Origin of the sequence: Micromonospora tarensis (assembly GCF_016803395.1) — a bacterium.
Lineage (GTDB): Bacteria > Actinomycetota > Actinomycetes > Mycobacteriales > Micromonosporaceae > Micromonospora > Micromonospora tarensis.
In genome coordinates this window covers 1-47,082 of the sequence record NZ_JAEVHL010000025.1, presented here as the reverse complement: position 1 = coordinate 47,082, position 47,082 = coordinate 1, and the positions used below count along the sequence as shown (strand labels likewise).

Genomic DNA, 47,082 nt, shown 5'->3' with positions numbered 1-47,082 from the left:
CGCGGCGTTGGCGGAGGGCTCCGCCACGCCGTCTACCGTGGTCCGAGCGGGCCCGGGCCCAGGCGCTGCTGCTGCCGCCGGTGCGGCCACCCGACGACCCGGTCGCCGCCGAGGCGCTGGAGGAGCTGCGCCAGCTACAGCACCACGTCCGGCAGGCGGAACTCGCGGGCCGCCCGACGCTGACCTTCCACAGTCGATTGGAGGCGCTCCGGCGGGTGATCCGGGAGCGCGCCTGGGCGACGCCGGGTCCCCGGGACGCGGCGCCGCCGAAGCCTGCGCCGCTGACCGCCGTGACGGCGCAGCTGGCCGGCGCGGCGCTCGTGGTGTACGTGGCCGCCGGGGACGTCCTGCACGCGCTGGTGGTCACTGATCGGGCGACCTCGGTGGTGGTGCTCGGCGACCGCGGCACGGCCGAGGAGGCGGTACGACGGTTGCGCGCCGACCTGGACGGGCAGGCGGGCCGGGCCATGCCCGCCCGGCTGGCGGCCGTGGTCCGCGCCGCGACGCGGCAGGACGCCGACCGAGTGGGCTCGATGGTGCTCGATCCGGTGCGTTCGCTGGTTGGCGACCGGGACCTGGTGGTGGTCCGACCGGGCTGTTGCTGACCACGCCGTGGCACGCCCTGCCAGCGTGCGCGTCCCGGCCGGTCACGGTGGCGCCGTCGGTCGGGGTCTGGCTGGCCGCCCGGCGCGCCTGAACGCCGGCGGGCCCGCCGCCGAGTCGGCGGCGGTGACGGTGGTGGCGGGACCGGGAATCCCCCGGGGTGAGGCGGAGGCCCGGGCGGTCGCGTCGCTGCGATCGAGGTGCCGTGGTGCTCACCGGGCCGGAGGCGACCCCGGCGGCGGCACTCGCGGCGATGGCCGGCGCCCGCCTCGCTCACATCGCCGCGCATGGGCAGCACCAAACCGAGAACCCACTGTTCTCCACGCTGGAGCTGGCCGGCGGCCCGCTGATGGGATATGACGTGCAGGAGCTGCGGACCGCGCCGCGTACCGTGGTCTTGTCCTGCTGTGACCTGGGCCTGACCGACGTGCGGCACGGTGACGAGGCGCTCGGCATGCCGACCGCCCTGCTCGCCGCAGGCACCGCCACGGTCGTCGCGAGCGTCAGCCGGGTCGCCGATGAGGCGGCCACGGAGATCATGGTGGCCTATCATCGGGCGGCCGTCGCGGGCCGGCCGCCGGCGGCAGCACTGGCGGAGGCCGTACGCGGCAACCAGCCCCCGAGCTTCGTCTGTTTCGGTGCCGGCTGAACCGACAGCACCAGAGTCGTGCCGGCAGCAGGTATCCAGGAGGCCGCCCGGCCCCCCATCCAGGCATGACTGACCACAATGTGAGGAAGCTCCGACGCCGGACGGGTCTCGCCGCCGGCCTTACCGTGCTCGCCCTGGCGGCCAGTCTCCTGGCGGGCTGCCGCACGAACGGCGGCGCGGCCAGCGGCGGTGCCGAGAACCGCCCCGGCACGGCCAACGGCCTCGCGAAGATCGCCGGAGGTGGCTGCCCGGCGGCCGGCACCCGGAGCGGCGGACTGCTCCCGAAGCTGGACGAAAAGCGCTACACCTCGATCGAAAATCCCTGCCTGCCGTACGTCGACCTGGTAAGCGAGGTGACCCATCGGATCGTGCCTGGGCAGCGGCCCCGGGTCGACCAGTTCCTCGACAACCTCGGCCGCTTTGCCGACCGGCTCGGGCAGGTCAACGATGCCGTCCAATGCGCCTACCAGACGGACCGGCTGGCGGTGCGGATCTATCAGAGCCGGCGCGACTCGTGGGCGGTCGGCGTTGTAGCGGTCCTCCGGGGCCGCCTCGGCGCGGTCGCCGACACCACCGCCTGCTTCCTGATCAAGCAGATTCCGCTCCTGGACCTGGCCACCCAGGGCATCGGACCGGACCAGGACAACCCGGCGTACTGCTTCGACACCAGCCACCAACAACGCGACGGCGAGGACTACACCATCATGTGGATTGGCTCGTCGGCGCTCACCTGCCGAGGACTCCAGGACGGCCTGGTTCCCGGCGACGGCCGGCTTGTCGCGGTGAAGGCCCGACCTGACGTGGCGCTGCGCGCCGGCCCCTCCACGGGCGACCAGGTGCTGCGGAAGGTGCCCGACGGCACGCTGGGCCGGGTGACCTGCTACCGCACCGGGGAAGCCGTCAAGAACGACGACGTGTGGGCCCGGACGACCGTCCTCGGCGACACCGGCTGGATCGCGGCGGCCGACCTGGACAGCGCTTTGCCGATCCGCGGCACCGGGTTGTGCCCGGACAACTGAGGCGGCACCGTGCGCGCTGGCGGGCGATGCCGCCGGGCGGCCGGCTCAACAGCGGCCACGTACAGAGCGGTGGTCCTCGCGCGCGCCTGACGCGGACGTATCTGGCGCCGACCGGCTACCCCTTTATCGGTATCTCCAGCTCCCATTGGAAGGAACGGTCATGAAGATCCTCAGCCGGACGTCCATGGTGTTCGCGGTGTGCGTCGGACTCGTAGCCGCCAGCCTGGTGGTCGCCTCGCCTGCCAGCGCCGCCACCGAATACTCATTCAGATCCCAGAGTTCCGCCACCAGCGAGCAGCCCTTCGGCAGCCTGTGTATCGACGTGTCGTACGCCAGCACCGCCAACGGCACGGCCATCAAGCAGTGGCCCTGCTACGACGGCCCGGCCCAGAAATGGACCATGGTCTACGAGGGAAGGTGGAACGGCATCGTCTACTACCAGCTTGTCAGCTCCCTCTGGTCGCCAGAGGGCCCCAAGTGCCTCGACCTGCCCTGGGGCAACCCGGCAGCCGGTCAGACGCTACAACTGTGGGACTGCCTGGGTGTCGCCCGGCAACTCTGGTCCGTCACGCAGGTACCCGGTGTGAACGGCTACGCGCTGCGCAACCTCCAGACCGGGCAGTGTGCCGATGTCCCCTGGGGCGAGCCCGTCGCGGGCAACGCCGTGTGGCAGTGGCCCTGCAACAACACCGCCGCCCAGCAGTGGGTCCTGCGCGCCTGGAATACCGACCTGGTGTTCTCGCCGCCCTATGGTTCGCTGGCCAGGCATGGAACAGGACCGACAACCTCGTCCAACTGCTCGGGGGTGCCGGACTTCGATGATCTTCGTCAATCAATTCGGCGACTCCCACATCCGACGGCCGGCCCTCGCCGGGCCCTCGCAGTGCGCGATCGCGTTCGTGTTCTGAACCGGCTCGCCCAGTCACGCGGCATTGACGCTCTTGACACGCTCCGGATAGCACAGTTAACATCACCGGAATATTGTTAGCGCTAACAGCAGCCGGTCGCCGATCCGCCCCGATGAGATCGACCCGATGGACCTGTGCGCTGGAAGTCGAACAGGTCTAATCACGCGCACTCTCCTACCCTTCGTGCATCGAGGATGCCTCACCCCCAACAATTGACCACGCTCGGCCGGTTATCCGGACGTCGGCGCAGCTGCCCGTTGTTAGCGCTAATACGCCTAGACGGAAGGTGGAACCTGATGGTTGTCGAGTGGGCTCCCGGCAAGCGACGTCGAGGTTTAGCGGCTATTGGCCTTGCTCTCGCGGTAGGAATGGGGATCGGTCAACTGACACCGATCGTGCCGGCCTCGGCGGAGAAGCCCGTGCCCCCGCCGGCGCCGGGCGTCGGACCGCAAACCCCGTCCGCCAAGGTGCCACTGGCCGGTGTCGACATGGCCCAGACGTATGTGAACCCGATCAACCTGCCCGGGATGGCCGTGCGCAACATCGTAGGGTCGATGCCGCCCACGGACGAGAATGTCGCAGACACTTCGCAAATCCCGGCCAGCCTGGACCTGGAGACGTGGACGGCAGCGTCCGGGCGGACGCTCGCGGGCCGATCCACAGTCGGTTTCACCAGGATCTCGGAGAACTCCGCACGGACCGGGGCGGACTGGTCCGCCCTGAACGTCGACGGGACCATCTATCTCTATGCATCAGGTGCCATGCAGAACGCACCGAACAACAACCGCACTGTCTGGTCCACCACCGACTATCTCACCTGGACGCCCCATGAGATGAACCTGGGCCTGGTCGCACCAACCGTCGTGCAGGTCGGCGACAAATTCTACATGGCCGGTAACAACACGCCGGTCTACCAAGCGGACTCGCCCACCGGGCCGTGGACCAGCATGGGGAATTTCCTGCGCCCGACCGGCCAGACTCTGAGCGTTGGCGACGTGCAGTTCTTCCTGGACACGGACGGTCGACTGTACCTGACGTACAACATCGGCTCGCCGATCATGGGTGCCGAACTCGACCCGAACAATCCTCGACAGCTCATCAGCGACCCGGTCGTGCTCTGGACCTTCGACCCGCGCCAGGAGTGGCAGCACATCGGTGACAACAAGGCGACCTACACGCACGGGTACGTGGAGGGTTCGCAGCTGTTCAAGCTGGGGGACAGGTATTACCTCTCGGTCGCGTCCGGTGGCACGGAGTTCACCACGTACTCGACCGGTGTGATGACGTCGGACAAACCGCTGTCCGGCTTCAAGGTCACCCAGCAGAACCCGATCGGATACGGGAACAACCACCCGAGTGCGGTGTATCCGAACGCCGGGCACGGCAGCTTCGTGCTCGACAAGTCCGGCAACCTGGTGTTCTTCTACACCTATGTCATCGCGTACGAGGAGTTCTTCGAGCGGCGACTGGGAATGGACATCTGCAACGTGATTCCCGCCGGTCCGAAGCGGGGAGCAATCGATTGCGAGTTGTCCAACACGCCGCAACTGGCCCCGGGGAAGAAGATCTCGGGCCGGGACGACGTCGGACTCTACAATGTGGCCACCAACAGCCAGGCGTACTGGGCAAGCAGCTACGCGCCCGGGCGGAACCCGTACTACGGAAGTGACCGCTCCCTATCCACCTGGTGGGAGCCGGCTGACAGCGACACCGCGCCCACGTACATCAGGGGCTTCGGCACCGTCTTCCACATCTCCGCCGCGCAGATCCAGTGGAAGGAGCTCGGGCGCACGTTCACCAGGGACAACGCGGTGCGGTACACGCTGGAGTACAAGGACATCCCCACCAACACCTGGCGGCCCCTGGTCGACAGGAGCACGAACACCACCGCGTACACCGCTGACTACGTCACCTTCGACCGGGTGCTGACGAACGCGGTCAGGCTGAAGGTCCTGGGTACGACCGAGAGGGTCAAGGTCGGAGTCCACGAACTCAACGTGTTCGGGGAGAACTACAACCTGGCCGTCGAAAAGGGCATGATCACTCCATAGTTCGGTTGCTGGGTGTGCAGCAGGGAGCGGGCGAGATCAAATGATCTCGCCCGCTCCTTCGAGTGGCGCTTTTCAGCGCGCCTCAGCGTCCCCTGTGCTGACTACCGCACCCTCAACGTCTGGTGGTCGGCGGCGTGGGGCTGGTAGGTCGGGTTGCCGGAGTACGCGACGTGGACCCGGTAGGTCCCGGGCCGCAGCTCGGCGGTCGGCAGGTCGACGACCGCCTTACCGTCCGCCAGTGGTACGACCCGCACGGTGCCGCCGAAGGTGACGGTGACCTCGCCGGTCGGGGTCGGAGCATGATGCTTCGGCCCGCCCGCCGGCCCGACAGTCACGTTCAGCTTGAACGTGCCGCCGCGGACCACCGACGCCGGCGCGGCCTTCGCCTTGACCTTGACGGCGGCCGAGCCGGAGGGCACCTCGACCGAGGCCGTACCCTCCGACGGCTTCAGGTAGTCGAAGCCGAGGTACTCGGCCTCGACCGCCCGGGCACCCGCAGGCAGACCCGTCGGCAGCGTGACAGTGGCCGCGCCGTCGCTCAGCTGGGCGAGCGCCGACCACGAGCCGCTGCTGAACCGCACCTGACCACCGGTCTCGAACCCGTCAGCCGCCCTGACCGTGGCGGTGGCCGTGGTCGTCTGGGCGCCACTGGCGTACGGCTTGACAGCCACCTCGGTGGTGGTCGTGACGTCGCTGTTCGGGATCCCGCGGATGTCGTTCCACTCGCGGACGGTCAGCGGGATCACGGTGCCGTGACGCGGGCGGACGACACCCGCGTTGGTCATCGTGATCGCCTTGGCGTTCCAGGTCGGAGCCTCGATGTTCTCGTGGCACGCGGCCTGGTACCCGCCACCGTTCGTGTACCGGTCACCCCAGAGGTAGAACTGGCCGGGGCAGGAGGTGTCACCGGGGTTGGCCTTGAAGATGACAGGTCCCTCGTACCCCTGGTTGGCGACCCAGGTCGTGCGCCCCAGAGCCGGCGCGACCAACGTCCAGTTGTTGATGTTGCTGTCCAGGAAGTCGGTGTGCTTCTCCGAGAAGATGTCAGAGCCCTGGTTGCCGGCCTCGTTCTTGGTCACCCGGTAGTAGTGGTCACCGACCCGGATCGCTGTCGTGTCGATCCGCGACAGCGGAGCCGGGTTCTGCCAGACCTGCGGAGCGGAGAACGTCTGGAAGTCCCGCGTCGTGGCGTACCACATCTGCGCGTTGCCCTGACCGGTGCGGTTCACCGGGTCGTTCCACAGCGACTGCGCCCAGAACACGACGTAGGCGCCGATCTCCTCGACCCACAGCGACTCCGGCGCGAAGGCGTTGCCCGCGTTGTCGGGCGCGACCTTGACATGTCGCTGAGGGGTCCAGTGCACCAGGTCGTGCGACTCGAACACCTCGATGTACTGGGTGTCGTTGATGGCGTATCCGCCCTGGTCGTACCAGTTCAGGTCGGTCGCGATCATGTAGAACGTGTCGCCGTCGGGTGAGCGGACGATGTGCGGGTCACGAAGACCCTGGTCGCCCAGCTGCGAGATGAGCGACGGCCGGCCCCCGGTCAGACCGGTCCAGTCCAAGGCGGTGTTGCCGTTGGAGGTCGCGAACATGATCTGCTCGCCGTCGGCAATGCCCTCGCCCTTGAAGTACCCCATGAAGTACCGCTCGTACTCCTCGGAACGCGGCATGGCGGCGATGGTCACCGGGAACGACTTCTTCCGCGAGGCCGTACCCTTGGTGATGGTCGCCGTCAGGGTGGCGGCAACATCCTGATGGCCGAAGGCCGGGCGGGTGACCTCACCCGTCGGGGTGACGAGGCCGCTGGTCGACTTCCAGGTGATCGTGGATCCGAACTCGCCCTTGGCAGCGAGGTCGAGGTTTCCGCGTACGGCGCCGGTAGCGTCCAGGGCCAGGTCGAAGGTGTCACGGTCGACCGCCTGCGCGTCGTCGAACTCGGCCTTCACCACGACCGGGATCTCCCGGGTGGTGACCTCCTGGGCGCCCTTGCGAACTGTCGCCGTGAGCGTGGCTGTCGCGTCGGGCTGCCCCTGCGTGGGCCGGGTGACCCTGCCGGTCACCGCGACCTTGCGTGCGCTGGGGACGGCTGGCGGGGTGTGGACCTCGACGACCGACGGGTCCGAACTCGTCCAGGTGATGGTCGAGCCCGCCACGGAGCCCACCTTGGGCAGCACGATGTCGTGTACGACCGCACTGGTCAGGCCGAGGTCGATGGCGGCGGCGTCAGCGTGAACGCCGTCGGAGACGGTCTGCTCCGCCAGCGCGAGTGTCTCGTCCAGACTCACCGCCCGGTCGTACACCCGGAAGTCCCGGATCGTCCCGCGGAACGAGTAGTGGCCCGAGGTCTGCGAGCGACCGAGGAAGTTGCAATTGGTCCCCGCGGCGTTCACCGACGGCGCCGTGGTCAGGTCCGTCGACGTCGCGTGCAGCACGCCGTCGAGGTAGAGCCGGCCGGTCCAGCTCGTCCCGTTCGAATTCAGCGACTGGGTGTAGGTGACGTGCGTCCACGCTCCCTCGAGCATGCGGACCCGGTTCTGTTGCAGGTTCGCCGGACCCACCGCGACGCGGAACCGCTGGGTGTTCGACGCGAAGATGGAGCCCTCGGCGCCGGTGTCGACGTCGCACGAGCCGGACTTGCGGCCGAAACTCCACATCTGGTGCTCGCCGACGTTCGCCGGGTCGATCCACACGTCATAGTCGACGGTGAGGTTGGACATGCCGGCGGTGATGTCGTTCGGCAGCGCCACGTTCGCGCCGTCCAGGGCGCCCTGGTAGGAGTCGGGGTTGAACCTGACTCCTTCGCCGGTCAAGGTCGCCTTACTGGGGTTCACCAGCGTGGCGTTCGCCGCCGAGCCCGCGCTACCCGAGTTGACCAACGTCGTCCCACTGGTCTCGTCGAGGGCGAAGTGGTGCACCAGACCCTCGTTCAGCTGGTCCCCGGCAGCGTGCGAGGGCGTCGCCGCGAACGAGACCGACAGCAGCGCACCCAGTGCCAGGACGGCGACACCTCTACCCTTCCGACTCAACCCGAGACGTGGCCTTCGCTGTCGCAGTCTCAATTGATCCTCCTTGGCCGGCGTGGGCTCGCTCCAAAGTGAACGGCTTGTTAACGCTAACTACGGGGTGCTGTCAGGTCAACGCAGTGCGTCGCGGCCCGCTCCACCTTGTCCCGGTCCGGGGAGGGCTGGACGGCCTACGACCGTCCGACGAGGAATTCCGCTTCCATCCGCGAGCCGTGCGGTAGCCGAGCGAGCGGAGCCTGCCCGGCCCGCACGATCGTGGTGCTGAGCTTCGTTAGCCTCTGCAGGTGATCTCCTACCGCGCTGGTGCCCCCGCAGACCTCGACCGAGTGACCTCGTGGATCGTGACCGAGCCCGTCGGGTGGATCCCCGCCGACCGTTACCTGGCTGACCTGGCCGAGGGCATGTACCGGCTGGAATGGACATGGATCGCCGAGCACGACGGCCAGGTCGTGGGACGGGCATTGTGGTGGGGGCCGAAGGGCAGCCCGCATCCGGTCGCGCTCGACTGCCTCGACGTGGATCCCGTCGTGGGCGACCGTGCCGCCGTGGCGGCCGAGCTGGTAGGGGCCGCGCTGGCCGGGATCCCCGAGCCGGTGCAGTACAGGATCATGGTCGCCGGTGGCTGGCGCGACGATCCGGCCACCTCGGCGGCCGTGGAGTGGCGGCGGGCGGCGGCGCACGCAGCGGGCCTCACCCGGGAGGTGGAGCGGCTGCAGTTCGAGTGGGCACCCGCCGACGGGGTGCCTCCCGCGGTCGGCAGGCTGCGGTTCGCCGAGGCCTCCGACGAGGAGTTCCTCGCGGTGTTCAGGAAGATCGCCGAGGGCAGCCTGGACGCCCAGACCCGCGCGAACCTGGCCGCCAAGGGCGTGGACGCGACCGCGCGCGAGGAGATGGACTTCTATCTTCGGGCGCCGGGCAAGCGGGAGTGGTGGCGGATCGCCTACACGCGCGAGGGGGAGGTGGCGGGCATGGCGATTCCCTCCGCGACCTCGTACAACGTGAACGTCGGCTATCTCGGGGTGGTGCCGGAGTTCCGCGGGCGCGGCTACGTGGACGAGGTGCTCGCCGAGATCACCCGCCTGCACGCGGCCAACGGGGAGTCGCGCATCACCGCCACCACCGACATGGGCAACGCGCCTATGGCGGCCGCTTTCCGTCGCGCCGGTTACCGCAACACGGGGATCCGGATCAACCTCTCCAACGACGTCCAGCCCTAGACCGCAAGGCCAGTGCCGACAGCCAGCTACGATCGTCGCCGTGGCTGAGGCGTCCTACCTGAGCGCCACCCGCGCGGCCTACGACACCGTCGCCGTTGACTATGCCAAGCGCTTGCGCGCCGAGCCGCCAGAAACGCCGCTGGACCTTGCGATGCTTGCGGCGTTCGCGAAGCTCGTGCAATCCGCCGGTGGCGGACCGGTCGCCGATCTCGGTTGCGGTCCAGGCCGCATCACCGCGCACCTGCGCTCTCTGGGGTTGACCGCCTTCGGCATCGACCTGTCGCCGGCGATGGTGGCGGTGGCCCGCCGCACATACCCCGATCTGCGGTTCAACGAGGGTTCGATGGCCGCCTTGGACCTGGCGGACGCCTCCGTCGGCGGCATCGTGGCCTGGTACTCCATCATCCACATCCCACCGGAGCTGTTGCCGGTGGTATTCACCGAGTTCCACCGGGTGCTGGCTCCTGGCGGCCACCTGCTCCTCGCGTTCCAAGTCGGCAACGAGCGTCGGCACGTCGAGCACGGGTACGGCCACAGTTTGTCGCTCGACGCCTACCGTTTGTCACCTGACCACATCGCCGAGCTGTCGAGCGAGGCCGGGCTGGTCGTACAGGCCCGGCTGCTCCGCGAGCCGGAGGGCCGCGAGAAGGTCCAGCAGGCCTGCCTGCTGGCCCGCAAGCCCGGGATGTCGTAGCTTCCCGACACGCGCCTTCGCGCATCGACGCGAACCCCACAGAGCCACTCATGGCCACTGACCGAGCAGGCGGCGGCCACGGTCGAAACCGATCGGCTGAGCGCGGCAGCAGGCGCTCACCGCGCCGCCATCGACGAGGGGCTTTCCACCAACAGAGGTCCTAGCCGCGGTGGCCGCAGTACGAGCAACTGACATCGACTTCGCCGCGATCGTGCTGGTAGACGACCGCCGACCCGGTCTCCTCTGCCAGTTGCCGGGCCAGCTTCCGGCCCTGCTCCGTCCACGCCCGGTACTGCTCGTCGGTGGCGAGCCGACCACCGCCGTACTCGCTGTGCATGTCCATCCAGTCCGACCACGTACGCAGCCCAGTAGCCAACTCCACCGAGAGCCTCAGCTCCTCCGGGCGAACCATCCCCACGACCTCGCGGCCAGAACGACCACCGTGAGCGGGAATCGTGCCCCAGGCCCACACCGGGAAGGCACCGTAGTCGAACGCGAGGTCCAAGCGCGGCACGCCAGGCGGACGGCCTCGCGGGCAGGACAGGACATGCCGACGGAAATCCTCCACCCACCACCACCTCGGCTTCAACCTACGTCGACGCACGCCCTAGGCGGGGAACAGCTTCCACTGCCCCTCGGAGACCACCTCGACGACGCCGTCGGTCACCTTGATGGCCGTCTCGTCGTCGATCGCGTACGCCGGACCCGCGATCTCGGCCGCCCATTTCTCGGCACCAGCCATGGTGTTGTCCGGCTCGAGACCCAGGTGCGGGAAGATCGAGAAGTCGACGACCCCCAGTGTGCGGTCGTCGGGTGCGGACTGCCACTCGACGAACTCCGCACCGACCCGAGGGGTCAGCACCATGCTCCCCGCACTCAACCCCACCCAGACGGTGTCCCGCAGCGACGGCAGGAGGTCCGCCAGCCCGGACTGCCGCATCCAGTGGCACAGGTACGTCGCATCGCCGCCGCCCACCAGCAGGACGTCAGCCTCCCGGACCCAGGGGACCCACCGCTCCTCGCCGACGCTGGGCAGCGCTGTCAGCTCGAGGACGCCCAGCGACTTCCAGCCCAGGCCGGACATGGGCAGCGGCGTCTGACCGGTGATGAAGCGCCAGGCCGAGGCTGGTCCACCCATGGGGTAGGTCGCCGTAGGGATGCAGAGGGCACTGGATTCGGCGATCGGCTTGCCCAGCAGGTCGACCAGCGCATCGTGAATGCTCGGGTTCTGGACGCCTGCGGACGTGAGAAGAAGCTTCACACTTGCCTCCTGCATCTAGAGGTGATGAAACGCTATCCCGAGCGTCGGGAGACGGGCGCACGGGAGTGCAGACGGGACACCATAGCGAAACAATCGTCGATGCGACCCCCCGAGGCCGCCGCAGGCACATCGGCAGATGCGTGCGCCGACGTGCTGCTGCCTGGTCCGCTGGGGGTCCGCATCGAAGTCGGTGAGATGGCCCTACTCGGTGAACGCGGGGAACGAGCGCATCGTGTCGAAGCGGCCGGCGGCCAGGTCGTCGAATCTCATCAAGAAGCGTCCGAAGTGACAACCTGATCTGCCGGAATGCCCCGCTCAATCGCCTCGCGCCGAAACGGCCCATACAGTTCCACAGCGGAGCATCATCGCAGATGAGCGCGGTGGCTATGCACTACCGTCGCGCGCTGAATCACAGGACTCCATCGCCGCCAGCTCACCGGCAGCGCGGCGTCGTCGTTGATCGGGTGGATTAAGACCCTGTTTCGTATGGGCGGCTGGGGGTCGTCGTGGCGGCAGACCCGTCCGGAGGGCCGGCCTTTGGCACCAGGGCGACGTTGCTGGGATCGCGGGGCCGGGGCGGCGATCACCCCGAGTCACGCCAGATCCTGACGTAGCGCGGGTCCGCGCTCGTCGTCGGCGGGCACCTGCTCGGGCTCGAGGGCCGCCGCCGGCCCGCGTTCGGCCTTACTTGGTCACGCGGCTCGCAGTGGTACGCCGTCGTGATGGGCGCCGACAACGACGCCGACCAAGACCGCTGGCTCGTTGAGATCGTTGCGGCAGCTGTGGGGCACACCATTCAGGATCAACCAGTCGCCGGGGCGCAGACGGATCTCAGTGTTCTCCAGAACGAAGACAGCTTCGCCGGAAACCTGCATCAGGCAGTCGATGGAGGCCGTCGTGTGCAGGGCCGAAGCCCCTTTGGCGGTGCCGTAACCGTAAGGATTCGGATCCGGCACGAGTGGATGGGTCTGCGGATCGATGCTGGCCTGGAACAGCTGCTCACGCAAGGCCGGGTCGTCGGTGCCCCACAACTCATCTGGATTGAAGTTCGCGGGCAGCGTGAACATGGTGATGTGGAAGCCGCCAGGCGCCGGCAGGAGTGGCCCCTGGAACGGCGGAGCAGAGCCGTCGTTGGGAAGCCGCACCGGGCCGTCAGCCGCCCAGATCGACCATTTGTCACCTCGATCGGGACTGGTCGACTCGACTTGCTCGTCGGAGACGACGACGGCTCTGCCGTCGGACCCGTAGCCGGTGACGACCCTGCGAACGGTTTTCACGAGGGGCTCCTGTCTGACGAGTGGATGACAATGCGCAGCGCTACGGCCATCAATTCGGCCAGGTCTTCGGTACCGCCGCGTTCGGCCCAGCGCACGATCGCCGCCGTGGCCGCGGAGATACACGCGCCGGCAGCGACCCACAGCTCGAATTCGTCTATGCCCTCATCAGCGAGTGCTTCGGCGATGTAGCGCTGCGTCTGGTACTGCCCGTCCCACATCCGTGAGCGCAGTGCAGGCACGGACAGACCGATACGGAGGCGAGCCAGCAGCATGGCCCGCTCGTCAGGGCTTTGCGCGGAGGTCGACTCAAGTAACGCCGTGCCGATGCGCTGGATCATTGGTTGATCAGTGGGTTGGGCGCGAATGTGGTCGACAATGATCGGGTCGTGGTCATCGGCGAGTACGAGATCCTCCTTGGTGGGGAAGTAGCGGAACACCGTCATCGACGAGACCTCGGCGGCAGCAGCGACATCCGCGACAGTCGTCGTGTCGAAGCCTCGCTCGGCGAACAGCCGCATCGCGTGCTCTTGAATCGCCTGTCGGGTACGCAGCCGATGGATCTCTCGAAGCCCCATGTGTTAGACACTAACAGATGTGAGTGTCTAACGCTATCTGTGGATTCGATCTTTGCTGACGATGACGGTGCCAGCCAGATCCCAGCCCGAGGGTGGTCGCAACCCGAGATCCCGCTTCCCCTGTGACCACGAGCTTCTCAGCCGACGGACATCGCTAACCCCGTTGCCGCTCGGGGCGGGACTGCCTACCTTGGTCATCGTGGAGAACAAGGGCCGTGGCGCAGACAAGTGCGCCCGGTGAGCGGTCGTCTTCGCGAGACTGCCCGGCAGACGGTCGCAATCGCCGATTCCGGTCGCTATCGCAATGGCGCCGGTGACGAGGTCGGCATCGGCGAGGCGGTACGTGCTGCAGTCGGCGGCACTCGTCTCCACCTGCCGGACGAGGCGCCCGCGGTGGGAAACGCGGAGCCGGGCGGAGGCAGGGTGGAGGTGACGCAGGAGTCGACCTTGCAGGCAGCTCGTCGGCTGGCGCCCGGAGCGGCCTGTCTGGTGTTCGCCTCGGCGAAGAATCCGGGTGGCGGGTTCCTGGGCGGGGCGAAGGCGCAGGAGGAGAGCATCGCCCGCTCCTCGGCGCTGTACCCGTGTCTCCTTGCCGCTCCGGCGTTCTATGCGTTCCATCGTGGACAGCGGGACCTGCGGTACAGCGACCGCGTCATCTTCTCCCCGTACGTGCCGGTGTTCCGGGATGACAACGGCAATCTGCTCGACCAGCCGTACCTGACGTCGTTCGTGACCGCTGCGGCGCCGAACCTGGGCGCGATCTTGCGCAACCAGCCCGAACACGTTGCGGACGTACCGGCGGTGCTGGCCCGGCGTGCTCGCCGAGTGCTGGAGGTCGCGGCCGTGCACGGACATCGGACGTTGGTGTTGGGCGCGTGGGGTTGCGGCGTGTTCCGCAACGATCCCGCTATGGTCGCCGACGCCTTCGTCTACGCGCTGCGGCAGGTCGATCGCTTCGACCACGTGGTGTTCGCCATCCACGACAACCTCCCGGGATCACCGGTGTACCGCACGTTCGCGGAACGCCTCTCCGGATCGACGGCCAGGTAGACGGCCACACCCTGGGATCGGCAAGGGGACCACTGGGGCGGACACCTGGGACGACGACCGGAGTGGGCGGTACGGGCGAGGACAGGGCTGCGGAGTGACGACATTCGAGATTTTTGGGGAGCGGGCGGCCGGCGATACGCGGACAATGCAGGGATGAAGCGAGAGGTACGCCTGCTGCGGTTGACCGGGACGCGCGCCAACGGCGCGGTGGCGACGGGCGCGTCGGCTACCGGCGCGCGGGCTGCCGGGGCGGCCTCGCGTCGGTGCCCTCGCTGTGGGGGCGCTTGCCGTCGGGGCCGTCGCGGTCGGCGCGCTGGTCATCGGGCGCCTAGCGATTCGCCGGGCGGTCGTGCGGGAGCTGCGTGTCGGCCGGTTGGAGATCGACCAGTTGGTGGTGCACAGCCGTCCCACTGCTGAGGGCTAACCCGCTCCGGCGGCGCGCCAGACCGTCGTTGGGGCGGCGCCACTACCGGATCTTCAAGAGCTGCCCCGGACGCCGCTCGCGAGCGAGGGGTCCGGGGTGCCGCTGCACCCCAGACCCCTGCGGCCTGCTCCGCCAACGTGGGACGGAGCAGGGGTCTCTCAGGTCACCCGCAGCGTTGACCGTTGAGGTTGAAGGTGGTTGGCGCCAGATTGGTGCCGCTCCAGGTGCCGTTGAAGCCGGCGCTGGTGGACGCGCCGGGGGCGAGTCTGCCGTTCCAACTCGTGCTGTCCGCTGTGACGCTCGTGCCGTTCTGTTTCCAGGTGGCCGACCAGCCCTGGCCGACCTTTTGGCCGGCGGTGGGAAAGTCGAAGGCGAGTTTCCAGCCGTCGATCGCGGTGGTGCCGGTGTTCTTGATCGTCACGGTCGCGGTGAAGCCGCCCGGCCAGCTGTTCGCCGTGTAGCCGACAGTGCAGCCGACGGTCGGGGCGGTGGGCGCGGTCCGCACGGTCAGGCCGGGCGAGGCCGCCGAGACGTTGCCCGCCGCGTCGCGGGCGGTCACCACGAAGGTGTACGGAGTGTCCGGCGTCAGCCCGGCCACGGTGTACGTGGTGCCGGCGGCGCTGCCCACCTTCACGGTGCCGGAGGTGTCGACCCGGTGCACGTCGTAGCCGGTGACGGCGGTGTCGTCGGTGGACGGCGTCCAGGCCAGCGCGACGCTGTCGCCGGTGATCGTGCCGGCGGTCGGCTTGCCCGGGGCGGTCGGCGCCTGGGTGTCGCCGGGCGTGGTGCCGCGCGGCAGCACCAGGTGGGTGATCGAGTTGGCCGGGAAGGTGGCGGTGAGGCCGCCGGCGGTCACCGGCTGGTCGGCCTCCCGGACGACGCCGGCGAGGTCCGCAGCGCTGTAACGGTAGACCTGGGCGGTGCTGGCGGAGGCGCCGGTGAGGGCGATCGGGCTGGTCAGGTCGTCGCCGGTCTTGTTGACCACGACCACTGTGAGCGCCTTGTCGGCGCTCCGCTGGGCGGCGTACACGGCCAGCTTGCCCTGGTCGGCACTGGTCGCCTGGACGGAGGTCTCGCCGAACGCGCCGCCCTTGCCGTCGTAGTTGCGGTAGACGCGGAAGGCGTTGGCCACCGGTTGGTCGGCCGTCGGCGCGGTCCAGAGGGTGGCCAGGTCGAGCCCTTCGCGGCCGAAGATGCCGAGTACGTCAGCCTGGGCGAGCGCGCCGTTGAGCGACCCGAAGCCGCCCCAGTTGTACTCGGTCATCGCGATCTTCGTGCCCGGGTAGTGCTGGTCGACCAGCTCGCGCAGGCGCGGAATGTACCGGACCGGCTGGTTGATCCAGCTCTCGTCCACGTAGGTCGGGTCCCAGAGCTGGCGGGTGGAGCGCAGTCGCAGCGCCTGGGTGGTGGCGTCGCCGGCCGCCTCGCCGAGCACGCCGGACTGCTGCGGGTAGAGGTGGACGTCGAAGTAGTCGAGGATGCGGGTGCCGTGCTGCTGCTCGTACTCGCGCATCCGGTCCAGGTACCACGGGCCGAGGTCCTGGCCGCCGTGCGCGGCCTTGTCCGGCGGGTTCGACCAGCAGCCGGTGCGCGAGCAGGTGTCCTGGTCGAGGCCCGAATAAATGATCGAGTTCAGGCCCCACCCGACGGGACCGAGCGTCTTCGCGCCGGGGTCGGCGGCCTTGATCGCGGCGGCGTACTCGTAGCTGCGGTCGCGCAGCTCGTCGTAGCCCAGCCCGGTCGGGCGGACGTCGCGGTGGGTGGAGTGCCACAGGTCCGGCTCGTTGTCCAGGTTGTAGAACTGGACCCCGCCGTCGGCGGCGGCGCCGAACTGCCCCTTGAGGTGGTTGACGAAGTCGGTGGCGTACTCCGGACCGACGGCGACGCTGGTGTCCTTCGGATCGTTGCCGGTGACCAGCGACCCGTCCGGCTTCTTGCCGTTGCCGCAGTCCGGTGCCCACTGGTCGGTGGACTGCTGCGGGCCGTACTTGGCGACGCTGAAGCCACACGCCCGCGACCGGTCCTTGGCGATCCAGCCGAGCATGGGCACTGTCATGACCGTGGCGGCGCCGATGGCCTTGTTCTGCTGCACGAACCGGTCGCTCTCCGAGCCCTCAGGGAGGTCGTCCGGGTTCGGGTTGTCGTTGGGAATGTTCTCGAAGTACCAGTCCGCCGCGCGGTTGGTGGTGTCGGCACGGAAGTTGTAGCGGGTGGTGGCGTTGCCGCCGTAGCGGTGCACCGGCAGCCGCAGCTCCCGGGCGAGGGCCTCGTCGGCGAAGTTCATGCCGTAGACGTACGGACTGATCTGGTGCCGGGCGGCGGTGGTGTCCACGGCCAGCGCCGGGCCGGCCACGGCCAGGGCGGGCTCCGGCAGGGCCAGACCGCCGAGGGCCGTGGCGAGCACGACCGAGAGGAGGGCTGAGGTGGGACGCACGAGCATTCCTTTCGAGTAGGAGGCTCGACGATGGGAGCGCTTCCACAGCGTCGCGCTTTCCTGACTTCGCGTCAACGCCGGAAAACCCGGTGCGGATCACCTCCCCTGACCACCACCGCCCTGGCCCTCGGCCGTGCTCCTCGTGGCGCTGTCGGCCTGCTCCAGGGCGCTCAGGGGCGTACCCGAATGACGGTTTTGCCCTTGCGCCGCTCGGTCGGGTTGAGCGCGGCGATGGCGTCGTCGAGAGTCGCGACTGTGCCGATGTGGGTGCGAAGGCGTCCGTCCCGCACCCGGTCGACGATTTCCACCAGCTGGCTCGGCACCGACTCGACGACGAAGTCGACCGCCAGGCCCTCGGCAGGGCGAGCCTCAACGGGCCCGACCACCGACACCAGTGTCCCGCCGGGCCGGATGATGCTCGCCGAGCGCCGCTGGATATCGCCGCCGATGACGTCGAACACCAGGTCGACCCCGCCGATGTCGTCGAGACTCTCGTGGTCGAGGTCGAGGAACTCGTTCGCGCCGAAGTCCAGCGCCGCCTGGCGGTCCGCCGCCCGACCGGTACCGATGACGTGGGCGCCGAACTCCCGGGCGAGTTGCGTCACCACCGACCCGACGGCACCGGCGGCGCCGTGTGCGAGGACGCTCTGCCCAGCCCGGAGGCGACCGTGCTGCAACAGGCCCTGCCATGCGGTCAGGCCGGCGATCGGCAGACTCGCGCCCACCGTGAAGTCGACGTTTCCCGGTAGCGGCGCGAGGTTGCGTGCCTCCACGGCCGCGTACTCGGCCAGCGTTCCATCGCGGTGCCAGTCGGTGACCCCGAACACCCGCTGCCCCAGCGAGAGCCCCGTCGTGCCGTAGCCGAGGGAGGAGACGACTCCGGCGAACTCGTGACCGATGATCGGTTGGGCGCGATCGTTGCCGGAGCGATCGACCCAGGTTGAAGGCCACTCCCACTCGGCGGGGACGAAGCCCGACGCGTGGATCTCAACGACGACGTCGTTGATCGCCGCAGTCGGCTCAGGCCGCTCCGCGAGTGTGATGCCGGCTGCTTCCGCGGCTTGATCCGTCGCGACGATCGTCTTCATGGGTGCCTCCGTCTGTCTCGTGCTCGTCGGCTGTGTGCGCCGTTTTGGGCTTCGTAGCCCACTAGGGCACTCAACACGGTGTAGATGTGGGCTGTCAAGCCCAGTCTGGGTTATCGTGGGTGTCATGGAAGCCACAGCGGAAGCTCGGGTGCCGCAGAAGCTCACCGGCAAGGGGCAGGCGACTCGAGCCCGCATCCTCGAGCACGCCGCGGAGCTCATCTACACAAAGGGCGTCCACGCAACGAACAACGAGCAGCTCCGTCGCGCGGCAGGCGTCAGCGGGTCACAGCTCAACCACTACTTCCCGACCAAGGAAAGCCTTGTCCTCGCGGTCATCGAGTGGCAGGCCGATCGCGTCCTGACGTTCCATCGCAGTGAGCGGTTCACCCACTTCGACAGCCTCGGCGCCCTCCGGGAATGGGCGGGCTTCTACATCGCCTACGAGCGTTCCTACCAGGAAGGCTGCAGCCTCGGCTCGCTCGCCAGCGAGATCATCAAGACCAACCTCGACGTGCACACGGAACTCGCGAACGCGTTCGAGCAGTGGCGGAACATCTTCCGAGACGGCCTCGAACGGATGCGGCGGCTCGGCCGCCTCAGCGCTGAGGCGGACCCCACCCAGCTGGCCCATCTCCTGCTCTCCGCCTTTCAGGGCGGCATGCTCCTCGCCCAGGTCGCCCGCGACATCGCCCCGCTGAGAGATACCCTGCAGGCAGCCATCGACCACGTGCAGACATTCGCGGTGCCTCCTGCCGCCGGCGCACCCGACAATCTCAGCGAGACCCAGCGCGAGCAGCCCGGCCGGCCCCGCAGGCTCGACCCGAACCAGGTCGCCACGGCCCGTGCCGCTCTCGCCAGACCAAGCGGTAACCGCGCCGAAGTAGCCATCGACGGTGGACGCTGACGACCGCTGTATGGTCGGGGCATGATCGAAATGTCAACTTCGACATGGTGGTCGAGCCGGACCGGTCCCAGGATCAGGTCATCGCCGACTACCGGAACGCGATCGCCGACAGCGACGCCCACATCATCGCCGCCGCTGGCCTCGACGTCCTCACCGCGCAGCCGGTCGGTGACGCGCCTCGTACGCTTCGCTGGGTGCTCGCCCACGTGACGAGCGAGACCGTCCGGCACGCCGGTCACGCCGACATCCTGCGCGAGCTTGTCGACGGGGCCACCGGTCGGTAGGAGATCGCGACTCGGAGCCGTACCCCGTCCGGTGCTACGCAGCCTCGTCCAGCGCTCGCAGACCACCAGCACCACCCGGCCGGTGGGCGGGCGCACCCGCGACCGCTGGTGCCGGTCCGGTCAGGCTGGGCCGGTGACCAGGGGGTCGTGGACCCGGCCGAGGAACAGCGGTACGCCGGTGAGCCGGTCGTGGATGACGTAGAGGAATGGTCGGTTGACGAAGAACTGCGGCCCCTGCGGGATCGACGGCGGCCGGACGATGACAGCCGTCGCGGCTGCGGCTTCGGTGCCCTTCTCGTCCACCGCGATGAACGTCTCGTGCACCACGTCGTCGATGCACAGGGCTGGTTCGGTGCTCATGGCGGTGAAGTCGGCCTGTGACGTGAATGCCGTGGGCATGCCGAGGCTGCTCAGTGCGGCCCCCAGCTCGGCCGGCAGGCGGAACCTCCATCGGGGCAGGCGTAGCTGGACGTCGGTGATCTGGAACCCGGTCAGCAACGCTCCCAGCCAGGTCGCGTCGAGGTTCGCCTCGACCGCGGCGAGATTGTCCCGGGTCGGCATGACGATGGCCATGGCAAGCCCGTCGCCCGCGTACGGCACGTCGACGGCGCGCCAGCCGTCCCCCTCGAGGTAGCCCATCCTGTCGAACGGCCCGCGCATGATCGGGACGTCGACGACGCTGCCGTCATCCCGGGTGAACGGCCCCACCGCCGTGGCGGTCGCGGTGAACGGGTACTTCCAGGCTGCCATCAGATAGATCGCGTTGGTGAGGATCAGACGGGTTTCGGGGCTCACCGCATCGGACCGCAACAGCTCCGGGACCTTCGCGTTTGTCCGATCGGACACCCAGGTGTTGATCTCCTGGCGGGCCGCTTCCGGGGCGCCGCCGAAGTCGACAGGGTGCGGCGCGGCACCGTAGTAACCGGCCACTGTGTCCCGGAACCCGGGTCGCAGGCCCAGGTCGAGTCGTGTCCACAGCGCGTTGGCAGTGGTCAACCGAGGCTGCCTAATCCCGTCGCCGTCCTGGTACCGGTCGGCGAGCGCCTGATCGACGGTGTTGAGCCCGCTGTCGAGCGCGCCGGGGCGCGGATGCGGCGCGTGGAGCACAGCGTCCATCTCGTCCGCCGTGGTCGAGCCGGCGCCCGCCCTGGTCATCGCGAGCGCGAGCCCGACAGAATACGGTGCGCACACCACATTGCCGCCCGCGTGGGTCGACGCCAGTGCGCGGTAGAGGTCGGCCGTGAAGCCGCGAACCGCGGTGGCGGCGGCCTGCGTCGTGGCCGGGTCCGGCGGTATCCGGTCCGCACCCGTCGAGGTCGACGACGGGCCGAGCCAACGGGACTGACCTGGGGCGGCGGTGAGGGCAGCGGCCGCAAGTGGGACCGCCCGCAGAATCGATCGACGCGAGACCATGTGGCGACGGTAGAGCAGCCCCACGGGGACCCACCAGGCACAGGGCCGAATTAATCGAAGTTCGACAATGCCAGTCCTGTCGATATCAGTTTCCCCGGCGACAACGGCTCAGCGAACGACCTGCCCCAGTCGGAGCCGGCCTGGCTGGACAACATCGGCGTAGGTCCCGAAGCAGGCCGCCCGCCCCAGCTCCGCCACCGGGATGCGGTAGTGCCGGGCCAGGGCGCTCAGCACCGACAGGTCGGCCGGCAGCTCGCCCTGGGGAAGACCGGGAATGACGCACCTCGGCGTGGGCAGGACCACCCGGAGCACGACATCGCCCAGACGTAGCTCCTGCCCCGGTTCGGGGTCACGCGGTGCGTCGATAACCAGGTTCGGGCGAAACCGCTCCTCGGCCACCCTGACCCCTCCCATGCGCTCACCCAGCAGGGACAGCGCACCAGTGGTCACGAGGTGAACTGCGCCGAAGTCGACGAAGCGGCCAACTTGCCCCGCGCCCGCGATCGCCGTGATGGTTTCCTGACCAGGCCGGGCATCGCCCATCCAGTCCGGCACCATGCCGACCTCATCAGGCAACGTCCGGTGCAGCCTCGCATCGGGCGGCAGTTCCCGGCTCACCCGCACCGGGCGGTTCAGGTACTTGCTGAGTGCGGCATCTGCCGCTGCGCTTCCGGCGAGTAGCGACGTGCCGTCGACATGCAGCGTCAGTGTCGTCTCCGGGCCGGCATCCGACATCGTGGTACCGACATCGAACAGACGGCCCCACCGTCGTGGGTGTTTGGCGCTGCCAACCGTCCCGTCCAGGCGGTCGATACAGGCCCACGTCCGGTCGCCGCGCAGACCTGTCGACTCGACATCAGCCACCTGGAGAACCTCACCCCGGGCGCTCTTGAGCGGGTAACGTCGAAGCGCGACAACAGTCCGCATGACGATCATGCTGCCCTACCCGTTCAGGCACCCGAGCACGGGTGGCACGAGGACGATGACAGGGTCATCGGGGCAACGGCGCCGTGATCGGGAAGGTCTTGTCGAGCGCGTCAACCGTCCTGCCACCCCCGCAGGCCGCCAGCGGATCGGGCGTGAGCGAGCGGCGCAGCGGCAGACCAGGCTGTGCGGGAAGGCGCCCGCGATCGGGGCCGGGCGGGCGGCAGGCACAATGCGGCGATGTCGGATTCCATCAAGCCGCTCGGCTACCGTCTCATCACCGGACCGGATGACGCCGAATTCTGCGCCCGCGTCAGCGCCCTTCTCGACCAGGGCTATCAGCTGCACGGGTCCCCGGCGCTGACCGTCAACGGCGACCGCGTCATCGCCGCCCAAGCGATGGTGCTGGCGCACTCCGTCGACTCCAAACCGTCCCAGGGCAGCGCCGGATAGCGCCGCGGTGGCGGAAGCCCTGGTTTCTCCGTGACGCCGATGGCCTCTGCGATGCTGTCGGCGTGGAGTACGTGTCCAGAGTGCCGCGACCGCCGCTCGACGGGCTGATCGACGACCTCTACTACCTGGAGGGTCCGCCGCCGTACGCCCGGCTGATGCTGCGCCGATGCCGGCGGCGTTGTTCATCGTCAACCTCGGGGCGCCGTTCCGTATCCGCGGCGGCGCGGACATCGAGACGGCGGAGTACGCCGACGGCTGCGTGGTCACCACGCCCACCCGCGCGTTGGAGTTCGGCTACCCACTCCGGACCCGGTCCGTGGGCGTGCACCTCAAGCCGTGGGGGCTGGCGCCGTTCCTGCCGATGCCCGCGGCCGAGCTGTCCGACCGGCCGGTGACGGTGGAGCAGGTGTGGGGCCGGCGCGCCACCGCTGAGCTGCGCGACCGGCTGGCCACGGCGGACGGACCGGACGAGATGCTGACGCTGCTCGAGGAGGAGTTGATGCGCCGGCTGGGCGAGACCGTCGGCCTGGGGCTGGTCCGCCACACGAGCGGCGTCATCGCGGCGACCAGCGGGGCGGCGGCGATCGGCGACCTGAGCGTGGCATCCGGTGTCAGCAGCACCCATCTAACACAGCGGTTCAAGGAGCACATCGGCGTCACACCGAAGCGGCTGGCCCGCACCTACCGCTTCGCCGCCACCGTCTTCGCGATCGACCCCACCGGAGCGGTCGACTGGGCCGAGATCGCCAGTGCTGCGGGCTACTTCGACCAGGCCCACTTCGGCCACGAGTTCCGGGCGTTCACCGGGCTCACACCGACACGATATGTCGAAGTCCGGCGGCGGTTCCTGCGCGAACATCCCGGCCACGTCATGGACGGTTGGCCGCTGCCGGCCGATTGATTTCTTACAAGAGCGGCAGCTCACGACAGGTTAATTTGGGGGCACCCCAGACCAGAGGAGAGCCCGTGGGCAAGGTGGTCATGTACAGCTCGGTGTCGGTGGACGGCTTCGTCGCGGACGAGAATGACCAGCCCGGGCCGCTGTTCGACTGGTTGTCCAGCGGTGACGTCCCGTTGGACTCCAGCGGCGCGGTAAAGGTGTCGCAGGTGTCCTACGACTACACCCGGCCGTACTGGGACCAGATCGGGGTGACGATCGTCGGCCGCCACGTCTTCGACCTGACCGACGGCTGGGACGGAAAGCCTCCAGGCGGAATCGACCACGTGGTCGTCGTGACGCACCGGCCCGCACCCGAGGGCTGGGACCCCGAGGCGCCGTTTCACTTCGTCGACGGCATCGAGGCAGCCGTGGCCACCGCGCAGGAGCTCGCGGGTGACCGCGTGGTCGAGGTAGCCGCCGGCGACGTCGGTGGCCAGGTGCTTGCCGCCGGCCTGATCGACGAGGTGCGCATGGACGTCGTACCCGTCGTGTTCGGGGCCGGCAAGCGTTACTTCGGGTCGTGCACGCGCGGCACCTGTTGGCGGACCCGGACGTGGTGATTCGGAGCAACCGGGTGCTTCACCTGCGCTATCGGGTGCGTCGATGACCGACCTGAGCTAGCGGGACGGTCGCCCAGCTCGGTGATCCTGACTTGTGCGACGCCGGCCGGTGGGCAGCGCTTCAGGGCATCCCGCCGCCGTTACTCGAGATGCCTGCGTTGTAACCCTGGTTGTCGTCTCCGCCGTAACCTTCACCGCGGATAGTGCCCCTGCGCCGGCGGCGTTGGTCGCGTCCGCTCTGACGGATGGCCCGGCGGGCTGCCTCCAGCGCATGATCGGCTCCCTCCGCGTTCGCCCGCGGCCGGGAAAACACGGCGAGGGCGGCAGTCACGAGAAGGATGGCGACCAACGACCCGACGATGAGCCAACTCACCCTGTTCATGGCACCGATCGTAGGTACGACACCAAGGCCGCCGTCGCCGCCGCTGGAGAGCCGCGAGGAGCGCGGATCCTGGCCGCGCCCTCAGCATCAGCCCCATGCCGAGGTACGTCCGCCAGAACCGCGCGAGCTACTCCCGCGGGTGTTCGTGCCGCGGGCCGAGTTGACTGATCTCGTACCCGTTGGGGTAGCTCCTGGTGGTGATCCCGTCGGCGAACATCGCCGTCGTCCGCGGCGTCCCCAACCATCGCTGAAGCCGTGAGCGCACCTTCAACGCCCCGTGCAGGCCGGCCCGAACAGGCCACGCCGGCGGCTCGACCCGCATCGCCCGCCGCAGCGACGCGTCGTACATGGCGCTGACCAGCGCGTTCCCCAGCGGCCCCAGCACCGGTGGGATCCGGGTGAGCATCAGCATCCGGGTGGCCCGCTCGATGGCCGCCGCGTCGTCGTTAGGTCGCAGATGGGCCGCGTCGTGGGCGTTGAACCAGGTCTCGAACTCCTGGTACGACCCGGGGATGTCCGTGATGCCCATCCGCCGGCCCAGCTCTCGGTAGAACAGGTACGTGGCCTGCCGTTCGTGGCAACAGGGCGGGCGCCAGCCGTACTCCCGCAGCCACCGGGTCGGGATCACCACCAGGCAGCCGAGGACGTACCGGAAGTCGTCGTTGCTGATGTCGTACTGGCGGTGGATCTGGTTGACGCGTCGCAACGCGTCCCGGCCGCGAGGCTGCTCGAAGCCGTTGAGCACCATCTCGTACATCAGCAGGCCGGTGTCGTCGATCCGCTTCTGGGTGTGTTCGGTCAGCTCGCCGGTGGCGATGTGGACGGCGGCGATGGCGGGGATGGAGAAGGACCGGTTGAAGGCGAGGTTGAGCCCGAGCTTCATGTCCCACGGGAACTCGTAGCGCAGCATGGTCTGGTAAATGTCCAGGTAGTCGCGCTCGGGGTCCAGACTCCGGATCCGGTTCAGATTGGCGTAACGGCCTCTCATCGGCGGGTGTCTCCTCCGGTGCGACGCGGGCATTCGGAATTGGCTGGGTCAACCGATGAGGCCGGGATCAGTGCCCGGGTGTCGCGGTAGTCCAGCGCCTGTCGCCAAGCTGTGGCGTTCAGCGGCAACACAGGACCGTCGCATCGTCGGCGGCGACGCCGTCGCGAGCCTCAACCTCCCTGACGCAGCGGATGATCTCGCCGGGTCCATCGGTGCCCAGCAGGCGCAGCAGTCCGGCCCAGCCGGTCAGTCCGAAGGTGTCAACAACCCGGCTCGCGCCGTTGCTGAGCAGCGCGGCCACAGTCACCTCGCCGGCCGGGCAGCTGCCGGTGATCGCCTCGTCCACCACCCGCGGGTCGTCCTTGGCCACCCAGAAACCGCCCGGGCTGTTGCGACGAGCGCGCAACTCCAGCAGGAGCCGTCGGTACTCCGCACTGCCCTCAGGAATACCCGTCAGCCGGGCCTCGAAGGACCGGGCGATCACCGCCTCGCGCCGATCGCGGACGACAAACGGATCGGCCCCGACCCTGCCGACGACCGCCACGGCGTCGCCGAGGACCAGGTGCTCGACGAGACCACCCGAGATTCGGAGCATCGCCACGGCCGCGTACGGACTGATCGGATGGGCGACGTCGCAGGTGCCGCGATGCTCATCGGTGACTCGCTCAATGCTCTCGGCCAGCAGTTCAGGTAGGGGCCGGTCATCAGACAGCACGCCCAGGAGGGCACCGCCGAGACGGGTGGCGTACCAGGCCACGCCGTGATGGCAGACCTTCTCGGCACCGGCGATGCCACCCGCGCCGTCAACCAGGACCAAGCCGGACGCCACCGCCCCGGCGAAGTCCTCATTCGTTCGCCCCGGGTGTCCCGCATCGGTTGCCATCGTCACCCGCACCACCCGATCATCACACGGGCGACACCCCGTGCCGCTCCGCCGACGGGTTGGTCGGCTGGTCTGCTACCCCGGAGTGTGCACATGTTCCTGACGTCGGCGCCCCGCCGGGCACTGTACGCGGCGACGGCCGCGCTGCTGGCGGTCGCCGGGGCCGGCTGCGGTCACGGCGACGGCAACGAGACGCAACGGTACGCCGACCGTGTCCGCGTGGCGGGGTTCACGTTGGTCAAGACGGCGTACGCGAACGGCGAAGGTCGGTCCTACCTCGGGCCGGCCGGCAGTGGCGCGCCCACGGTCACCGCTCCCGGGCTCACCCTGACCTCGGGCGGCCCGGACCTGTCCTACCTGTTCTACGACTATCTGGCCAGCGGTGAAGGTACTGACTCGGACACCGGCGCCTGCCAGGTGATGGTGTACGAGATCCGAGACCGGACCAAGGCAGTCGACTATCTCGGTGGCGACCTGGACGAGAGCCAGCAGCAGGCGGTGCGCGAGGGCACGTCCAGGATCGTGCAGATCGACGTGCTCTGCGATGCGCAGGCCGACAAGTGACCCGGTGCGGGCCAGCGGCTCTCCGCCAGCTCGCACCCAACGCCAGAGCGGCCTTCGGTTGGCCACGCTCGCTACGTCTCGTGAGGATCTTCGAGGTGTGACCTGTCATCGGGGTCGACCACCATGTCCCCGAGGAAGCGGGCCCCGCAGGTGTCGCAGAAGGCTCCCTCCGCCGCGCCGTCAACCACCAGTTGGCCGTCCGTGCCTGGGTAGCCGAGATACCACTGGCCGCGCAGCTTGACCATCAGCTTCGGCCAGCGCGGCTCGCAGGAGCACACGGTGTTCTCGGGCTCGTGCGCCCATTCGAACGGGGGTGGCGTGCCCGGTTCGATGATGAAGTTGCCCGGATAGGTCGCGGAGCACTCGGCACACCTGGCTGACAGCTCAAAGAGCTTGGTCATCGGACTGCCGTGCTCGGATGGCTGGCACGGTACGACATAACCGTTCATCTCGCTGACGAGTGCCGGCCACTGCGGCTGACAGCGGCACGCGGACTTCTTTGTTTTGAACAGCTTGATCACGCACGCTCCCGCACTCCGACGTCGAAGCGAGGAGCCTAGCGGGCGGTCAGACCCCGGGCGAACCGGCGCACGGCGTTGGCGGACACGTCCAATCAGGAGGCGGTGATCTCACGGAGTGCGCTGTCGATATCCGCCACCGTTGCGTCTATGACGGCACCGGGCTGTCGCTCCGGGGCGGCAATCCATTCGTTGAGCGAAAGCCCGTGCTTCTCGGCCAGGTAACGCGCACGGTACAGGCGCGTCGCGTCGTTGATTGTCGAATGGAGCAGGTTGAAGCTGAGGCCGGCAGTGAGGAGGAGGCCGGCGAACGGCACGAGTCTGGCCAGTTGTGCCTTGGTGAGTTTCAGCCCGAGAGCACCGAAGACTCGCACAAGCATCTGTACGAGGGCGTCTCCGCGCAACTCGTCCCAGGTTGCCCGGCGCATCATGCGCTGGGTGAGGCGGGACAGGCTCGCGAGGGCGGCCGTCTTGCTCGTGGCCGTCGATGCCATGCTGTAGTTCAGGACTCCCATGAGGAACAGCTCCTCTTCGGGCGCGCGTGGGTCGTACCCGTAGTGGACGGCGACCTCTCCCACAGCGCGGCCGAGGAGCGCGAGCGTGGCTCCCACGTCTGCCACAACCGCCCCGAGGACGACCTCCGCGGACGGGCCGTCGCTGACGTTCTCGCCAACTGTGAATCCGGTGATCGCGAGTGAGGCGGCAGCGGACTCGGCCATTCCGATGAACGGAATGGCGAACATGGGACGACCTTCGTCGAGGTCCTTGAGGTCGAGTGAGATGAACGGCGATGCGCTGTTCAGATACGGGTGCCTGCCGCGCAACTCCTCGATCCTCTTGTTCAGCGACGGCGAATGCATCGCGGGCAGGAAGGCGGATTTGAACAGGCCTTCGAGCGCCTTGACGATGGTCTCGTCACCGACCTCCAGGGCAAGCTCCGCGCCGGGAACCTTCTTGATGTGCTCGCCGGCCCGCTTGACGACTGCTGAGACCTTGTCTGCCGCACGTGCCTTTACGCCGTTCCGGCGCTTCCGCTCCAGGTCGAGCAAACTGGCCCAGGCTTTGGTTTCGTAGTCGGACATCTCTTCCCGCACCTGCGCCCCCGCCGAACTCGTGGAAAACCGCCGGACCCATTCAACTACGCCGGAGGAGGCGGGCCGATCAGGCGATCGGGTGTCCTGGATGGCCTGGCCGGAGTCGTCCCAGAGGGGGCGGCTGCCGCGTGAGGATCAGCTGCCCGAGTTCCTGGGTGCATCGGGTGAGCGCGACGTAGAGGCGGTTCCAACCTCGCGGTTCGGCGGCGATGCGATCGGGGTCGACGAGCAGCGTCGCGTCCCACTCCAGTCCCTTGGACTCGGTCGCGGTGAGCACCGGCACGTCACTCAGCACGGCGAGGAGGTCGGCGACGCGCTCGGCGGGGGCGATGACGCCGACCGTGCCGCCCTGCCACCGTTGCCGCAGCTGTCGCAGAGCTTGGGCGGCAGTGTCGGCGAGTTCGGCGGGTGTGACGGTGAGTTCCCAGGGCGTGATGCCGGCGGAGCGTACCGCCCGGGGCGGCGTGTTGCGGCTGCCGGCCTTTTTCAAAACCGGTTCGGTGAGGTCCATGACCTCGCGTGGGGTCCGGTAGCAGATGGTCAGTTCGGCGGCGGTCCAGCGGTCTCCGAAAGCGGCCCGTACCGCCTGTGCCCAACTGGTGTGGTGGTGTGCCGCCTCGGCCTGGTCGATGTCGCCGACGGCGGTGATGGAGCGACTGGGGCAGCGCCGTAGGACCATGTGCCACTGCATCTCGGACAGCTCCTGCGCTTCGTCGATGACGACGTGGCCGTACACCCAGCCGCGTTGCCGGCGAGCGCGGTCGGCGACGAACTCGCCCTGCGGTTGCGGGGCGTCGACTTCGCCCAGTAGGTCGGCGAGGGCGTCGAGGAGGGGTATGTCGCTCGATGCCCACGGGGTGGGCTCGGACGAGACAGCGGTGATCTCCTGCGGGGACAGCTGTGGGGCGAACCGGGTCAGCAGGGCGCGGTCGGTCAGGAAATCACTGAGCAGGGATTCGGCGTCGAGGGTGGGCCACCATGCCTCGACGAACCGGGCGATGGCGGTGTCCTCGGCGATACGATGACGAAGGTCCTCGATCTCGTCGTCGGAGAATAAGCCGTCGACGTCGCTTCCGGTGGGCGTCCTGCCGGGGTGCGGCTCGTCCTGCCGCATGCCCCGGTCGACGCGGGCGAGGATGTCCTCGAAGCCTTCCTCCATCTCGTCCATCAGCGCCTCGCGCTGCTCGACGACGGCTTCGGTGAGGAGGTGGTGCAGCTGCTCGGCGAAGGCCGCCCGGGCGCGATGGTACGGGCGTCCCTGCACCGCTGAGGCGAGCGCCTGCGCCACTGTCGCGGCGGTGATGACGTAGAACTCGCCCTGCCAGCGTAGCTTCAGCTCACGGGGCCGGGGGAGCAGCGACGTGACGTAGTTTTCGAGCGCGGGTTGCCAGAGGGCGCGGCCCTTGATCTCGGCGAGAGGTCGGCTCTCGTCACGGGCCACGCGGATCCCGGTCAGCAGCGTGTCGCAGGTCGCCGCGACGACGGCGGTCTCACCGAGCGCGGGCAGCACCTGACTGATGTACTGGAGGAACCGCGGCGAAGGACCGAGCACCAGGACCGCCTGGTCGGCCATCGCTCGGTGCGCGAACAGCAGGTAGGCGACGCGGTGCAGAGCCACCACGGTCTTGCCGGTGCCAGGGCCGCCCTGCACGATCAGCGGACCGGTCGCCTCGGCCCGGATGATGTCGTCCTGTTCGCGTTGCAGCGTCGAGATCGCCGTCGACATCCGGCCGGTACGCCGCTGGTCGAGGGCGGCCAGGAGAGCGCCCTCACCAACGAGGTCCGCCGTCATGGTGCCGTCGAGTGGCTCGTCGTCCACGCCGACAACTGCTGATCCCGTCGTGCGGATGTGACGGCGCCGTGCCTGACCCTGTGGGTCGACAGCCGTCGCGGTGTAGAACGGCCGAGCCGCGGGAGCGCGCCAGTCCACCAGCAGTGGCTCACCGTCCTCGCCGTCGTTGCGGAGACCGATCCGGCCCACGTGTCGCACGCTGCCGTCAAGGCCGTCGAGGCGGCCGAAGACCAGGCCTTCCCGGGCTCGTCGTAGCTCGTCGTGCTGCTGGCGGAGCATGCGCTGCCGGGCCCGCTCCACCGCGTCCCGGGGCTCCGCCGAAAGCTCGGTCTGCAGGTGGTCGGCCAGCGTGTCGCGCCGGGCCGTGGCCAGGTCGAGAAACTCCTGCTCCTCGGCGACAGCGGATCGGCGCGCGACGCCCTCCACGGTCGAGGTCGATGGTTCGCCGTCCGGTGCTGCTTCACCCACGTCAGCAGGGCCGCTGCTCAGAGCGGAATCTCGGCGCATTCGCAAATCCTTGTATTGGTGGCCGCTCGGACCGGATACGTCGCAACGCATTCCGGCGGCAAGCATAGGGTTGGTTTCTTCCATCGGCCAGGGAATCCGCCGGCAGAGACGGGAATCTCAATGCCTTGAAGTTCCGGATCGCTTGTGGCCTCACCCAATCGTGTTTCCTTATTGACAGCTCGGCCCGTATCTGATCTGCGGTCGCGGATTACGGCGTGCCGCCGCACACCCGGCAAGCTGGCAGTTCCCATCACTTTGCCTGCCAGGGCCCGCAGGCAGCCGCCGAGGCGGTGTGTGCGGAACTGTTCCGCACAGCTCAGACCCTGTTCCGCCGCACCAAGCGCAGGCCAGGCTTACCGCCAGATCGATGTCGTCGAGCAGGGCGATCTCTGTCCTGTGGCCCACTCAACACGGGAGGAAGGCGAAGGGAATGAACGTCTCCATCAAGCAGAGAGCCTCGGCGGTTCTGGCGGGACTCGTCCTCATGGGGGGGCCTGGCGATCACGTCGGCCGCACCGGTGCTTGCCGCTCCCGCCCCGGCAACACCCGTCTCGCAACTCGCGGCGGCCGACTCGACCATCACCTCGATCAACCCGTACGAGTGGAACACCGCCACTGCCTCAGGCGCGCCACCGGCGGGATTGCCTTGTGCGGTGACGACCGGCGCCAGGGCATGTTTCGAGAAGTCCGGCGACCGGTGGTGGGTGCTCGACACCAGTTCTGATGGCCACTCGGCGACCGCGTCGTGGACGAACTGGCTCGCCGACTACCTCAACGGGTACACCGTGGATTACCGCGAAGGTTCCTGCGTGAACAAGCTGGGCGCCGGTAACTGGGGCGTGTGCAACAAGGACTACTACGAGGACAGCACCCCACACGCTTACGGCACCGGAAGCCTGCTCGACTGGCAGGCATGTGTCTACGACGCCACGGCCGGCACCTGGCACGGATGCTCTTCTCCCAGGTGGCAGTACAACGACTAGTCCTACAGCAGGAGATCCGTTCTGACCTGCTGTGCCGGTGCGGTTCTGTCAGTGGACGGGGAGCAGCCACCGCTGAATCTTGTGGTTGTGTGGACCCAAGATGCGGCGGTGGCTGCCGCCTGGTGAGTAGACGTCGAACGATGGTCTGGGCTGTTCGATGAACTGGTGAACGTGGTCGGGTTGCGCTTCGGGCGACCTGAGCCCCGCCGGCGGGTGCGGGACTTCATGGCCGGGCTGCTGGCACCGGTGCCGGCCGACCTCGGCTACGGTGCCAGGTCAACGGTCTTCTGGGTTGTCGGTCGGCCATACCGCTTCCAGGCCGTGGTCGGTGGCGTAGAGCAGGTGCGGCCGCAACTCACTGGCGTGTTCCAGGTCGCGGCGCAGCGCGTACAGCTGAGCCGACTTCGCCGCCAGGAACGGTTGGGCGGCGAGCAGGCCCCTCAGATCCCCGAACCGCCAATCCACACCCAGCAGCTTCCGTGCCCGTACCAGCAGCTGAACTCCATCGACCGGGATCCTGCCCAGATAGACGTCGGCGGTCGTCGGCAGGTCTGGCTCCGGGTCGGCTGGCAGAGCGAAGCCGGAGCGCAGCCACACCTCGAACACGGGCGCGGCGACATCGAGGTCGGCGTCTCCGAGACCGCCCAGGTCGGCCCAGAACACCGGGCCACCGCCGTCGTCGCACCTGAGGAAGAACCCTCGATCGCCCTCTTGGCCGATCATGACGTGGCCCGTGAGCCACTCGCCGATGCCGTAGGTCGTGTTCCGCTCCAGCAGGGATTCCAGGCAGTACATGACCACTCCGCCGGCGACGACGTCGTCGGTGACCGACGCCAGCCATCGCTGGTAGGCGGCATCCGTCCGAGAAATGAGCTGCTCGACCATCTCCACCGCCGGCTCCCACCTGCCGTCAGCGGGCGTGGACACGCCTGCACCGGCCGGCCCCACCCCGACACCCGGAAGCCAACACCGTAGCCCGACCCAGACCGCAGGAGTCATCGTCAAGACCCAGCCCTGCGCCACTCTGTGGGGGCCCAGTGACGAGTTGGGCCCATCCCGTTCTCACGCCCGTATGACAACGGTCAGTAGTCAATCCGTTGCGTGGAATTCCTCTGTGTCAGTGGAGGGCTGTGCCCAGGGCGGGATGTGGCGGTCGACGTAATCGCGAGCGCGGGGAAGCGGGTCATGCCAGTACTGGTTCGGCATGCGGTGGTGGTGCGTCTGGCAGAAGTCGGCAAGACCCTCTGTGACCTTGACCCGCTCCAGCGCCTGGCCTTCGAACTGCGAGTTGACTGTCAGCAGTTGCGTCTCGGGATTCCAGCCCGAGTGGTCGAACGCCCAGCCGTCCCAGGTCGCGTAGGTGTGGAACACCTGCCGCTGACCCCGTATGCGCACCGCGGCTATCTCGATGAGCCGGTCTGGATAGGAATCCCGGCAGACCCAGGCGAGGATGTGACACGCTCCGGCAGCGAAGAAGGCCTGGTCTGTCCGGTCCCATGCGACGCGTTGGTCTGACCGCTCGATCGGCGTCCGACGAAACGCTCCCGCGGCTCTGGCTGCCATGGCCTCGACCGTAATGGATGGACCGACACATCCGCTCGGACCGTGGTCAGAGTTGCTGACCTGCTGACATGTCCGGGCGCCCGAGCCGCCCGTTCACGACGGACCCGGACGCGCCGCCAGTTAGGGCGTCCAGTCGCGCCGGAGCAGACCGTAGATCACCATGTCGACGAAGCCGTCGCCGTCGTACTTGCGCTCCCGCAGGGTTCCTTCGTGGGTGAAGCCGCAGCTCTCCGCGGTCCGCCGCATGGCCGTGTTGCTGGCCACGGTCTCCAGTTCCAGACGGCGTAGGTTGCGGTTGCGGAAGCCGTACCGGCAGAACAGCCGGATCACCTCGGTGCCGTACCCCTGGCCACGCGCCTCGGGTAGCAGCGAGATGCCGAGGTGGGCGTACTGGTTGAAGGCGTTGATCCCCCAGAGCGCGCCGCCGCCGAGGAAGGTGCCGTCGGCAACGGTTTCGGCCAGCAGCGACACCACGATCTGGCCGTCGGGCGGCTCGGTGAGCTGTTTCTCCAGCCGGCCGCGGACCTGGCCGACGTGGCGTGGCACGAACGGCCCGCCATCGGTGACCAGGTGCAACTCGGGATCCCCGTACAGTCGGAACATGCTCGGCGCGTCGTCGGGCGTGGGCGGACGCAGTCGGACCCGGTCGGTGGCGAACATGCCGCGACGCTAACAGCAGTCACGAAGGCCGACGACCGGGATGTTCCGGCGGGTCAGCTGAGCCACCGGTCGAACCAGGCACGGGTACGGCGCAGTACGTCGAGTTGGTGGTTGCGCTCGCGGATCGAGTGGTTCTCCCGGGGATAGACGACGTACTCGTGCGCGACTCCGAACCTGCGTAGCGCGCGGTGGAAGAACTCCGCCTGGGATACCGGAACGTTCGTGTCGTCTTCGCCGTGCAGGATGAGCACCGGCGTGCGGACTTTGGAGGCGTACGAGATCGGGCTGAGCCTGTCGTGCCGGTGCGGGCCGGCTCCTTCCCAGCCGCTGCTGCCACCGAGGGCGGCCTCGAAGAGCCCCCCTTCTCCGGCGGCCGCGAGCATCCCCCAGTCGCTGACGCCGGCGCCCATCACGGCGGCCTTGAACCGGTCGGTCTGCCCGACCGCCCAGGCGGCCATGAACCCGCCGTGGCTCCAGCCCCCGATGCCGAGCCGGTCGGGGTCGGCGATGCCCTCGGCGATGAGCAGGTCGATGCCGGTGCGGACGTCGGCCCACTCATCGAGGCCGACCGCACCGGCGACGCGCATCGCGAAGTCGTGGCCATGCCCCTGGCCGCCGCGTGGGTTCGGCAGAAACACGGCGTAGCCGGCGGTCGCCAACCACTGGCCGGACGGGTCCCAGCCGAGCATCAGCCGGTCGGCGTGCCTGTCGTACGGACCTCCGTGCACCAGTGTCACAAGTGGGAAGGGCCCGTCCCCGCGGGACCGGCCGGCGGGCAGGATCAGCAGGCCGTCGAGGGCCAGCCCGTCGGATGCCTCGTACGACAGGCGTTTCTGGACACCCCACCGGATCTGGCGGAGTTCGGGCCTGAGGTCGGTCAGCCTCGTCAGCGGCCCGCCCGTCGGGCCGGCATAGACGTCTCCGGGCTGGTATGACGTGCTGACCACCGCCGCGACGGCGTCACCGTGCCGGTTCGTGGTCAACGACGTCGCGAGGCCGTCGACCCGGGAGACTTCGACGAAGGTGGACCCGGCGGGGTCGAGCCGGTAGATGGCGGTGTCGAGCCCGTCGGCGACCAGCGCCAGCGGCGGACCGGTGTCGACCTGAACCAGGTTGCTCGGGCAGCCGGTCGTGCCGGCGGTCAGATTGCGGTGCTGGCCCACCGGCCCGCTCACCGGCACGCCGACATCGAGAACCGCGTCCCCGCCGACCAGAGTGGGCGGGGTCTTGGCGACATACGCCAGGTGCCAGCCGTCGTCGGCGGCCCACCAGCTGAGCGACGACGCGCCCGCCGCGGCCGGCCCGAGATCCCGCGATCCGCCGCTGCGCGGGTCGAGCAGGTGCAGACCGGGCTCCACCAGGCCCGGATCCACGTCCGGGGTCGACCAGGTCAGTACGGCCAGCATCCCATCGTCGGGCCGCTGAGCCACCTCGACCACGTGGCGATCACCGCACACGGTGGGCGTCTCGACCTTCCGGCTCCGTACGTCGAGCAGCCGCAGCCGGTCCGGGCGCACATGTTCACCCCACACCCGCGCGTCGTCGCGCTCCCTGCCTCGACGTTCGTCCTCGGCGGACGGCTCGTCGGCCGCGATCACCACGACTCGGTCCGGATCGGCCAGCGGGAGATGACCGGACACCCCACCGGCCCAGGACGTGACCGCCTCCACGACACCGTCGACCAGCCCCACCCGATGCAGTTGCGCCGTGCCCCGCTCGACCCGGTCGGAGAGGAAGTAGATCAACAGCGAGTCCGGAGCCCACCGCGGCGCCGACTCGTACGCCGCACCCGAGGTCAGTCGTCGCGGCGGCCCGGTCCCGTCGGTGGCGACGACCCAGAGTTCGCTGACCGGGTGAACACCGGCCCGCCCGACCGGGGCAACCAGGTAGGCGATCCACCTGCCGTCCGGCGACAGCGTCAATGCCCGCGCGACACGACCATCGACCACCATCTCGGCGGTGAGCTGTACGCGGGCCACCGACGCACACTAGCGATCGACCCCCAACGGCGGCGAGTGCCCTCGGGTACGTGGTCAATCCGATGTACGAGTTCGACGCGGCCCCGCGGACATCTACCGCCAGAGCATGAAACGTCCGGTGAGTGCCTTCACCGGATCGGCGGGGCCGTGCACGAGCACGCCGAGGTAGGCGAGGTCCGACTCGGCCACGTCCGCCAACGCCGAGGCGAGTTCGTCGTCGTGCCCGGTGCTGAGCATCTGCTCCGGGAAGTCGGCGAGGAACAGGTCACCATCCGGCAACTCGCGGGCCTCGCTCAGAAGCTGCCGCAGTCGTCCTTGCTTCACCTTGGTAATGACGACGTTGTACCGCGAGATGCCCGCGTGCCGGACAGCCGAGCCGTCGACGAGCCAGCGTCGACCCATCAGGCCAGGTTCGGCATGTGCGCCAAGAGCGATCGACAGATGTGCCGCGACGTTCAACGCGACGCCGGCCTCGAGATTCGAGGCCAGTGCGATTACCGTCTTTCGTCCGGAATAGTGGTAGCTCTCTGCATTTGGCATGAGTTATTCCGTGATCTGTCGCTGGTGCGGTGTCGGGCACACGTCAGTAGCGACGGAGTGTACCAGCCGAACTGGCTTTAGGGTCCCTTGCACGGGACGATCGGCTGCGTCGCGCTGACCGATGGCGCTGTTGACTCCTTCCATTGGGGCCGGTCTAATGAAGCCGCCCGTTCATGCGATGTACCCGTGATCAGCGATCTTGATAACCAATCGCTCGTCGATCTGGAGGCATTGTGGAAACTGGAGAGGCTCGCGCTCGGGTCGAGAGTGCACTCAAAGCCGTACGGGAACATCCGTTTATCGTCGAAGCGGCCGCCGGTACGCTCACCCGGGAGCAGGCAATACGGTGGGTGTGCTGCGCGGGACGGGAGAGTCGTAGCTTTCCCTGGATCCTGCGGATGCTCCTCACCTGGATTGATAATGAGCGCGTCCGCGAGATACTCCAGGACAACCTCGACGACGAACTCGGCAACGGTGATCCCGACGACGCGCACTTCATGCACTACGTGCACCTACTGGACAACCTCGGCGTTCCGCGGGCCGAATTCGACAGCTATCAGGAGTCGACCGGGATCCGACACGCGCTCAACCTCGCTTTCAATATGGCGGCGTGCAGGCGCAGTGGGTGGGCGATCGGCTACATGTTGGTCAACGAGGCGATGACCCCCATCACGTACGAGGCCGCCCGCGGCGCCCTGTTGCCGAAGTTCCCGCACCTCGTCACCAACTTCTTCGACCTGCACGTCGAGGTCGACGAGCATCACGTGGCGGCGCTGTACGAGGCGGTGGCCGAGCTGCCCGCCGAGGAGAGCGCGGCCCTGGCGTTCGGGATCTCGGTCGGGCAGCGCGGCATGGAGCTGCTGCTCGACGAGGCCTACGGCGTCCTCGACTATCACACCGAAAAGATCGACATCGTGGCGGACCGCTGGAATCCGGCGTCGGCGGTAGCGTGAGGAGCTTCTCGTTTGAGTCGTCAAAAGGTCGTACTCTCCGACAACTCGGTGGTGTGGGTCGACGAGGTCTCGTCGAACGTGGAGCGAGAGGTCGCGCAACGCGACGTGCAGGAGCGACTTGCCGACGTTCTTCCCACGATCACCCGGCTGTGCAGCGACATCGGCGATGCGCTGGGGGCGATCAAGCCTGACCACACGACCGTGGAGTTCGGGGTGGCGCTGACTGTCGACGCTTCGGGGCTGGCTGCCCTGATCACGAAGATGGGTGCCGAGATGAACTTCAAGATCACCGTGGAGTGGGACGGCAGCCGGTCATCCGCCAACGACAGAAACCAATGACGCCAGCTACCGTGGCGCAGGCAAATGGTCACGAGTTCGTCGAGATTCCGGGCGGGATCTCGGTCCTTGGCGCCGGACCGCTTGATCCGTTCGCCGGTGAGCGCGAGCGCCCGATGCGTGAGGTCTACATCAACCGCTTTCTGATGGCCCGGCATCCGACGACCCGTAAGCAGTTCGCCGAATATCTGATCGCCACGGGGGAGAGCTTCACCGCGTCCTGGTGGCGTCCGGTGGGCGGACAATGGACGGACGACATGGAGACCGAGGGGGACTATCCCGCCACCGAGATCGGCTGGGAGACGGCCGTCTCCTATTGCCAGTGGTTGTCGACTCGGGCAGGTGTCAATGTCGCATTGCCGACTGAGGCGGAGTGGGAGAAGGCCGCACGCGGTGGGGATGACCGGATCTGGCCGTGGGGGAACGAATTCAGCGTCAAATTCTGCCGCTCAAGCGAGTCGGGCCTTGGCCTCGGATCGGTCCACTCGCACGACGGGGGTGCCTCGCCCTACGGCTGCTGCCAGATGGCGGGCGGCGTTTGGGAGTGGTGCGAGGACTTCTATCACTCGTCGTCGCACTACATGGCCGCCTTTGTCGATCCGGTGAACACCCGGCCGAGCGACCAGCGTGTGGTGAAAGGCGGATCCGCGTACTGCGCGAAAGAGGTTGTTCGGCCCACGTGCCGCGACTGGACCAACTCGTACAACCAAGGCGGTGGTGACGACGGATTCCGCGTCTGCGCCCGGGACTGGCGCTGAAGCCCAACCGCTTGCCGGGGCTGGCATGACCGGCGTCCAAGCGTTGCCCAGGAGTGTGGTCCGGGTGTCCCAGCGAGGGTCCCTGGGCACCGGCTTCTTCGTGTTGCCGGGCCTGGTCCTCACCTGCGAGCACGTCTGCCCGACCGAGCCCTCGCGCGACGCGATCCAGGTCGAGTGGCAGGGCCGCCACCTGACGGTGACGGACGTGATCCGGCCACCACAGCCTGAGACGCCGGACCTGTTGCTGATCGAGGTCGCCGAGCGGGACCACCCGTTGGCGCCGGTGGGTTCGGCCGAGGACCTACTGGCCGCCTTCTACGCCTTCGGTTACCAGTTCACCGACCGGCAGTACGACGGCTACTCCACCTCGGGCAAGCTCGCGGGACCGGCCTGGGACCGTAAGCTCGCGACCCCTCGACAACTGATCGTGCTCCAATCGGCGGCCGTCTCGTCCGGCCTGTCCGGCGGGCCGGCATACTCGCTGGCGGACCGACGGGTGGTTGGCGTGGTGGTGCGCCAGAACCCGGACGGCGGAGGATACGCGGTGCCGATCCAGGAGGTCGAGCAGCTGCGTCCCGGCCTGCTGGAAGAGAACGCCCAGCTCACCGGCACCGTGACGCTCGGCCCGTACCTTGAGCAGTTGGCGCGGGAGCATTCCTACGTCACCCTTGCCGACCTCCAGCGGGACCTGCGCTTGGACCAGATCTACGTCACGCTCACGCTGGCCTCGGTGGCCGTCACCGGAGCGCGCCAGGGGCTGGACTCCACCGGCCGGCCCACCGACGTCGGCCCCTCTGCCAAGATCGACTTCCAGCGTGACCAGGGCAGCCCGCAGCGCCAACACCGGCAACCAGAGGTGCCACTGGGCGAGGTGCTCGCGCAGCCGGCGGCTGTCGTTCTCGGCGAGCCCGGCGTGGGCAAGACAACGCTGATCCGTCACCTACTCATCAGGACCTGCCGAGGCGAACTCTTTCCGGGGCGGGTGCCCGTCTTCATCAAGCTTGCCGCGCTCGGCCGCGAACCGGGCGCGGTTCGCGCCTACCTCCGCGGCGTCCATCCGCAGGCCGCCGACATCATCGAGCGGGAGACCGATCGAGGACAGGCTGTGTACTTCCTCGATGGCCTCGACGAGATGCCGAGGGCCGATCAGCAGGCGGTCGCCGCCGAGGTGGTTCGGCTCGCCGCCCAACGTAACCACGTCTTCGTGACCTGCCGCACGGCGTCGTTTCCGAGCGGCATCCTGCCAACCGCGTTCAGGGTTTTCGAGTGCGTCGGGTTCAACAGGTCCCAGCGTCGCCGCTTTCTCCAACACTGGTTCGAGGACGACCCCACGCTCGGCCACGACCTGAGCCTGCAGGTCGAGGCTAGGCCGGCGATCAGCGGGTTCGGGCGCAGCCCTCTGCTGCTGTCCCTGCTGGCGATGCTCTCCGAACGGCAGGGCGGAGCGAACCTACCGGCGCACCGCGCCGAACTGTACGGCCGTCTCGTCGACGAGCTGCTTCGGCGGCGCGACGGCGAGGCGTACGGGCTGACCCTGCAACGGCGGGCCAAGGAACGGCTGCTGCAACACCTGGCGCTGACCTTCATGCGGAGGAAACGGGAGGCGCTCTCCACTGACGAGACGCTGGATCTCGTCGAGGAGTTTCAGGCCAGTGACAGCGGGCGCCACCTACGCGCCGCCGATCCGGAAGAGGTGCTCGCGGCCATCGTCAAGCGCGACGGCATCCTGGCCGGGGACAATCGCGGCGGCCTCCGATTCATTCATCGGTCGTTCCAGGAGTACCTCGCCGCCTCGGCGCTGCTGCGGCTGGGCCATGCCGGGCGTGCCGAGATCGCGTCGCATGTCGGTAACCCGTTGTGGGAAGAGGTGGTTCGGCTCTTCGCGTCCCAACTGCCGAGCGCCGACGCCGACCAGTTCCTCGCCGAGCTGTTCGCCGTTGCGGGCGGTGGGCCCCTCGCCCGACATGACCGACTGCTGCTCGCCGCGCGCTGCGCCGCCGAGGCCGACGTCTCGCCCGCCACGTTGGCAGGGCTGCTGCGCGCGCTGGTCGAGCTGGCCATCGAGTCCGACCTGTCGGCCATGTCGACCGAGGGCTCGTTCGCGCTCGCCGCCCTCTGCACCACTCGACCCGGGCTCCTCAGCCATGCGCACGACCTTGTCACCAACCGCGACGGCGGGTTCGGCAGTCATCGGGCGTTCCACCGGTTCGTCGCACTGCTGGGCCTGGTGCCGACCGAGGAGAGCGGGCGATACCTGATGGGGCTGCTCGCCGGCCTCTGCGTCGAGGAGACGATGGCACAGCTGGGCGACGAGGAGAGCTGGGTGCGGATGGTGGTGGCGGTGCTGAAGGCGGTGGGACAGAACGGACGAACAGCCGGCGAGGACCTCCTCACCCACCTGCACAGTCCGTACAGTTCGATCGCCGCGTCGGCGGCGGCCGCGCTGGAGCAGGTGCGCCCGCTCGCGGAGGAGAGCATCGAGCTGTGCTGGCGGTCGCCGCGCGAGGTGCGGGGGCTGGCGTTGCCGGCACTGCTTCGGGCGGCGGAGCCGCAGCGCGTGCGCGCGGCACTGCGCCGGCTCTACGTGACCGAGCCCGACCCGCTGCTCCAGCTCTCGCTGCGCGCCCTCGCCGACCCCGAGCAGGTGGAGGCGGACCACGACTTCGTCTCTGCGCTACTGGCCGACTGCGCCGACCAGGTCAGCCTGGGAAATCTGCTCAGCCTCTCGTCACTCATGGCCTACCTGTCGAGCTCGCGGACGTTGCTCGACTATGTGACGGACGCGGCCCAGCCCCACCGGGTGCGGTCGGCCGCCGTGCAGTCGCTGCTGGAACGTGATCCGGCCGCTGCGGCAGAGGTGGTCGATCAGTTGCTGACCCTTGGTGACCACGACCTGGTCACCGTTGCGGTAAGCGCTCTGATCCGCACCGGTAACTCCACCGCGCACAGTCTCCTGACCAGGCGCGCGAGCGAGCACCCCTATCTGGTGGATCGCTGTCTCGACCTGTTCGTGGCGGTCCCGTCCGCCGTCGCCGTGCCCTGGCTGCGACCCCTCGTCGCCAGCTACCCGGAAACTGATCCACGGACGATTCGGGTGGTCCTCGCGCTCGCCGCCGCGGGTGACCCGGTCGCCGTCCCGCCGTTGACGCGGTACCTGAAGGGACACGACGAGAGGTTCCGGACGGCGGCGTACCGGGCGCTGGCGCAGATGGCCGTGCCGGAGGCAGCGCCGTTGATCATCGAGCGACTTCGTCGGGAGGTCGATGTAACGGTGGTCACCACGGGGATCCTGGCGCTGGGGGATTTGTCCGACGACGCCTCCGCGGCGATGCTGCTCAGCTGCCTGGACCCGACCGCGTGGCCAGCGGCGTGGCCGGCGCGGATGCTCGAACTCCGCAAGGGCGAGCAGCGTTCCTCGGACCGCAGGCTGGTGGCGGCGACGATCGGCGTCGGCAGTCGGGGTGTCACCGCCGCGCTCCCGCGGCTGTGGCAGCTGACCAGCGATTCCAGCGAGTCGCCGGAGGTTCGGGAGACCGCGTACGCTGCCCTTCGAACACTCGCCTGGCTCGCCGAACCCCGCGACGTCGTCGAGACCGGTTAGTACCTGCCCCTACGCCCTGGCGTAGTCGACTGCGGTACTAGACTGGGCGGATCCGCGCCAGACCGCTTTGGCCGGGATCGGGTAGTTCGCGCAAGTATCAGAGTAAGTGTGGGAGACCGTGGCGAGCGAAGTTGACCGCGACTGGGTCGATCGGTATGCCGGCGAAGTGATCGCCGAGGCCGAGCGGCGAGCGCCTGGCAAGCCGATCGTCTGCGCCTCCGGGCTCAGCCCGTCAGGCCCGATCCACCTCGGCAACCTCCGCGAGGTGATGACCCCGCACCTGGTCGCGGACGAGATCAAGCGGCGCGGCCATGACGTCGTTCACATCATCTCCTGGGACGACTACGACCGGTTCCGCAAGGTGCCGGCGGGCATCGACCCGTCCTGGGCCGAGCACATCGGCAAGCCGCTGACCTCGGTGCCGGCCCCGCCCGGCAGCTCGCACGACAACTGGGCCGAGCACTTCAAGGCCGCGATGACCCAGTCGTTGGCGGAGCTCGGCGTGGAGTACCGGGCGATCAGCCAGACCCAGATGTACACCTCCGGCGCGTACCGGGAGCAGATCCTGCTGGCGATGCGCGAGCGCGCCCGGATCGACGACATCCTCGGCCGATACCGGACGAAGGCTGGCGTCGCGGCGACGCCGTCGACCAAGAACCTGGACGAGGCGGACGCCGCCGCGGCCGTCGAGGCGGCGGCCGGCTCCGGTGCGGCCAGCGACGACGACGGCGAGACGGCTACCGGCTACTACCCCTACAAGCCGTACTGCGCCCAGTGCGGGACCGACTTCACCACGGTCGTGGCCTACGACGACAGCACCACCGCCCTGACGTACACCTGTAGGTGCGGCCACACCGAAACCGTCCTGCTGAGCGAGTTCAACCGGGGCAAGCTGGTCTGGAAGGTCGACTGGCCGATGCGCTGGGCCTACGAGGGAGTGGTTTTCGAACCGTCCGGCGTGGACCACCAGTCGCCGGGCTCCTCCTTCGTGGTCGGCGGTCAGATCGTGACCGAGGTCTTCGGCGCGCCGCAGCCGATCGGGCCGATGTACGCGTTCGTCGGCATCAGCGGCATGGCGAAGATGAGTAGTTCCCGCGGCGCCGTGCCGACCCCGGCGGACGCGTTGGAGATCATGGAGGCATCGCTGCTGCGCTGGCTGTACGTGCGCCGCAGGCCCAACCAATCCTTCAAGGTCGCCTTCGACCAGGAGATTCACCGGCTCTACGACGAGTGGGACGCGCTGGAGCGGAAGGTCTCGGCGGGGGCGACCGGGCCGGTCGACCGAGCGGGCTACGACCGTGCGGTCGGAACGGCCGCGGTCGAGTTGCCGCGCACGCCCCGCCCGGTGTCCTACCGCACGCTGGCGTCGATCGTGGACATCACGACCGGCCAGAGCGACCAGATCCTGCGCATCCTGAGCGCCATGGACCCGGAGCAGCCGATCACCTCCCTGGCTGAGGTGCGACCGAGGCTCGACAAGGTGCAGCGTTGGGTGGAGACCCAGCTCCCCGCCGAGCAGCGGACGAGGGTGCGGCCCGAGGCGGACAAGGAGCTGCTGGCCGCGCTCGACGACGATCAGCGGAAGTCGCTGGACCTGCTCCTCGGCGGTCTCGACGAGCACTGGTCGCTGGAGGGGCTGACCACGCTGCTCTACGGCGTGCCGAAGACGATCGCCGGGCTGCCGCCGGACACCAAGCCGACCCCGGAGCTGAAAGTGGCTCAGCGCAACTTCTTCGCGCTGGTCTACCGGCTACTGGTCGGCCGGGACACCGGTCCCCGGCTGCCCACCCTGTTGCTGGCGGTCGGGGCGGATCGGGCACGCGAGCTCCTCTCCTCCTAGGGCATCCGAGGCGCCTGTGACCCGGGGTGGGCCGGCGGCCGTACCTGCCATGAGCGGAGCTGCCGCGCCCCTCCCAGGGGTCAGGGTCGCGCGTCGAATTCGGCGCGGGCTGTGAACACCTGGTCCATGTGCGCTTCCGCCCAGTGCTTGATCGCGACCATGACCGGAAACAGTTCGTGGCCGAGTGGCGTGAGTTCGTAGTCGACGCGGGCCGGTACCGACGCGGTGACCGTGCGGGTGACCAGGCCGTCGCGCTCCAGCGTGCGTAGCGTCTGGGTGAGCATCTTCTGGCTGACGCCGGCGATCCGGCCGGCCAGTTCGCTGTGCCGCTGCGGGCCGTCGGCGAGGGCCGGAACCACCAGTGCGACCCACTTGTCGGTGAGCCTGCTCAGCAGCTCACGTGTCGGGCACTGTGCCAGGAACGCGTCGTAGTCGCGTTTGGCCTGTTCGCGGCGTTGGGCCGCAGTCGTGGTCGCCATCGTGCCTCCATCGGTGCCCTAGGCACCTCACGGTACCTACTTACTCACGGTGCCCTCCGGTTCGTACCGTCCTGGTGATCACTGGAACCACCGAGGAGACAACGATGCGCGCAGTCAGCTATGCACAGTTCGGCGGACCGGAGGTCCTGCACGTGGCCGACGTGCCGATGCCCGAGCCCGGACCGGGGCAGGTACGGGTCACTGTCGCCGCGTCCGTCGTCCACCCGGTCGACCTGATGATCCGCTCCGGTCGGTTCCCGGCTCCGCTACCGACCGGTCTGCCGTACACGCCCGGCTGGGATGTGGCAGGCGTCGTCGACGCGGTCGACCCGGCGGTCGAGCGGTTCACGATCGGCGACGAGGTCATCGGCTTCTCACCATGGCTGCAAACCACTGTCGGCACCCACGCGGAGTACGTGGTGCTCGACGCGGCCTGGCTGACCACCGCGCCCGCCGGCGTTCCCGCCACCGAGGCGGCGACCCTGCCGACAAACGGTCTCGCCGCCGCCCAGGCACTCGACCTGCTCGCCCTCCCGGCGGGTTCGACGGTGCTCGTCACCGGCGCCGCCGGGCAGGTGGGCGGGTTCGTCCTGGCGCTGGCCCGAGTGGCCGGCCTGCACGCCACCGGACTCGCCGGGACGGACGACCGGGCGTTCGTGGAGTCGCTGGGCGCGGCGTTCCTGTCGCGCTCCGACGAGCCGACGGGGACGTTCGACGCGGTCATCGACCTGGCGGTGATCGGCTCCTCGCTGCTGGACCTCGTCCGCGACGGCGGCGGCTACGTGGCCGCGTCGCCTCCGCTTCGCCCGGAACCGGTGCGGGACATCCGGACCGTCGCGCTGGAGGTGCTGCCGGACGGCTCGCGGCTGGGTGACCTGGTCGAACTCGTTGCCAGCGGTGACATCCCGCTTCGGGTCGCCGGCGTGTACCAGTTCGCCGCCGCCGCGTCCGCTCACGACCGGCTGGCCCAGGGCGGCGTCCGCGGCGGCGTGGTGATCGTCCCCTGATCCCAGCCCGCCGCTGCCGTCACGGCATCCGCGGCCCCGCTGCCGCTACCCGTCGGGTGCGACAGCGGCGGTGACCGATGAGCATCAGCGTCCAGTGCCACCGCGCGAGAGGCCCAGCGAGAATCAGAACACCTCACCCGTGGGCTCGGCGGGGTCAGGCCGTGCGGTAGTGGCCGGTGAGCCGACCGAGCTTCATGGCCAGGTGCAGACAGAGCCGTTCGTTGCCGTCCTTGAGGTCGGTCCCGGCGAGCTGCTCCACCCGTTGCAGCCGGTAGTAGAGGGTGGTCCGGTGCAGCCGGAGCTTCTCCGCTGTCGCGTGCGCGTTGCCCGCCAGGTCGAGGTAGGCCTCCAGGGTCTCCAACAGCACCTGGTGGGCGTCGTCGCGCAGCAGCCGCTCCAGCCCGGGATGGACGCCCGCGACGTCGAGGTGCTGGCTGTCCAGTTGGGACAGCACCCGGTAGATGCCCAGGCCGGCCCAGGAGACCACCCGGCCCAGCGCGGGCAGCTGCGCGCCGACCCGGGCGGCCTGCGCCGCCTCCTGGTAGGACTCGACCGCGCTGGACAGCTCGGCGCGGGGCTGGCCGATTCCGGTCACGGTCCGGTCCACCGAGGCCAGGCCCCGGGTCGCGGTGCCCAGCGCCTCGTCCAGGTGCCCGGCGGAGGCCTCCGGCGAGGGCCGGCCGGCGATCCGGTCGCCGCAGACCAGCAGCACTCCGTGGTCGTGCCAGACGAGGTGCAGCGTCTCCCGCACACCGATCCACCGGCGGGTGGAGACAAGCGCCTGCTCCAAGGCGATCCGGGCCACCTCGTCGGGCTGCCGGCCGCCGGCCGGCACGAGCTGGGCTACGAGCGCGACTGTCGACCCGTCAGCGGCCACCACGCCCTCCTCCAGCAGCGCCCGCGCCGCGTGCTCGCGCGCCTGTCGGCTCTCCACCAACAGGGTGCGGGTGGCCTCGGTCTCCCGCTGTGAGGCGAGCTCACCGAGTAGGTTCTCCCGGTACAGGGCCAGCGACAGGTCGGTGAAGGGGCCGGTCGCGGTGGCGATGTCCGCGTCGGTCATCGAGCCGTCCGCGTCGATGAACCAGACGAACCCGAGCAGCAGGTCGTCGTGCCGGATCGGCACGCAGACCCGCGCCAGCAGATCCAACTCGGCGCAGGCGGGGGTGCGGACCGGCGCGTGCGCCGTGAGCACGCCCAGGCCCCGGAACCAGGCGATCACCTCCGGCGTCGTCTGCCGGCGCAGAATCGACGTCCGGCGGACGTCGTCCATCGGCCCGTCGTGCTCGCTGTAGGCGACCACCCGCTGTCGCCGGTCCTCGATGAGGGCGGGTCGCCCCACCCGGGCGGCGACGGCGTCGACGATTCGCTGGAGCTCACCCTGCATGTAACTCCCCTGGTTGCGCGCGATCGCCAGTCCTTACCCTCCGGTGCGGGTGGGGTCTCGCGCAAGGTCCACTGTCCAGGAGCGACAAAAGGACGGGCGGCAGCGCGACTGTTCCGGCATCTGTCCGAAGACCGGTGGCGGCAGCCGTTCCTAGGGTTCCGGTACGGACCGCACCAGCGCCGCCGCGCACGGTGCGGGTGGATCGAGGGGCGGTGCCGGTGCGCAGCGGGGATTTCCGAGTGGGAGCTGGTAGGCCCTGGCGGGGTGTGCTGGTCGCCATCACCACGCGTTCCGGGCCGACCAGTCGGTCGACTTCGACCAGCTCCAGGAACACGTCCGTTGGCTCGCCGCCGAGGGGTGTGACGGGGTCGCGCCGTGCGCGTCGGCGGGGGAGTACCGGGCCCTCTCCGACGACGAGCGGGCCGCCGTGGTGCGGGCGACGGTGCAGGCCGCGCCGGCCGGCTGCGCGGTGGTGCCCGGCGTCGGCGGCTACGGCAGCAGGCAGGCCCGCCGCTGG

Annotated in this window: 41 protein-coding genes and 2 pseudogenes; 22 read left to right on the top strand and 21 right to left on the bottom strand. The window is 68.8% G+C overall.

The window, feature by feature from the left end:
• The 5 genes from JM949_RS08680 to JM949_RS08660 all read left to right on the top strand — a co-directional run.
• Positions 1-605, top strand: a 605-nt coding sequence (locus JM949_RS08680; protein WP_203147916.1) for a hypothetical protein, incomplete at its 5' end; no start/stop codon positions are given.
• Positions 606-811: 206 nt separating this feature from the next.
• Positions 812-1,252, top strand: coding sequence for a CHAT domain-containing protein (locus tag JM949_RS08675; RefSeq protein ID WP_203147915.1), 441 nt, complete (start codon positions 812-814; stop codon positions 1,250-1,252).
• 65 nt (positions 1,253-1,317) lie between these two features.
• Positions 1,318-2,271 carry an SH3 domain-containing protein gene (locus tag JM949_RS08670; protein WP_203147914.1) on the top strand — a complete coding sequence of 318 codons (954 nt, stop codon included), beginning with the start codon at positions 1,318-1,320 and terminating at the stop codon, positions 2,269-2,271.
• 160 nt (positions 2,272-2,431) lie between these two features.
• Entirely contained in the window at positions 2,432-3,259 is an 828-nt protein-coding gene (locus tag JM949_RS08665; protein ID WP_203147913.1) for an RICIN domain-containing protein, read from the top strand.
• A gap of 408 nt (positions 3,260-3,667) precedes the next feature.
• Positions 3,668-5,230, top strand: a complete 1,563-nt coding sequence (locus JM949_RS08660) for a family 43 glycosylhydrolase (RefSeq protein WP_203147912.1) — start codon at positions 3,668-3,670, stop codon at positions 5,228-5,230.
• A 101-nt stretch (positions 5,231-5,331) separates the two neighbouring features.
• On the opposite strand, the gene JM949_RS08655 is transcribed toward JM949_RS08660, so the two are convergent.
• Positions 5,332-8,292: an immunoglobulin-like domain-containing protein gene (locus JM949_RS08655; RefSeq protein WP_203147911.1), complete on the bottom strand. Its 2,961-nt coding sequence runs from the start codon at positions 8,290-8,292 to the stop codon at positions 5,332-5,334.
• A gap of 305 nt (positions 8,293-8,597) precedes the next feature.
• Between JM949_RS08655 and JM949_RS08650 the strand changes: the two genes are divergently transcribed.
• Positions 8,598-9,473, top strand: coding sequence for a GNAT family N-acetyltransferase (locus JM949_RS08650; RefSeq protein ID WP_309232065.1), 876 nt, complete (start codon positions 8,598-8,600; stop codon positions 9,471-9,473).
• 40 nt (positions 9,474-9,513) lie between these two features.
• A complete protein-coding gene (locus JM949_RS08645) occupies positions 9,514-10,167 on the top strand; it encodes a class I SAM-dependent DNA methyltransferase (protein WP_203147910.1) in 654 nt (217 codons plus the stop codon).
• A 160-nt stretch (positions 10,168-10,327) separates the two neighbouring features.
• Here JM949_RS08645 and JM949_RS08640 read toward each other — a convergent pair whose 3' ends face one another.
• The 4 genes from JM949_RS08640 to JM949_RS08625 form a co-directional block, all read right to left on the bottom strand.
• Positions 10,328-10,579 (bottom strand): hypothetical protein, encoded by a 252-nt coding sequence (locus JM949_RS08640; protein WP_203147909.1) that lies wholly within the window; start codon positions 10,577-10,579, stop codon positions 10,328-10,330.
• A gap of 195 nt (positions 10,580-10,774) precedes the next feature.
• Positions 10,775-11,428: a Type 1 glutamine amidotransferase-like domain-containing protein gene (locus JM949_RS08635; RefSeq protein ID WP_203147908.1), complete on the bottom strand. Its 654-nt coding sequence runs from the start codon at positions 11,426-11,428 to the stop codon at positions 10,775-10,777.
• 692 nt (positions 11,429-12,120) lie between these two features.
• A complete protein-coding gene (locus JM949_RS08630; protein WP_203147907.1) occupies positions 12,121-12,705 on the bottom strand; it encodes a cupin domain-containing protein in 585 nt (194 codons plus the stop codon).
• Complete coding sequence (locus JM949_RS08625; RefSeq protein ID WP_203147906.1) at positions 12,702-13,280, bottom strand: TetR family transcriptional regulator; 579 nt, start codon at positions 13,278-13,280, stop codon at positions 12,702-12,704. Before JM949_RS08625 ends, JM949_RS08630 begins: the two co-directional genes overlap by 4 nt.
• A 228-nt stretch (positions 13,281-13,508) precedes the next feature.
• Here JM949_RS08625 and JM949_RS08620 point away from each other — a divergent pair, with 228 nt between their 5' ends.
• Positions 13,509-14,330 (top strand): TIGR02452 family protein, encoded by an 822-nt coding sequence (locus tag JM949_RS08620; RefSeq protein WP_309232064.1) that lies wholly within the window; start codon positions 13,509-13,511, stop codon positions 14,328-14,330.
• 587 nt (positions 14,331-14,917) lie between these two features.
• Here JM949_RS08620 and JM949_RS08615 read toward each other — a convergent pair.
• Positions 14,918-17,194, bottom strand: coding sequence for a glycoside hydrolase family 44 protein (locus JM949_RS08615; RefSeq protein WP_238432810.1), 2,277 nt, complete (start codon positions 17,192-17,194; stop codon positions 14,918-14,920).
• A gap of 164 nt (positions 17,195-17,358) precedes the next feature.
• Positions 17,359-18,276 (bottom strand): NADP-dependent oxidoreductase, encoded by a 918-nt coding sequence (locus JM949_RS08610; protein ID WP_203147903.1) that lies wholly within the window; start codon positions 18,274-18,276, stop codon positions 17,359-17,361.
• 124 nt (positions 18,277-18,400) lie between these two features.
• Between JM949_RS08610 and JM949_RS08605 the strand changes: the two genes are divergently transcribed.
• Together JM949_RS08605 and JM949_RS08600 are read left to right on the top strand one after the other, a co-directional pair.
• On the top strand, positions 18,401-19,180 hold the full coding sequence (locus tag JM949_RS08605; RefSeq protein ID WP_203147902.1) for a TetR/AcrR family transcriptional regulator: 780 nt from the start codon (positions 18,401-18,403) through the stop codon (positions 19,178-19,180).
• A 35-nt stretch (positions 19,181-19,215) separates the two neighbouring features.
• A pseudogene (locus JM949_RS08600) lies at positions 19,216-19,464 on the top strand (mycothiol transferase); the annotation flags it as partial.
• Between the two features lie 120 nt (positions 19,465-19,584).
• Here the strand turns inward: JM949_RS08600 and JM949_RS08595 are convergent.
• Positions 19,585-20,877, bottom strand: a complete 1,293-nt coding sequence (locus JM949_RS08595) for a serpin family protein (RefSeq protein ID WP_203147900.1) — start codon at positions 20,875-20,877, stop codon at positions 19,585-19,587.
• 108 nt (positions 20,878-20,985) lie between these two features.
• The gene (locus JM949_RS08590; protein WP_203147920.1) at positions 20,986-21,804 is read right to left on the bottom strand and encodes an MOSC domain-containing protein; all 819 of its coding nucleotides are present in this window, start codon (positions 21,802-21,804) and stop codon (positions 20,986-20,988) included.
• A 237-nt stretch (positions 21,805-22,041) separates the two neighbouring features.
• Here JM949_RS08590 and JM949_RS08585 point away from each other — a divergent pair, with 237 nt between their 5' ends.
• From JM949_RS08585 to JM949_RS08575, 3 genes and pseudogenes are all read left to right on the top strand, one after another.
• Positions 22,042-22,254 (top strand): DUF1737 domain-containing protein, encoded by a 213-nt coding sequence (locus JM949_RS08585; RefSeq protein ID WP_203147899.1) that lies wholly within the window; start codon positions 22,042-22,044, stop codon positions 22,252-22,254.
• 166 nt (positions 22,255-22,420) lie between these two features.
• A complete protein-coding gene (locus tag JM949_RS08580) occupies positions 22,421-23,155 on the top strand; it encodes a helix-turn-helix domain-containing protein (protein WP_238432809.1) in 735 nt (244 codons plus the stop codon).
• Between the two features lie 65 nt (positions 23,156-23,220).
• A pseudogene (locus tag JM949_RS08575) lies at positions 23,221-23,801 on the top strand (dihydrofolate reductase family protein).
• Between the two features lie 462 nt (positions 23,802-24,263).
• Here the strand turns inward: JM949_RS08575 and JM949_RS08570 are convergent.
• Both JM949_RS08570 and JM949_RS08565 read right to left on the bottom strand, forming a co-directional pair.
• Positions 24,264-25,124, bottom strand: coding sequence for an oxygenase MpaB family protein (locus tag JM949_RS08570; protein ID WP_203147898.1), 861 nt, complete (start codon positions 25,122-25,124; stop codon positions 24,264-24,266).
• Positions 25,125-25,242: 118 nt separating this feature from the next.
• On the bottom strand, positions 25,243-26,007 hold the full coding sequence (locus JM949_RS08565; protein WP_203147919.1) for a hypothetical protein: 765 nt from the start codon (positions 26,005-26,007) through the stop codon (positions 25,243-25,245).
• 93 nt (positions 26,008-26,100) lie between these two features.
• On the opposite strand from JM949_RS08565, the gene JM949_RS08560 reads away from it, so the two are divergent.
• Positions 26,101-26,571: a hypothetical protein gene (locus tag JM949_RS08560; protein ID WP_203147897.1), complete on the top strand. Its 471-nt coding sequence runs from the start codon at positions 26,101-26,103 to the stop codon at positions 26,569-26,571.
• A gap of 71 nt (positions 26,572-26,642) precedes the next feature.
• Here JM949_RS08560 and JM949_RS08555 read toward each other — a convergent pair whose 3' ends face one another.
• The 3 genes from JM949_RS08555 to JM949_RS08545 all read right to left on the bottom strand — a co-directional run bounded on the left by JM949_RS08555 (position 26,643) and on the right by JM949_RS08545 (position 30,443).
• Positions 26,643-27,092, bottom strand: coding sequence for a hypothetical protein (locus JM949_RS08555; protein ID WP_203147896.1), 450 nt, complete (start codon positions 27,090-27,092; stop codon positions 26,643-26,645).
• Between the two features lie 92 nt (positions 27,093-27,184).
• Positions 27,185-28,171: an EcsC family protein gene (locus tag JM949_RS08550; protein ID WP_203147895.1), complete on the bottom strand. Its 987-nt coding sequence runs from the start codon at positions 28,169-28,171 to the stop codon at positions 27,185-27,187.
• Between the two features lie 79 nt (positions 28,172-28,250).
• A complete protein-coding gene (locus JM949_RS08545) occupies positions 28,251-30,443 on the bottom strand; it encodes a HelD family protein (RefSeq protein WP_309232063.1) in 2,193 nt (730 codons plus the stop codon).
• A gap of 692 nt (positions 30,444-31,135) precedes the next feature.
• Between JM949_RS08545 and JM949_RS08540 the strand changes: the two genes are divergently transcribed.
• The gene (locus JM949_RS08540; RefSeq protein WP_203147893.1) at positions 31,136-31,465 is read left to right on the top strand and encodes a hypothetical protein; all 330 of its coding nucleotides are present in this window, start codon (positions 31,136-31,138) and stop codon (positions 31,463-31,465) included.
• A 276-nt stretch (positions 31,466-31,741) separates the two neighbouring features.
• On the opposite strand, the gene JM949_RS08535 is transcribed toward JM949_RS08540, so the two are convergent.
• The 5 genes from JM949_RS08535 to JM949_RS08515 all read right to left on the bottom strand — a co-directional run bounded on the left by JM949_RS08535 (position 31,742) and on the right by JM949_RS08515 (position 36,207).
• Positions 31,742-32,392: a hypothetical protein gene (locus JM949_RS08535; RefSeq protein WP_203147892.1), complete on the bottom strand. Its 651-nt coding sequence runs from the start codon at positions 32,390-32,392 to the stop codon at positions 31,742-31,744.
• A 162-nt stretch (positions 32,393-32,554) separates the two neighbouring features.
• A complete protein-coding gene (locus tag JM949_RS08530) occupies positions 32,555-33,028 on the bottom strand; it encodes a hypothetical protein (RefSeq protein WP_203147891.1) in 474 nt (157 codons plus the stop codon).
• A 120-nt stretch (positions 33,029-33,148) separates the two neighbouring features.
• The gene (locus tag JM949_RS08525) at positions 33,149-33,688 is read right to left on the bottom strand and encodes a GNAT family N-acetyltransferase (protein ID WP_203147890.1); all 540 of its coding nucleotides are present in this window, start codon (positions 33,686-33,688) and stop codon (positions 33,149-33,151) included.
• Positions 33,689-33,741: 53 nt separating this feature from the next.
• The gene (locus JM949_RS08520; RefSeq protein WP_203147918.1) at positions 33,742-35,640 is read right to left on the bottom strand and encodes a S9 family peptidase; all 1,899 of its coding nucleotides are present in this window, start codon (positions 35,638-35,640) and stop codon (positions 33,742-33,744) included.
• 120 nt (positions 35,641-35,760) lie between these two features.
• Positions 35,761-36,207, bottom strand: coding sequence for a DUF2000 domain-containing protein (locus JM949_RS08515; protein WP_203147889.1), 447 nt, complete (start codon positions 36,205-36,207; stop codon positions 35,761-35,763).
• A gap of 233 nt (positions 36,208-36,440) precedes the next feature.
• Between JM949_RS08515 and JM949_RS08510 the strand changes: the two genes are divergently transcribed.
• The 5 genes from JM949_RS08510 to lysS all read left to right on the top strand — a co-directional run bounded on the left by JM949_RS08510 (position 36,441) and on the right by lysS (position 43,695).
• Complete coding sequence (locus JM949_RS08510; protein ID WP_203147888.1) at positions 36,441-37,160, top strand: iron-containing redox enzyme family protein; 720 nt, start codon at positions 36,441-36,443, stop codon at positions 37,158-37,160.
• Positions 37,161-37,211: 51 nt separating this feature from the next.
• The gene (locus JM949_RS08505) at positions 37,212-37,499 is read left to right on the top strand and encodes a CU044_2847 family protein (RefSeq protein ID WP_203147887.1); all 288 of its coding nucleotides are present in this window, start codon (positions 37,212-37,214) and stop codon (positions 37,497-37,499) included.
• 11 nt (positions 37,500-37,510) lie between these two features.
• On the top strand, positions 37,511-38,254 hold the full coding sequence (locus tag JM949_RS08500; protein ID WP_203147886.1) for a formylglycine-generating enzyme family protein: 744 nt from the start codon (positions 37,511-37,513) through the stop codon (positions 38,252-38,254).
• Between the two features lie 25 nt (positions 38,255-38,279).
• A complete protein-coding gene (locus JM949_RS08495; protein ID WP_203147885.1) occupies positions 38,280-41,855 on the top strand; it encodes a HEAT repeat domain-containing protein in 3,576 nt (1,191 codons plus the stop codon).
• A gap of 106 nt (positions 41,856-41,961) precedes the next feature.
• Positions 41,962-43,695 (top strand): lysine--tRNA ligase, encoded by a 1,734-nt coding sequence (gene lysS, locus JM949_RS08490; protein WP_309232062.1) that lies wholly within the window; start codon positions 41,962-41,964, stop codon positions 43,693-43,695.
• Positions 43,696-43,775: 80 nt separating this feature from the next.
• Here lysS and JM949_RS08485 read toward each other — a convergent pair whose 3' ends face one another.
• Positions 43,776-44,174 (bottom strand): winged helix-turn-helix transcriptional regulator, encoded by a 399-nt coding sequence (locus JM949_RS08485; RefSeq protein ID WP_203147883.1) that lies wholly within the window; start codon positions 44,172-44,174, stop codon positions 43,776-43,778.
• A gap of 104 nt (positions 44,175-44,278) precedes the next feature.
• Here JM949_RS08485 and JM949_RS08480 point away from each other — a divergent pair, with 104 nt between their 5' ends.
• Entirely contained in the window at positions 44,279-45,181 is a 903-nt protein-coding gene (locus JM949_RS08480; protein WP_203147882.1) for an NADP-dependent oxidoreductase, read from the top strand.
• Between the two features lie 154 nt (positions 45,182-45,335).
• On the opposite strand, the gene JM949_RS08475 is transcribed toward JM949_RS08480, so the two are convergent.
• Complete coding sequence (locus JM949_RS08475; protein ID WP_203147881.1) at positions 45,336-46,565, bottom strand: PucR family transcriptional regulator; 1,230 nt, start codon at positions 46,563-46,565, stop codon at positions 45,336-45,338.
• Between the two features lie 256 nt (positions 46,566-46,821).
• Here JM949_RS08475 and JM949_RS39620 point away from each other — a divergent pair.
• The coding region (locus JM949_RS39620) for a dihydrodipicolinate synthase family protein (RefSeq protein ID WP_203147917.1) at positions 46,822-47,082 on the top strand (261 nt) is incomplete at its 3' end.

Coding starts and splice junctions, on each gene's coding strand:
- JM949_RS08665 (WP_203147913.1), top strand. CDS start 2,432: ATGAAGATCCTCAGCCGGACGTCCATGGTGTTCGCGGTGTGCGTCGGA.
- JM949_RS08565 (WP_203147919.1), bottom strand. CDS start 26,007: ATGGCAACCGATGCGGGACACCCGGGGCGAACGAATGAGGACTTCGCC.
- JM949_RS08485 (WP_203147883.1), bottom strand. CDS start 44,174: ATGGCGACCACGACTGCGGCCCAACGCCGCGAACAGGCCAAACGCGAC.
- JM949_RS08495 (WP_203147885.1), top strand. CDS start 38,280: ATGACCGGCGTCCAAGCGTTGCCCAGGAGTGTGGTCCGGGTGTCCCAG.
- JM949_RS08660 (WP_203147912.1), top strand. CDS start 3,668: ATGGCCCAGACGTATGTGAACCCGATCAACCTGCCCGGGATGGCCGTG.
- JM949_RS08640 (WP_203147909.1), bottom strand. CDS start 10,579: ATGGTTCGCCCGGAGGAGCTGAGGCTCTCGGTGGAGTTGGCTACTGGG.
- JM949_RS08530 (WP_203147891.1), bottom strand. CDS start 33,028: ATGGCAGCCAGAGCCGCGGGAGCGTTTCGTCGGACGCCGATCGAGCGG.
- JM949_RS08605 (WP_203147902.1), top strand. CDS start 18,401: ATGGAAGCCACAGCGGAAGCTCGGGTGCCGCAGAAGCTCACCGGCAAG.
- JM949_RS08525 (WP_203147890.1), bottom strand. CDS start 33,688: ATGTTCGCCACCGACCGGGTCCGACTGCGTCCGCCCACGCCCGACGAC.
- JM949_RS08580 (WP_238432809.1), top strand. CDS start 22,421: ATGCCGGCGGCGTTGTTCATCGTCAACCTCGGGGCGCCGTTCCGTATC.
- JM949_RS08550 (WP_203147895.1), bottom strand. CDS start 28,171: ATGTCCGACTACGAAACCAAAGCCTGGGCCAGTTTGCTCGACCTGGAG.
- JM949_RS08570 (WP_203147898.1), bottom strand. CDS start 25,124: ATGAGAGGCCGTTACGCCAATCTGAACCGGATCCGGAGTCTGGACCCC.
- JM949_RS08480 (WP_203147882.1), top strand. CDS start 44,279: ATGCGCGCAGTCAGCTATGCACAGTTCGGCGGACCGGAGGTCCTGCAC.
- JM949_RS08520 (WP_203147918.1), bottom strand. CDS start 35,640: ATGGTGGTCGATGGTCGTGTCGCGCGGGCATTGACGCTGTCGCCGGAC.
- JM949_RS08585 (WP_203147899.1), top strand. CDS start 22,042: ATGTCGGATTCCATCAAGCCGCTCGGCTACCGTCTCATCACCGGACCG.
- JM949_RS08625 (WP_203147906.1), bottom strand. CDS start 13,280: ATGGGGCTTCGAGAGATCCATCGGCTGCGTACCCGACAGGCGATTCAA.
- JM949_RS08560 (WP_203147897.1), top strand. CDS start 26,101: ATGTTCCTGACGTCGGCGCCCCGCCGGGCACTGTACGCGGCGACGGCC.
- JM949_RS08610 (WP_203147903.1), bottom strand. CDS start 18,276: ATGAAGACGATCGTCGCGACGGATCAAGCCGCGGAAGCAGCCGGCATC.
- JM949_RS08475 (WP_203147881.1), bottom strand. CDS start 46,565: ATGCAGGGTGAGCTCCAGCGAATCGTCGACGCCGTCGCCGCCCGGGTG.
- JM949_RS08515 (WP_203147889.1), bottom strand. CDS start 36,207: ATGCCAAATGCAGAGAGCTACCACTATTCCGGACGAAAGACGGTAATC.
- JM949_RS08670 (WP_203147914.1), top strand. CDS start 1,318: ATGACTGACCACAATGTGAGGAAGCTCCGACGCCGGACGGGTCTCGCC.
- JM949_RS08595 (WP_203147900.1), bottom strand. CDS start 20,877: ATGGTCTCGCGTCGATCGATTCTGCGGGCGGTCCCACTTGCGGCCGCT.
- JM949_RS08615 (WP_238432810.1), bottom strand. CDS start 17,194: ATGCTCGTGCGTCCCACCTCAGCCCTCCTCTCGGTCGTGCTCGCCACG.
- JM949_RS08590 (WP_203147920.1), bottom strand. CDS start 21,804: ATGCGGACTGTTGTCGCGCTTCGACGTTACCCGCTCAAGAGCGCCCGG.